Consider the following 57671-nt stretch of genomic DNA (forward strand, 5'->3'; position numbering starts at 1 on the left):
TCGACCTCTTCATGCGGTCGCCACCCGGCAGATGCCCGCACTGTCAGAAGCTCCTGGCACACGCCCGAGAATCTAAACTGCCAAAGTAGTGCTAGCCTCTGCCCAAGCTTGACGATATCTTGAACTGGATAACCAGTTCATGCGTCGTCTCATAAGACCGCTTCGGGCAATCAAAAAAAGTTAACCAAGAGTACGCTATCCAGGCATCACTGCCGTTTAAATACGGCGCCTGCCGTATATCATTCTATTTCAGTGAAGCCTAAATCTCCCAGCGTTTGGCCGATGGGGGAGGAACCATCATGTTGTCGCTGGAGTTATTGATACCGTTTGCGGTTGCGACGCTGACCTTTGCCTGCATACCGGGACCAGCAATACTCTATATGACCGCGCAAACACTTGCGCACGGTCGCAATGCTGGTTTGATGGCAGCGCTCGGCGTTCATCTTGGCTGCTATGTTCATATTGCAGCGGCTACGATTGGCCTTGCCTCGCTGATAGAGCATGCTCCGACCGCTTATATGATCATAAGATTTACCGGTGCAGCTTATCTTGTCTGGCTGGGGCTGGTCATCTTCTTTGATTGGAACAAGACGAGCGATCATTCCGGCAACCCGGTGTCAAAGACGTTTCGAGATAGCATTATTGTTGAGGTTCTCAATCCCAAGACTGCGCTATTTTTTGTGACCTTTCTGCCGCAATTTGTACAGCCGACAGCCGAAGTCCCGCTCTGGCTCCAGTTTCTTGTTCTGGGCGTTGTGGTGAACCTGATTTTCTCGATAGCCGACGTTGCGGCAGTAGCTGTCGCCTCATTCGCTTTTGGTCGGTTCAACAGCGATCGATCTGGTTGGCTAGTGCCAAAGACTTGCGGCACTATTCTCATGGGTTTGGGTGCAGCGCTTGTCAGTCACCATTTTTAGCCGCAACACTCCACAGACACCGGCAGGTCACCAGCGCCAGAAACGAGAAGATTCCTGATCGGCAAACAAAACTCGAAGCGTTTGTCATCAAACCGCCTCATCACATGTGAATGCCAAAAGCCTGGAGCAATGTTTCTCTAGCCTGCCTCGTCATCGGCACTGCTATTGCCATTAAGATAGTTGTAAACCGTGGCGCGTCCCATTCCCAGCAAACGACATATGTATCCCGCCGCATTCTTGCCGCTGAATGCACCGCTATCAGCGAGCGCTTGTACGAGTTCCTTTTTCTGGGCGCGCGACAGGTCCGATATGTTAAGGCTCCGCGCCGCCGTCCAGTGCTGAATGTAATTGTTGATGCGCTCGAACCAGTCATCGCGAAACAGACTTTCCATCTCACCCTGTGTCGACGGAACCGAGACGAAATTCTGTAGCGTCAGCACCATGCTTTCGAAAACAGACATGTCCGCATTGATGCATAACACGCCAATTTCTTTCCCGTCGGCGGTCCGCAATACAGAACTGATCGACTTTATCCGCCGCCCGTCCCAGTTGGTTTTTGCATAGGGGCCAATCAAGCGATCCGCCGGCGTAAAATTGATTTCATCAAGATTCGACGGATCTCCGAGCTCTCTTTTGGAGAAATTTCCAGCGATATGAACAACTGACGCGCTGGGAAGATCGTGCAGTACGACCTCCGCAAAAGGCGCAAACAACGTCGCAATTGCCTCGCAAACCGGCACATAGGGCAACAGATTCGGGCTTATCTCATGGCTCAAGAGGCTGTTTTCCTTAATCAAAAATCCCTTTTGTTCCCAAACTATACCCTCAGTTGATCCTGATTGTATAGCGGCAACATGCGAAAAAAATAGACTAGACAGTCCATTTTAGATATCATAGTCTAAATCGAAATTACAGGGCTTACGCAAGTTATTTCATCGGCGCTCTAGCTGCACTGAATGCTTGTGGAGGCGAAAAAACAAAGGGAACAAAGACCATGAAAATGTGGAAGTCAGCTGTTTTGGGCGCTGTTACGACAATGCTGGTCAGCACATCGCTGGCCCACAGCGAAACCTTGCGAGTCGGCTTGGAATGCACATACCCGCCGTTCAACTACCGCACAGCGGAAGGCAATCTTGAAGGCTATGACGTGGATGTGGCCAAAGGCATAGCCCAAATCACCGGCTATGAGCTTGAATATGTTTGTCAGGGCTTTGATGGCTTAATCCCGGCGCTACTCGCCAACAAGTTTGATCTGATCATTGCCTCCATGTCGATCACCGACAAGCGCAAGCAGCAGATTGACTTTTCCATTCCCTATCGCAAGTCAGTCGCGCATCTGGTTGGTCGGGCCGGAAAGGGTGCCGATATGTTTGACGCAAGCGGTCAGCCGATCCCTGATAAATTCAAGGGCGTGCGCATAGGTGTCGAACGTGCCTCGACCTATTTCGACTGGTTCAAGGCCAAGCTGCCTGATGCCGATCTGGTTATGTATGACGGTGTCGAGCCCATGTATCTCGACCTCAAGAATGGCCGGGTCGACATGATCATGACCAATCCGATGAAGGCCTATCTCTCTTTCCTTCAGGGTGAGGGGAAGGGCAAGTTTGAGTTGGTAGGTCCAGAGATCAATGAGCCTGAGTATTTTGGTCCCGGCGTTGGGGTCGGTTTGCGCAAAGGCGAAGATGAATTGCGTGGCAGGATAGACGATGCCATTCGCCAGCTCATTCGCGAAGGCAAGCTCAAGGAGTATGCCCTGAAGATATTCCCATTCCCGATTCACGATGATGCATGGGCCAACAAATAATCCGTCGATCCTGTTTTCTCAAAAAGACGGAGAAGCAAATTGGAAGCCTTAAACGGTTGGTGGGATAACTATCTCTTCGCATCTGTCATCGTTGCGAAAGTGTTTATCTGTTCCTTGATTCTGACGGTGGTTTTCGGACTGCTTGGCGCGGCCGCCAAGCTGTCTTCCAGTCGGGTGCTGAATGCTATCGGCAATGTTTACACGGTGTTCTTTCGCGGTACGCCTGAAATACTTGTCATCCTGTTGCTGTATTTTGGCTCGGCTGTCACATTGACGACCATTGCACGGTTTTTCAATCCGGCAATCAAGTTCATTGACATCCCACCATTCTGGGCCGGATCTATAGCCATTGCTCTGGTTGTGGGTGCCTATGCCACCGAAACATTCCGTGGGGCATTCAAGAGCGTGAAGCCCGGCAGCGTCGAAGCATCACGTGCCCTGGGAATGAATGCGCTGCAATCATTCGTCTATATTCGCCTGCCCGAAATGTGGCGCACGGCCTTGCCAGCCTTTGGTAATCACATGCTGTCGCTCATCAAGGACACGGCGCTGATCTCGATCATCGGGCTGAATGAAACGCTTTTTGTCGCCAAGCAGGCTGCGGGCGTCACTGGGAAACCCTTTACGATGTATATCGTCGTCGGCCTGATTTACCTCTTCTTTTCCAGCATCATCACACTCTCAGTCAATCTGCTCGAGCATTTAGCCAACCGGCATTTGCAGCGGAGGCCATCATGAATATGAGCATTTTCCTTGATGCGCTGCCGCGCATGCTGGGCGGATTTGCCATGACATTCCAGTTGATGGTTGTTTCGCTAGCCGCTGGGACCCTGATCGCTGTCATTCTACTCCTGATGCGGCTGAGCGGCAGATGGTGGCTTTCGTGGCCCGCGCAGCTCTATATCTATGTTTTCCGGGGCACTCCGATTCTGGTCCAGATATTCATCATCTATTACGGCCTTCCCCAACTGGATTGGATCCGTGACAGCATGTTCTGGCCCATACTCAGAGACCCGTTTGGTTGTGCCATTGTTGCGCTGTCGCTCAATGTTGGGGCCTATGTTTCTGAGGTTTTCCGAGGCGGGGTTCTCGCTGTAGAACGCGGACTGACCGAAGCTGGTGCTGCACTTGGAATGAACTCGATACACCGCTTTGTCTATATAACTGCGCCGCTCGCTTTCCGCATATGTCTGCCTGCATACGGCAATGAGATCATCAGCCTGATGAAATCGACCGCGCTGGCGAGCACAATTACTCTGGTCGACATGACCGGTATCGCCCGCACGATTGTCGCTGAAACCTTCGCTCCCTACCAAGTGTTCCTGTCGCTGGCCTGCGTCTACATCGTCCTGACCTGGATTCTACAGACGGGGATCAAGCGCCTTGAGGATTATCTTGGCCGCCACATGGTGCGCTGAAGCGAAACAGTATCTTGAAAGTGACCTTTATGAATGAAGTTAAAGACACGATGATTGAACTGGTCAATGTTAACAAGAGCTTCGGCAAGTTCCAGGCGCTCAAGCAGGTTAGCCTCAAGGTGCACCGCGGCGAGAAGATTGTCGTATGCGGTCCATCCGGCTCTGGCAAGTCAACGCTGATCCGCTGCATCAACAGGATGGAAGAACATTCCAGCGGCGATATCTTCATCGACGGCCACGAGCTTACCGACAAGACCAAGGACATTAATGCAGTCCGGCGTGAAGTCGGTATGGTTTTCCAGAGCTTCAATCTGTTTCCGCACATGACCATTCTGCGCAATCTTACCATTGCCCAGCGCCTGGTCCGTAAAACGCCCCTGAAACAGGCAACCGAAATCGCCATGCATTATCTGGAGCGCGTCAGAATCCCGGAACAGGCCCACAAATATCCGATCCAGCTTTCAGGCGGTCAACAACAGCGGGTGGCAATCGCGCGAGCTCTTTGCATGAAGCCGCAGATCATGCTGTTCGATGAACCAACCTCCGCTCTTGATCCGGAAATGATATCCGAGGTGCTCGACGTGATGGTCGATCTCGCGCAGGGCGGCATGACGATGATCTGCGTGACCCACGAAATGGGCTTCGCCAAATCCGTTGCGGATCGGGTCCTGTTTATGGACCGTGGTGAACTGATTGAAGAAGCCGATCCCCAGACTTTCTTTGGTAATCCGAAGAACGAGCGCACGGCACTGTTTCTGCGTCAGATATTGAGGCACTGACACGACGATTGATTGGGTCGTGGCCTGAAGGGCCACACCTGTTCGTTACATACAATCTGGATTTGGGAACGCAACTATCCACCGATAGGGCGCTAGGCCTCCTGTATCCAAAATCATTCGAGGCAGTCTATGACTAACGTTTTTCAACTCGACGCAATACGCTCCGTCGTCGAAGCATCGGATCTGACGCCGCTCATCGAGGCGGGGTTCGTTGCCTATTCCGACGGCAAGGTGGTTGTTCCACCCGTGGGTGAATTGCTGTTCGACGAGCCGCCCGGTGATACGCACATCAAATATGGCTATATTCGCAACGATGATATCTTTGTCATCAAGATTGCGTCGGGGTTTTACGATAATCCGTCGCGCGGCTTGGCGTCCGGTTCGGGCCTGATGTTAGTGTTCTCGCAGAAGACCGGCTTTCTTCAATCGGTCCTGCTCGACGAGGGCCATCTTACCAATATCCGCACTGCATTGGCTGGCCGTATTGCTGCGCGTTATCTTGCGCCTAAAAAAATTGATGCGATCGGCGTCTATGGCACGGGCACCATGGCCCGCCTGCAAGTTACGCATCTTGCCAGCGAAACCGACTGCCGCAAGCTGGTGGTCTGGGGTCGTTCTGATGATAGCCTGCGCCGTTATTGTGAGGACATGACCGCGCTGGGGTATCAGGTAACACCAACCCGCCATAGCCGCGACGTCACTGAGGCCTGCAATCTGATCGTGATGACAACCCCTTCGACCGAGGCTCTGATAAAGGCGGAACAAATCCGGCCGGGCATGCATATCACTGCAGTAGGATCCGATACGCCTGAAAAGCAAGAGCTTGATAGCCGGGTATTCAGCTGGGCCGACATCGTTGTGGCGGACAGTATCGAGCAATGCCGGACTCGCGGCGAGATCTTTCATGCCGTCCGTGATGGCCATCTGGCCGAAAAGGATGTTCTCGAACTGGGTGATGTCATCCGTGCTGGCGCAAAGGCACGCAGAAATGAAAGCGATATCACCATCGCAGATCTGACCGGTGTCGCAGTGCAGGACATTCAGATAGCTAAGGCCGTTTGCGCCCAACTCATGGCAGATCAGGCTCTGTCTAACTGACAGCCGCTGACCGTCATCTTGTTAAGGAGGAATACAATGATCCAATATGTCAGTACAACGGGTGGGATTGAACCTGTCGGCTTCGATGAAGCCGTACTGCAAGGGTTTGCTGCCGATGGCGGGCTGTTTGTTCCTGATGCGATCCCGGTGATCAGTCAGGAAAAACTGCAGACTTTGTCAAAGCTTAGCTTTCAAGAGCTCGCTTTCGAACTGGTCTCGCCTTACATCGACCCATCGATCATCCCGTCAGAGGATCTGAAACGGCTGATCAACGACAGTTATCGGGACTTCCAGCATTCGGACATTGTCAAGCTTGTTCCAATCAGTGGGGAGCCCGACATCAGGGTTCTGGAGCTTTTCCACGGCCCGACCCAGTCTTTCAAAGACATGGCGATGGGCTTCCTGATGGAGACGATAGATTATCTGCTCGAGCGGCGTCAGAAGCGGTTGAACATTGTGCTGGCCACGACCGGTGACACCGGACCAGCCGCCGCGTGGGCAGCGGCCGGAAAACGCCATATCGACTGCTGGCCGCTCTATCCTCGCGGGATGATCTCACGTGAGCAGGAACGGCAAATGACGACACTGCGTGCCGATAATGTGCATCCGGTCGCCGTCGAGAATTGTCCGGATGGCGGCGATGATCTCGATCTGGTGGTCGCCGAACTGTTTGGTAATGAAGAGCTGAAGCGCAGACTCCACCTGTCGAGTGTGAACTCGATCAATTGGTGCCGGGTCATGTTCCAGACGGTGCACTATTTCTACGCCTATTTCAGAACCGTAGAGAAGGTTGGTGATCCAATCGTGTTTGCAGTGCCATCGGGTGCCTTCGGCAATCTTTTCGCCGGGTTCCTTGCCAGCCGCATGGGGCTTCCAGTAGCGAAATTCGTTTGCGCCAACAATGTTAATGGCGCTCTTCACTCGGCGATTTCGACCGGTGTTTTCCCACGCAATGATCTGGTGCAAACGCCTTCATCCGCAATCGATATTGTGGCGCCTTATAATTTCTGGCGCTTCCTGTATTTCCAGACCAACCGCGATTCAAAGCGTATTCAACAGTGGATCCGCGATTTTGCCCAAAGCCGGAAGGTCGTGTTCGATGCCGAAACGGCAAGTGGCATTCAAGACAAATTCCTGTCCGCTTCTGTCGCCGACGAAGACACGTTGACCACGATCCGCGAGGTCTATAATTCCGACCAGCACTATCTCATCGACCCTCACACTGCGGTTGCGGTTGCAGCTGTGGAAATGGTGCAAGACAAACTGCCGTCAGGCGTCAGGATTGTGTGTCTGTCCACCGCTCATCCCGCCAAGTTTCCCGAGGTCATGCAGCGGGCGCTCAAGCTGGATGAATTGCCAGATGCCGCTCGCCATGCAACCATCGATGCAGCGCGCAATTCGTGCGAGCATTTGCGAATTTGCCAGCTGGAAAATCTCAGATCTAACCTGATTGAGGAAATGGCGCGGCAAACTGCGCTTCGCACGGCCTGATCATGGCATTGGCATGAGCCATTTAGATTAATCGGTTGCCGATACCTCAAGCCGGCAACCGATTTTCACGTGTATCGCGTGGTGATTAAACCTGTCCCCAACCTCAACCAACCGAAAGCCTCCCGCCATGCCACACCGGTTACTCAGTGAGTATACAACCTTTGCCCATGACTTGGCTGATATTGCGCGTCACATCATCGAGACCGCCGATAAGGAAAACCGGCGACCGGTTGCAAAGCTGGATGCAAGCCCGGTCACTGCCACTGATAAAGCCGTTGAACAGAGGTTGCGTGAGTGTATCAATGACCGCTTTCCAGATCATGGCATACTCGGCGAGGAGTTCGGCGCGGAGGGATTGGATCGGGAATTTGTCTGGGTTCTCGATCCGATCGATGGAACGAAGGCCTTTGTGGCTGGCCTGCCCGTTTTTGGAACATTGATATCACTCGCTCATAATGGCAACCCGGTCATTGGACTGATTGATAATCCCACGACCGGAGACCGCTGGTTTGGAGTGTCAGGTGAGGCAACAACCCTGAACAATGTGCCGATTAGGTCCGCCTCTACAATTGTATTGGAAGAGGCATTCATGTCGACGGGTAATCCCGATGCGTTCGATGATGGTAACAAGCGACGCTTGGAGCGCCTTCAAAGAACAACACGTTGGTGCGTCTTTGGGGGTAGTTGTATGTCCTATGGACGTGTCGCCGATGGAAGCCTCGATATATGCATCGACGAAGGGCTGTCGCCTTTCGATTATTGTGCACTCGTTCCAGTCATTAACGGCGCTGGAGGCCGGATCACCGATTGGCATGGAGCCCCGCTCGCAATCACATCCGGCAGTCAATGCATAGCATCTGCAAACGATACCCTGCACCATCAGGTGCTCGCCAACCTTGCCAAAACTCCATAAGTAGGGAGGACGCTGAAGGCCGATAAAATAGCGCCCTCCTGTCAGTCCGGTTATGAAAAAAATTGGCAGATCAGAGATATGCAAGCTAGCCAATCAGGACTCGTCTGGTTTCCTCATCAGCAGGATAGAAGCACTCCAGTGTCAGTTCGGCAAGCGTGACATCAACTGCCGTGCCGAACACCGTTGTCGTCGAAATGAACGATAACACATCGCCGTTAGCAGGGTTCCGGATCTGCAATGGAACGGCAATCTTCTGTGGAGAGCCGTACGGGCGCGGGCTCGCTGGCGCGGGCAATGCGCGCAGTTCCTCATTCAATGCAAGCAAGGCAGGATCAGCGCTGCGATCCACGTCGTCTCGTAACCGTGCCAACAGGTGGTGCCGCCATTCGGCCAGATTGACAATGCGCGAGGCGAGCCCATTCGGATGAAGGCTGGCGCGTAGGACATTGACCGGCGGTGCAAGCAGTGCGGGATCAATGCCATCAAGAAGAGCCTGCGCCGCATCATTGCAGATTACAAGATTCCATTGCCGGTCGACTGCCAGCGCCGGGAACGGCGAATGTCCACGTAATATCGTCTCTATTGCAGTTTTAGCCGCAGCCATGTCGGGCGCATCAATTGCCCGCTCGCCATGCATTGGTGCATATCCCGCCGCAAGCAATAGTCGATTACGCTCGCGCATCGGTAGCGCAAGCGGTTCTGCGAGACGCAGCAGAAGCTCGCGGCTTGGCGCTGCACGTCCACTTTCCACGAAGCTGAGGTGACGTGTAGAGACCTCAGCTTCGCCAGCAAGGTCAAGCTGGCTAAGCCGGCGTCGAGCGCGCCAGTCGCGCAGAAAATCGCCAACAGTGGGGTTGTGCAAAGTCATGGTGGCATCCTTGTCGGTCTGCGGTGACTATACCATTACCTCAGAGGTAATCGAACGGCCCCAACATACCTGTCATTCTCCCTACATAAAGAAGGGGACGCCAGATGACCAACCCGAATATCATCGCTGAAAATTACCTCGCATTGTGGAACGATGCCGAAGACAAGTCACGTCGCATCCGATTGGAAGAAAACTGGACTGCCGATAGCCGTTATTCGGATCCGTTGATGGCCGGGGTCGGTCGGGAGGAAATCGCCGCCATGATCGCCAGCGCTCGCGAACAATTCCCCTGTCATGCGTTCACCTTGCGCGGCACACCTGATGCTCATGGCCGGTTCGTTCGCTTTTCCTGGACACTGGCGCCAGTCGGCGGCGCTGCAGTGGTCGGTGGCACTGACATCGTGCGGCTGGATGGGATGGGACGCATTGCTGAGGTGATCGGTTTTCTCGATCGCGAAGAAGCGTAGGGCAATGGTGCTGTCGTAACTTTCCAAATGGAGGACGCAACATGAGCGAAACATATGTCATCACCTTTCACGTCAAGCCGGATAAGCGTGAGCGGTTCTGCTCACTGCTTGGTGCGGTGATTGATGCCATGCGGCATGAAGAAACCTTTGTTCATGCCGCACTTCACGTCGATGCGGAGCGACCTGACGTCTTCCAGTTGCACGAAACCTGGACTGACCGGCATGATGTGTTGAATGTTCAACTCCATCGTCCTTATCGTGCTGAATGGCATGCGGCTCTCGATGATCTGCTGACACGGCCATGAGACATCCAAACCTGGAAATTGTTGCGAACAGACACCTAATTAAATCTGGCGGCGATACTAATAATGACGTATTTTCAATGTGTTATAATCAAGAGTATGGTCGCCAGTGGGGGAAACTGCCAGTCGGAATGCTTCTTTTGAACCACGATATGGACCGTTGGATGGTCAAACTGGCTGGAGGCGATCCGCATGACATCTCCGTGTCCAGACCGAGCGAAGCGCAAGCGGCTTTGCATATCACCTCTTCCGTCACCGGGAACTGAGCTTTAGAGTTGTTGCTCATAAGCTGTCCGGCGAAGTTGGGAGGAGCTAGGCGTGACGCTTCGATATCAGATTCTGGCATTGGCTATTGTGCCCTTGATTGTCGCCATCTTGACGGTCACGGCATTTATCACGTGGCAATCGGCCAATCTCGTGCAGAGCAGCATCACGACCTTTGAACAAAACATGCTGAAGGCGAAGGAGACTGAACTTCTGAACCTCACCAATCTGGCTCTGTCTGCGATCCAGAAAATCTATGACGATGCTGGTCCTGATGACACGGAGGCCATGCGGAAGGTGACGAGTATTCTCACATCGCTGGATTACGGGCGCGATGGTTATTTCTTTGTCTATGATTATGAGGGCAATAATGTTGTTCATCCGCGCCAGACCTTTCGTCCGGGTCAGAATTGGCTGGATCTGGTCGATCCAGATGGTGATCATGTCATTGCCAATTTGATCGACAAGGCGAAGCAGGGCGGGGGGCTGCACCAGTATAAATGGGAAAAGCCATCAAGCGGCGAGATCGCCGACAAGCTGTCTTTTGCTGTCGGTCTCGACAAGTGGAAATGGATGCTCGGAACCGGTGTCTATCTGGATGATGTTTACGCCCAGACAGCGGCGGCCAATGCCGATTTTCGCGCCAATATCCGCACCACGTTTCTCGTGGTCAGTCTCATCGCCGTGCCTGCGGTCATGCTGGTTTTCGCGACATGTATGTTGTTGAACCTGCGCGAGCGGCGTATGGCCGACAACAAGCTTAAGGAGCTTGCTCAGCGTATCATCGATACGCAAGAGGAGGAACGCGCGCGTCTGGCCCGGGAACTGCACGATGGCATTTCGCAGAATCTGGTCGGCGTGCGCTATGCCATCGATCTGGCCAGCCGTCAGGTGAATACGGGCAGTGAGAGTGCGCCCAAAGCCATTGAGAAGGCAGCTGATGTGCTGAATGGTGCCATCAAGGAAGTGCGGCGTCTATCGCATGATCTGCGGCCGCGCATTCTTGACGATCTGGGTATGACGGTAGCGCTAAAGGCACTGTTCGAGCACTTCGCGGAACGGACAGACATTAAAATCCGTTTTGAAGCGGATACACTGCGTGTCAATCTGAAACCGGAGCCGAGCACGGCGCTTTACCGGGTTGCACAGGAGGCACTGACGAATATCGAGCGTCATGCAGGCGCGAGAGCGGTCGGTGTGCGACTTTGGGATTCGAACGGGTGCGTGACGATGACGGTGACCGACAATGGCAATGGTTTTGCCGGGCAGGATATGAAAGGTGCAACATCGGGGCTCGGCCTGCGAAATATGCAGGAACGCATGGCACATTTCGGCGGTGTGCTCTTGGTGGAAACCGGCAGTGATGGTACGCAGTTGACCGCGCGCCTGCCGCTTTCGGCAGTCGAAAGACCGATGACGAAACCGCCAATGTTGAAGCCGCCACTATTCAACCCGGAAGTCGCATGACGAAAGAATGCAAGATACGTGTATTGCTGGTCGACAATCACCCTCTGGTGCTCGACGGATTGCGCGCAGTGCTTGAGACCTATGATGATATCGAAATTACGGGCGCTGCGTCGAATGCGCGTCTGGCATTCGAAATGGCTCAAACGGTCAAGCCTGACGTTGTGTTGATGGATATTAATATGCCGCTTCTTAATGGTATCGACGCCATCGAGCTGTTCAAGCGACAATTGCCGGGTACACGGATTCTGATGCTCTCCATGCATGACAGTCGCGAGTACATTTCGACATCGATCATGCGCGGCGCTTCGGGTTACATCCTGAAGGATGTTTCAACGAATGAAATCGTTGCCGCCATCCATGCGGTTGCGTCGGGTGGAACCTACTTTTCGTCCGGCGTTTCGGAAGCACTTCTCGACAGTGCCGAGAAGAAGGCGGAAGGCCTGTCGTCGCGGGAAAACGACGTTCTGGTTCTGGTTGCCGAAGGTAGCAGCAACCGTGAGATTGCTTCGAAACTCGGCATATCGGAAGCAACGGTCGAGACTCACCGCAAGAATATCAAAAAGAAACTCGGTATTGCCAGCACCGCCGGCCTTACGCGCTATGCCATCGAAAATAGACTCAGTATAGCTGGACAGTAAAATAGACCATATTCTGGATATTTCGGCGGTGAATCGCCCCTTGATTACCCACTAGTGGGTAGTGTGTGCCGCTTGCGACTATCGTCTGCTTGCGGGTGAGTTTCCCCGCACCTATCCTTCAAGAAAACGGCTTGAGGAGGCCGAACAAGGAGGAGAGGAGCAATGTCAGTTTTGCTGGCGTTGTCGCGCGCTATCGACGCGGCCAATGATTTCATCGGAAAAGCAGTATCCTGGTTGATACTCGTGGCGGTGCTGATCAGCGCCATCAATGCGGTTTCGCGCAAGCTTTTCAATCTCAGTTCCAACGCATGGCTGGAAGCGCAGTGGTATCTGTTCTCGGCTGTTTTCCTGATCGCCGCGGGCTATACGCTGCTGCACAGCGAACATGTGAAAGTCGATCTGCTTTACAGCCGTTACTCGCGGCGCACGCAGCTGCTGGTGGAGATTTTCGGCACGATCTTCTTCCTGCTGCCCTTCTGCTTCATCACGATCTATCTCTCCTGGCCCATCGTGGAAGCGAAGATCGCCAGCGGTGAAACCTCGAACAATACTGGCGGGCTGGTGCTCTGGCCGGTCTGGTTGCTCATCCCTATCGGTTTCGGATTGCTGGCCTTGCAGGGCCTGTCCGAACTGATCAAGCGCATTGCCATTCTTCAGGGGCGGATACCCGATGCCGTCGCCACCGAAGATGCTGAAGCGCAAGCGCTCTGAGGGGGATGGATATGGTTGCTTTCTTCGCAGAAAATCTTGCGCCACTCATGTTTCTGTCGCTGGTCGTTGTGCTTTTGCTCGGCTATCCGGTGGCTTTTGCTCTGGCTTTCGTCGGCTTTGCCTTCGGCTTTGTCGGCATCGAAATGGGGCTTCTCCCGGTCAATCTATTCGGCGCTATTCCGGACCGCATATTCGGGCAGATGTCGAACGAAACCCTGCTTGCGATCCCCTTCTTCACCTTCATGGGGTTGATATTGGAACGAAGTGGCATGGCGGAAGATCTGCTCGACACGATCGGGCAGCTGTTCGGCCCCGTGCGCGGCGGTCTGGCCTTTGCGGTGATTATCGTCGGCGCACTTTTGGCTGCGACCACAGGTGTCGTTGCTGCTTCGGTGATCTCGATGGGGCTCATCTCGCTGCCGATCATGCTGCGCTACGGTTATGATCGCAAGGTGGCAAGCGGCACCATTGCTGCTTCCGGCACATTGGCGCAGATCATTCCGCCAAGCCTTGTTCTGATCGTTCTGGCCGACCAGCTTGGTCGGTCGGTCGGCGACATGTATAAGGGTGCGCTGGTGCCGGGTTTGATGCTGGTCGGCGTCTATTGCGCTTTCATCATAGGGATGTCGATTCTGCGGCCGGAAACCGTACCAGCACTGCCGCCGCACGCCCGCACCTTGAAGGGATGGAAACTAGCGCAGAGAGTAGTGGTCTCGCTTGTTCCGCCGCTAGTGCTGATTTTTCTCGTTTTGGGCACGATCTTTATTGGCGTCGCCACGCCTACGGAAGGCGGCGCGATGGGCGCTGTTGGCGCCTTGTTGCTGGCCATCATCAACGGCCGCCTGAACATCAAGATGCTGACCTCGGCGCTTTACGCCACGGCGAAGCTTTCGTCCTTCGTCATCTTCATTCTGTTGGGCGCGCGCGTCTTCTCGCTCACCTTCTATGGCGTTAACGGCCACGTCTGGGTCGAGCATCTGATGACGTCCATTCCGGGTGGTGAAGTAGGCTTTCTGATCGTCGCCAATCTTCTCGTCTTCGTGCTGGCCTTCTTCCTCGATTATTTCGAGCTGGCCTTCATCATCATCCCGCTTCTGGCGCCGGTGGCCGACGCTCTCGGCATCGATCTCGTCTGGTTCGGCGTCATGCTGGCCATGAACATGCAGACCTCGTTCATGCATCCGCCATTCGGGTTCTCGCTGTTCTATTTGCGCTCAGTGGCGCCGTCGCGCGCCTATAAGGACAAGGTGACGGGCGCCACGATACAGCCAGTCACGTCCGGCCAGATCTATATGGGGTCGATCCCGTTCCTGCTGATCCAACTGGTCATGGTCGCCATCATTATCGCCTTTCCGGGGATAGTTACCCATTATAAGTCGAGCCACCCGGTGGCTGATCCGTCTGCGATCCAGATTAATGTTCCTATGCCAGATGCGGGCGGTGGCAACCCGTTCGGCAATGCGCCCGCCCCCTTCGGTGCGCCTTCGCCGTCCACGGAACCGCTGCCCGCGCCATCGTTCGGGTCGCCGCCGCCAAGTTTCGGACAACCGGAAAAGCCTGCGCAGTGAGGATAGGGGAGACCAGTCACTGCGCGGGTCATTTATGATCAATCGTCTTAGAGGAGGAAGACATGAAACAGGATTTGAATCGCCGTACATTTCTGACCAAGGGCGCTGCCATTGGTGCCGCAGCCGCAACAAGCGGCGCGGCACTTGCTACGCCAGCCATTGCGGATGAACTGCCAACCTTGCGCTGGCGTTTGACATCGGGCTTTCCGAACAATCTCGACACGATCTATGGCGGCGCTGTCTATATGGCCAACGCCTTGTCGAAGATGACGGATGGCAAGTTCCAGATTCAGGTGTTTCAGGCAGGCGAACTGGTGCCCGGTCCGCAGGCAATCGACGCAGTGCAGGCCAATACGGTCGAAATTGCGCATACATGTGGCTATTATTTCACGGGCAAGAACCCGGCTTTCGCGATAGGCACGGCCATCCCCTTCGGCATGAATACGCGCCTGCAAAATGCATGGCTCTATCATGGCGGCGGCAATGAACTTTATAATGAATTCCTGTCCGATTACGGTGTTGTCGGCATCGTCGGCGGCAACACCGCTGCGCAGATGGGCGGCTGGTATCGCAAGGAAATCAAGAGCCTCGAGGACCTGAAAGGTCTGAAAATGCGCATTGCCGGCGTGGCCGGCGAGGTCATGTCGCGCCTTGGTGTCGTGCCGCAGCAGCTTCCGGGCGGCGACATCTATCCGTCGCTGGAGCGCGGAACCATCGATGCGGCCGAATGGGTCGGTCCCTATGACGATGAAAAGCTCGGCTTCTACCAGATCGCACCCTATTACTACTATCCGGCCTTCTGGGAGGGCGGCGCTTCGGTGCATTTCTTCGTCAACAAGCAGCAATATGAAAGCCTGCCGGAAGCTTACAAAGTGGCGCTGAATACGGCTGCACAGGCCGCAACGCAGAACATGATCTCGCTCTATGACGTGAAAAACACGGCGGCGATCCGCTCGCTGGTATCGAAAGGCGTTCAACTCAAACCGCTGCCACGCGATGTACTGGATGCAGCTTACAAGGTTACGTTTGAACTCTATGCCGAGTATAATGAGAAGAACCCAGCCTGGGCGAAGATCTACCCAAGCTGGAAGAAATTCCGTGACGAAGGCTTCGAATGGTTTCGTGTCGCCGAATACACCTACGACAGTTACGTCTATGCCGCTCAGGCCGCGGGCAAATAAACAAAGCAGGTTCATACGGGATTTCGTTGGGGGGGGCAGTTTCCGGCCCCTTCCGCATTTTAGGTATTGTCCAGACCGTCTCGTACCCGGCTCTCAGAAGCAGTGTGTTCAGCTAACAAGTTAGTACCCCATTATTTCTTCGGCTTCGCGCAGGCTGATACTGATACGGAAAAGGATGCAGCATCGACGTCGATGGAGAATATATATCGCGTGCCCTGTCAGCCGCGTGCGTCTTTTATTCCGAAACGTTGCCTATAAGTGGCGGGTGATATTCCAGTTAGCCGGAGAAACAGTTTCCGGAACGCAGTGCGGTCCTCGTAACCGACCTCCCATGCGATTTTGCCGAGCGGGTTGAGTGTACGCTCCAGCGCTTCCCGCGCCTTGGATACGCGAACATGTTGAAGATATTCATTCGGACGATGGCCGCAGGCAGCCGTAAAACGACGAAGAAAAGTGCGCGCTGTCATACTGACGATGGCTGACAATTGCGATAGGATCAGGTTCTGGTGGGTGTGGGCGTGAATATAATGCTGTGCACGCCGGATTGCATCGTCATTGTGCTCAAAATTCGGAATGAAATCTGCGAAGGGCCGCGCCAAGGACGCGTTCGATGATGGTCAGGCCCAGATCGGTCCATGCAAGAATGCCGCCTGCGGTTAAGATATCGCAGTCGTCAAGCACCATATGTTCAGTGGCGACCAGAACTACGGGAAACCGGCGCGCTGACTGTTCCGCAAAAGCCCAATACGTTGTAGCCGCTCGTCCGTCTATCAGACCGGCTTCTGCGAGAACGAAAGTCCCGCGCAAACTGCACATAAAACCACACCTTCGTCGTGATGTGCACGTAGCCAACGTGCAGCCACGGGTTCTGGCGCCATATGTTCGGGCATGATGATGCTGGGTGGTGAAATCAGATAGCTCAATTTATGCGACATATCCGGATGGCTATCCCAGATGCATTCGACGTTGCTTCCATTGGGTTGTCAGTGGGTCACACGAATGAGCCGTGACTTGTTACCGCTCCACTCGCCGGTGATGCGAACTAGATCTGTTAGACGGTATATCGCAGCCGTCTGACAGCCAGAATAAATCAGAAGGTCGATCTCCGCTGTAGGGTTCATTGCCCGTTTTGCCTCGATATTTGTCATTCTCGCCACGCCCATTTTCTCGACGAATGATTTAACTTTGTCCACACTGAAACAGAAAGAATATGCAACGCCTTTCCCAATGAACCGGCGCAGTCGGCTGAACTTGGCATCCTCCACTGCTACAATATAATCCTACCGTTATTCATCTTCACCCAAGGGAAGGGATTCCATTCCGCTGAAGTCCCCGACTTTGGAATAGTCATCTTTGATAGTTTACTAAAACCATAGACAATGAGCTTTACAAGGAGTGGTTGTATGAAGGTTTTAGGCATCTATGGCAGCGTCAAGCGACCGTCGCGTACGGCGAGGCTCGTCGACGCAATTCTCGAAGGCATCGCGCGCGGCGCCGATGTTGAGATTGATGCCGCGCCGGTTCTGTTCCGGGCGCTGCGCGCCGATCAGCTGGACGCGGCCGGGCGCGCCATTATCGATACCGTGGAGGCGGCTGACGTGCTCGTGGTAGGTTCGCCCGTCTATCGCGCATCCTATACCGGTGCATTGAAACATCTCTTTGATTTGGTTGATTTTCGTGCCCTGCAGAGAAGGCGCGTGGTTCTTGCCGCGACAGGCGGTTCGCCTCTGCACGGCTTGATGCTGGAACACGAGTTTCGTCCATTATTCGGTTTTTTTGGCGCGGTTACTATTCCAACGACGGTCTATGCAGTGGAAGCGGATTTCACGGAATATACCCTGTCCAACCCCGCGGTTGAAGCACGTATCGAGCGCGCAATTTTCGAGCTGTTTGATCTTTCTCCTGCCATTTCCCGTATCGACGCGACCACCGGTGCCGGCGACCGGATTCTTCGTATCGTGTCTGACGCAATCGCTGCCAATTGATGATGACCTAAGGAGTTGAGCCATGACAGAACGCAGCAAAAATCCCGTGAATTCGCCTATTGGGTGCCGAATGTTTCTGGCGGCCTCGTCAACTCGAATATTGAACAGCGCACCAGCTGGACGATTGATTATAACCGCAAGCTCGCGCAGATCGCTGAGGCGAACGGCTTCGAATATGCGCTGAGCCAGATCCGTTTCACGGCGGGTTGCGGTGCAGAGTTCCAGCATGAATCGGTGTCATTCAGCCATGTGCTTCTCGAATGTCGGCGAATTTTCAAGGACTTGAATTAAGCGCGCCGGATCACGTCCAAATAGAACAGTGGATCCACTAGCACGGCAAATCAAAAGATTATGGATATGGTACAGTTAAGATAATGCGATAAAACCGATCATAAATGTGCAACAAAATTCAGCTACCGAATATTCTAACGCCGAAAATCAAATCAATATTTTCTAATTCAAATATCGGATACTATTATTATTGAAACGCTAATACAACATTTCTTTTCGTATATCACTTATCCACTTAATCATAAGGGGATGAATAAATGAGGTTTCTTGCTCATATTCTGTTGGTTTGTGTGTTCGCTTTGTAATCTATGCCAGTTCAATCTGCCGAAACTGAAAAATGTAAGGTACCCAAGCTCTCCGATGTTGGATGGACAGATATTACGGCGACTACCGCACTTGCGTCGCTTTTACTGGAAAAATCCGGATATCAACCGGAAACAATCATGCTTTCGGTCCCAGTAACACTGCAGTCTCTCACCAGAGGGCAAATCGACATTTTCGTTGGAAACTGGATGCCGCTTCAGGGCGATATGCGCAAGCCGTATCTTGAAAAGAAGCAAATTGAACAACTCGTTGTTAATCTCGACAGCGCCAAAATTGGACTTGCAGTTGCGGGCAGGAATCTCGGCATCAAGCAATATGCCGATATAGCGAAGTTCAAAGATGAACTTGGCGGCAAAATCTACGGCATCGAAGTCGGCAGCAGTGCAAACGCGACACTTCAGGCAATGATTGAAGCCAATAGTTTTGCCCTACAGGATTTCCAGCTGGTTGAATCGAGTGAGCAGGCCATGCTTTCTCAGGTGCAAAGCGCAATCAGGCGAGATCAACCTATCCTGTTCTTTGCCTGGACCCGCATTCCCATGAACATAAATTACCAGCTCACTTTCCTGGAGAACAGCCAGGATCTCCTCGGCCCAAATGATGGTGCAGCAAGTGTAGAAACGCTGACTCGCAAAGACTACGCCGCTCAATGTCCGAATGTTGCGAAGTTTCTGACCAACTTGAAGTTCACGACACAGATGGAGAGTGAACTTATGAATATGATCATAAATGACAAGATCGACCCAAAAAAAGCTGCGCAAAACTGGATCAAAAATAACCCGCAGCAACTTAATATCTGGTTTGATGGTGTAACCACTTTTGAGGGTGAGCCAGCTCTACCAGTCGTGAAAATGGCTTTGGATCTCTGACGCGAGCTTTTTACCAGATGACAGGTTACAAAGACAGGATAGACGCCGACACCTGGACCTTCATAAACCGCAGTGAAGCCTTCTCGCCACAAGGCACCGTGACGATTGAACGGCAGCGACACTGTTATGATGAAATGTGCCGTAGCTTCTTCGCTGGATATCCTGACGGGATTTCATCGAGCGCTGAAATTATTGAGGCGTCTGCACGCAAAATCCCTGCACGTATCTATCGATCCGAAAATCGATGTCCCGCTGCTCAGATCATTTACTTTCATGGCGGCGGCTTTGCTTATGGAGGGCTTGAGAGTCACGACGATATCTGTGCTGAGCTATGTTGTGCTAAGGGGTACCAAGTGCTTTCTGTTGACTATCGCCTCGCACCCGAGCATCGGTTCCCTGCTCAGTATGAAGACGGATTTGCAGCATTCGAATGGGCAACCTCGAATGAAGCGCTACCGACCATTCTCGTTGGAGATTCCGCAGGTGGTGCGATTGCTGCTGCTGTGACCCACCAATTCTGCTCTTCCATAAAGGCGCCATTGGGTCAGGTCCTGATCTATCCCTACCTCGGAGGAGATGTCAAAGAAGGTTCTTACAGACGCTATGCCCACGCTCCTATGCTTTCCAGAGAGGACATCATTTATTATCGTCATCTGCTTTTTGGTGAAGAACCGCTATCACAATCCAAGGAATTTTCCCCGCTTTTAATGGAGGGCTATTCCAGACTGCCCCCAACAGTGGCTGTTACGGCACAAATTGACCCCGTTGCGGATGACGGTCGAAATTATTGGAAGCTTATCAAAGACGCGGGAGGCCCGGCAATCTGGCGTGAAGAAGACGGTCTGGTCCATGGTTATCTGCGGGCACGTTCAATGGTTCCCCGTGCAAAAGAAAGCTTCAGCTTCATTACCAACACAATCAAGTCGCTCGGCACGAGAAAAGAGGGGTAGTCATTAGGGTCAGAACCCATATCATTGAACGGGTGCGTTGCAGACTTTTCGTCAAGGACGACGGTAGTAGTATTCCAGCTTTCGGAAAGCTGGGTATTTTGAATGTTCAAAGGTCGCCTTTCGACAGATTCGCCATCCTACACTGTGTTCGATGATACCTTGCTTACAATTTGAGCCCGTGGAACCTGAAAGATATGATGGCTAAGTGCGGCATCGCGCTAGATCATTCGATGGTGCATCGTCAGGATTTGCATTTCAGTCCAGAACTGCCGGAGCACTTCAATTGGAAGAAGCCTCAGGTCACGTGCCAATGAAACCTGTATGAAAGTCAAAGGTATGTGGATGTATCCCTATCGTACCATTGATAGCGGTGGCAATACGGTCGAGTTTTAATTCAGAAAATGCGACACCTAAGAGCTGCCCAACTCTTTATCGGCAAGGCTTTACACCGTTGTAGCAGGCGGGAGCCACTTACCATCGACGGCAATCAAACCAATCGCCCGCCAATTTGAAAGTTGACCTTTATTGTCCGACATAGCGGGCCCGTGGCCTGATGAGTTTGTCGTCCAGCTTCTGTTCCAGAGCATGAGCTATCCAGCCAACAGTGCGAGCAATGGCAAAAATTGCCAATGCGGAGCCGCGAGGCAAATTGAGACTTCGCCGTAGGCTCACCAGTGCCACATCACAGGTGGGCAATTGCCCGGCGGTGTCATTCATTATCTGCAGAAATTCGTCTCTTCTTGCATTCGGTGGGAGATAGGGAAGCAGGCCCGTCGCGCGCGGATCACCGTCCGGATAGAGCGGATGATAAAAGCCGGGGATGGTTTCACCCCGCCGCAGACGTTCTTCGATCACCCGTTCTATATCGCCGTCGTGATCCAATTCATCGAATAGCAGTTCGACAAGGCTCGTCATTCCACCGTGCAAAGGGCCACTCAGTGCAGAAAGCCCCGCATTCAGGCATGCGCCCAGAGAAGCGCCCGTTGAAGCAACAACCCGCACGGCAAATGCTGATGCATTAAGCTCGTGATCTGCCTGAAGGACCAGTGCGCGACGGATAAGATCAGCGCCCAGTTCATCCGTTTGCCAAGCATCTGCGAGAAACAGGTGGGCCGGTTTGGTATTTGGTTGGCTTGAAGTGCAGGCTCCGACGATAGCCCGCAATATAACCGCTGCGCCAGGCCATAGACGTCGATTGTCGCGCCGCCATGTGGTGAGGCGACCCGCTTCAACGAGGGGAAGAAGCGTCTGGCACCGTTCTGTGAGCGGCAGATTGTTTGCAAGGTCAAGAACTGGCCATGGCCAAGGTGGCGGGGTTGCCTTTGCATCGGCAAAGGGGTCAGCGTCACCGCAATTCCATAACAGGCAAGCCACCTCTTCCAAGGTCGCTTTCTCGGAGAGATCAAGAGCGTTGTGACCCCGATAGCACAGGCTGCCTTCCGCGATTTCGGTAATGGCCGATTCCAGAACGGGCAGTCCCCAATCAAGTGCGTTGGCAGCTACCTGTCCCGGCCGCCGTCCCACGGCCTTCCTTTTCTTCAACGCCTCAATGTCATGCGTGCTGTAGAGTTTGCGGCGGGGATCATCCGAAGCACTGCTCGTGCGGATCAATCCCCGGCTCACATAGGCATAGAGCGTTGCCCGGCTGACACCAAGCTCAGCAGAGGCGCGATCAGCGGTTATAAACTTGTCGGCGTGCTGCATTTTTGATCTCGTATTGATTACATGAATCAAGATTGACCATATATGTGCGCTCCGCCATCCTCAAGCGTATTCGCATCGAACCGAGGAGAATGACATGTCCGCAACCCCCGCTATTATTCGCCAAACTTCGGCTTTTGGCCTTGATGATGTCGTCGCGGCGGAGACCATGCTGAGCCATGTGGACGGACAGGCAGGCGAGCTTGTGATCCGAGGCCATCACCTCGCGGAACTTGCCGACTGGTCTTTCGAGCAGGTGTTGGAATTGCTTTGGCAGGAGCAGATCTCGCCAGTAGTCACTGCACGGGACATTCTCTATCAATTGGGCATGGCACGGCAACGCGTCTTTGAGCTGATGCAACCTTTGCTGCCAGCTCTTTCGCGCCTCTCATCGGTCGAGGCACTGCGTCTTCTCCTGTCGGCGCTGCCAGATAATGAAAAGATGCCACATCACATCATCACTGTTGCTGCTGTCCCGGTTTTCACCGCAGCAATCATTCGCGACAAACAAGGACTCGCCCCAATTGCACCTAATGGCGCACTCGCGCACTCGGCAGATTTCCTGCGGATGCTGTCCGGTGTGCAGCGTTCGCCGGAGAAGGTGAGGGCGCTCGATACTTACATGACCACAGTTGCCGATCACGGGCTGAACGCCTCGACTTTCACCGCCCGTGTGATTGCCTCGACGGGAGCCGGGCTGCTTTCGTCGGTTGTCGGTGCGCTCTGCGCTTTGAAGGGACCTCTCCATGGCGGAGCACCGGGCCCTGTGCTTGACATGCTGGACGCGATTGGAACTGATGCAAATATCGAGCCTTGGTTGCAGGACGCACTGGCTCGCGGGGAACGCCTGATGGGCTTTGGTCACCGTATATACCGTGTTCGTGACCCACGAGCTGACGTGCTGCAGGGGGCTCTGTCTACCCTCAGGGAGGGCTCCGCTCGCATTTCTTTCGCGAGCAAAGTGGAGGAGGCAGCATTGGCCCTCCTGAAGCAAAAGAAGCCGCTTCGCCCTCTGCAAACGAATGTTGAGTTCTATACTGCACTGGTGTTGGAAACTGTGGGTTTTCCGCGTGATAGCTTTACCAATGTCTTCGCTGCTGGCCGTATGGCAGGATGGACCGCGCATGTGCTGGAACAGGAGCGCACGGGACGGTTGATCCGGCCGCAATCCCTCTATACGGGTCCGCAGCCAGGCTGAAGTTGGCCAGATGAGAGGGGATGAGTTCAATTCCGCTGATGAATCGCGAAGAACTGAGCCTGTATATCGTCCTCGGCGTTGGCGGGCACTTCTGTCTTGGAATTCAGCTTGCAATGTAACCAGGGTAAAGCACGTCGAACACCTTCGCTGTCTTTCGGTCAATAACCTCTACAAGCTGGTCGTATCCAGAACGAGGGATCTGAGATGTCGGCCGCACATCTGTACCTGTTTCTCCCAGGATTTGCTGAAGCGCCCGGACGCATCGCTTGGACTTGGCGTTGAAGGAACCGATTTCGTCCAACAAGTCCTCCTCAACCGAGGTCAAAATGGCGCTGTCGGTTTTCGGTATTCGGCTATGTTGGTCTGGAAGCATTCTGAAAAAGTCGAACAACAAATGGAGACCCCCGTGTAGCCGATCATATTTCAGCATTTCGACCAAGTTACTTTCAGCTTCCCTGGGCGTCGAGCCGCAAGATTGCCAATATCGAAACACAGAAACGATAAATGCTTCGTCGCTGGTCAGATCAGAAAAGCCAAGCGGGGTGAATTCTTCGGTTTCCATAAATCCAGTCCAATAGAAGATGTATGCTCTCGTTTTTTAGTCGATAAAAGTTGAGTAAGAAACACCAGTTTTATTGAAATTCAGTATCTTGTCATGCGGCCAATGTTGGCGTACTCAAACCCCGGGTCGATTGGAAATATCGTTCAATAGCGGTGCATTTCGGCACCTCAAGCCTCAAGATGTTGGAATTGCGATGAATCTTTATCTGGATTACTTGGCTGAAATCGAAAGCAGAAAAAAACAAGGGCTTGCTCCCAAGCCGATTGACGATGGCAGGCTCACCAGTGAAATCATCGCGCTGATCGAGGACGCTGGCAGCGAGCATCGGAAAGACGCCCTGCATTTCTTCATCTATAATACGCTGCCGGGCACGACGAGTGCGGCTGGCGCCAAGGCTGCATTCCTGAAGAAAATTGTACTGGGCGAAACCGTCGTCCCGGAAATCACGCCCGAATTTGCCCTCGACCTTCTGTCGCACATGAAGGGCGGGCCTTCGGTGGAAGTGCTGCTCGACATCACGCTTGGAGACAACGCCGCGATTGCTGAGAAGGCTAGCGAGATTCTTAAGACTCAGGTCTTCCTCTACGACGCTGACATGTTCCGCCTTCGCGATGCCTATAAGGCAGGCAGTGCCGTCGCCAAGGATGTTCTCGAAAGCTATGCCAAGGCAGAGTTTTTCACAAAGCTCCCGGACGTTGAAGACGAAATCAAGGTCGTAACTTTCATCGCCGCAGAAGGCGATATCTCGACCGACCTTCTTTCCCCGGGCAACCAGGCACATTCGCGCTCCGACCGTCAGCTTCATGGTCAGTGCATGATCACGCCTGAAGCACAGCAGGAAATTGTAGCACTTCAAAAGCAGCATCCCGACAAGCGCGTGATGATGATCGCCGAAAAAGGCACGATGGGCGTCGGCTCGTCGCGCATGTCCGGCGTCAACAACGTGGCACTGTGGACCGGCAAGCAGGCCAGCCCCTATGTGCCATTCGTCAACTTCGCCCCGGTTGTCGCTGGTACCAACGGCATTTCGCCGATCTTCGCAACCACTGTCGACGTGACCGGCGGCATTGGCATCAACCTGAAGAACTGGGTCAAGAAGCTCGATGAGAACGGCAAGCCGATCCTTAACAATGACGGTAACCCGATCCTCGAGCAGAAATTCTCGGTCGAGACCGGAACGGTGTTGAAGATCGACGCCAAGAACAAGAAGCTGCGTGATGAAGCTGGCAACGAGCTGGTCGATGTCGCTTCCTCGTTCACACCGCAGAAGATGGAATTCATGAAGGCGGGCAGCTCTTACGCTATCGTCTTCGGCAAGAAGCTGCAGACTTTCGCAGCCCAGACGCTTGGTGTCGAGGCGACGCCGGTTTTTGCTCCGAACAAGGAACTCTCGATTGAAGGTCAGGGTCTGACGGCTGTCGAGAAGATCTTCAATCGCAACGCCGTTGGCGTAACGCCTGGCAAGGTGTTGCATGCCGGTTCCGACGTGCGCGTGACGGTCAACATCGTCGGTTCGCAGGACACGACCGGTCTTATGACTGCGCAAGAACTTGAGGCGATGGCGGCTACCACCATTTCGCCACTTGTGGATGGCGCTTATCAGTCGGGCTGTCACACGGCGTCGGTCTGGGACAAGAAGGCTCAGGTCAACATTCCGAAGCTGATGTCTTTCATGAACAATTTCGGCGTCATCACTGCACGTGACCCGAAGGGCGTCTATCATTCAATGACGGACGTCATCCACAAGGTGCTGAACGACATCACCGTGGACGACTGGGCCATCATCATCGGCGGTGACAGCCATACCCGCATGTCCAAGGGTGTTGCCTTTGGCGCGGACTCGGGCACCGTGGCTCTGGCGCTCGCCACCGGCGAAGCGACCATGCCGATCCCGCAGTCGGTCAAGGTCACCTTCAAGGGCACGATGCAGCCCTATATGGATTTCCGCGACGTGGTCCATGCCACGCAGGCTCAGATGCTCAAGCAGCACGGCGACAACGTCTTCCAGGGCCGCATTATCGAAGTGCATATCGGCACGCTGCTTGCCGATCAGGCCTTCACCTTCACTGACTGGACGGCCGAGATGAAGGCCAAGGCGTCGATCTGTATCTCCGAAGATGAGACGCTGATCGAGTCGTTGGAAATCGCCAAGTCGCGTATCCAGATCATGATCGACAAGGGTATGGACAATGCTGCCCGCACGCTGCAAGGCCTGATCGACAAGGCGGATGCCCGCATCGCGGAAATCCGTTCGGGAGAAAAGCCAGCCTTGAAGCCAGACGATAATGCGAAATATTTTGCAGAGGTCGTCGTCGATCTGGACCTGATTGACGAACCGATGATCGCCGACCCGGACGTCAATAATGCCGACGTCTCGCGCCGCTATACCCATGATACGATCCGTCCGGTTTCCTATTATGGCGGCACCAAGAAGGTGGACCTCGGCTTCGTTGGCTCGTGCATGGTTCACAAGGGCGACATCAAGATCGTTGCCCAGATGCTGAAGAACCTCGAAAAAGAACAGGGCAAGGTTGAGTTCAAGGCACCGCTCGTGGTTGCTGCGCCGACCTACAACATCATCGACGAACTGAAGGCCGAAGGTGATTGGGAAATACTGCAGAAGTATTCGGGCTTCGAATTCGACGATCTGAAGCCGAAAACCGCAAACCGCACCGAATACGAGAACATTCTCTATCTCGAGCGTCCGGGCTGCAACCTCTGCATGGGTAATCAGGAAAAGGCCGAGAAGGGCGACACGGTTCTCGCGACCTCAACCCGCCTGTTCCAGGGTCGCGTCGTTGAAGACACTGCGGAAAAGAAGGGTGAATCGCTTCTCGCCTCCACACCGCTGGTAGTACTGTCGGCGATCCTCGGCCGTACGCCTAGTGTGGAAGAATATCGTTCCGCCGTTGAGGGAATAAATCTGACAAAATTCGCCCCGCCCAAGGCTACATTGATCGACTCGTTGTCGGTCCATTACTAAGGGCCGACTTCAGCCTGGACATCCATACAAGCAAATGCGAGCAAGTGTGGTGTCCAAGCTGGAAGGATCAGCATTGGTACACTATTTATTGTAACCAATGCGCGCGCAAGAAAGGCATGGCTGGTTTGTACTCAAGCAGCCATGTCACGAAACAAACTCAGGGGCGGGTTTGCGAACCTGCAATCATCATCCCGATACGCTACGAGTAATTTGACGCCTCAGATCAGATGGGCTGACGCCGTAAAAATTGCGAAACACCCTGCTGAAATAAGCGGGATCGTCGAAGCCGACACCATAAGCAATTTTCGCGATGGCGGATGCGTCGCCATGCAATATCGCAGACCGTGCCATATCAAGTCTGCGTTCAAGCAGATAGCGAGAGAATGTCGTGTTCTCTCTTTTAAATAGCTTCTGGATAGCACGGGGAGTTATCCCCTCTGCCTGGGCCAGCTCCATTATCGAGAAGCCGGCATCTATGATCCGGGCGTCAATTCGGCCTTTTATAGCCCCCATTCGTCCGGTCAGAGCCTGTTGTGTATTTCCCGCCTTCAAGTTTGCAATCAGTATAGGTAGCAATCCATAAAAGTGATTGACCATAGTCTCGGCATCACTTTCCGTCTGATAGTCTTGCTGCAACAGATAACCTGCATAGGTTACCAGTAATTGAAAAGGTAAATAGGTAATTGGAAGTGGCTGCCAATATAAACCGGAGACGTCTGCTTTGATTTGGGTGATAGCCGCCGATGGCAGATAGGCGCAATCCAAGCGTCCGCCGTCCGTGAGGATCAGCGACAGCGGCACATCTGATGGTATAAAAATGGCCTCGCCTTTAGCGAGATCAAGCCGGATCTGTCCCTGCTCGACTTGTACCGAGCCACTCATTGCACGCAAAATCAGGATGCCCGAATCTCGGGAACCGGCCGCCGACAGACGTGTGCGGATCAGTGGAAAATAGATCGTGGTCAGCGACAGCAATGCATGATTCCAAAACAGACCGCGTACATTTGACAGGTCACCTCGCGCTGGCAATACCGATGGCATCCCCATCATGTCCCGCAGTATCTTGAGGCAGGGTTTCAACCCGTCAGTCGCCCTTGAAGCCGTACTGCCAAATTTCACCGGTCTAACGCTTCCCATCTTATTCAATGCAAAAGCCCTTCAAGGTTCGCTTCAATCCATTCCCGGTTCGCTCTTCTCCAAGCTATCTGTCTTTTAATGAATTAAACATGATGAGAATAGTCCTGTTTAGAAAATACTGGATAACTGACGGATATCGTATTGCTCATGTCCTTGGAGAAATTCATGCACAACAAATATCTCGGTCTTTCGGTCGCTGCCCTGATGGCGACCGGCAGCGTCACTACGCAAGCACTGGCGCAGAACGCGACTGAAGTGGAGACCGAGACAAGTAAAGGAACGGTTCTGAATGCCATCACGATCACCGGCAGTCGTGGTGGGCAGCAAATTTCGGAGACAGCACGCACCGTCTATGTCATCGATGCACAGCAAATTCAGATGCGCGCACGTTCAGGCGAAACCATTCAGCAGATTTTGGCGCAGGAAATACCGAGTTTTGATCCGGTGAGCCAAGGGGCACGTACCTCGTATGGGCAGAACCTACGCGGACGCACCGCTTTGGTGCTGATCGACGGAATATCGATGAATTCTGCTCGTGGGCTGAGCCGCCAGTTTGACTCTATAGACCCATTCAACATTGAGCGAATTGAAGTTCTTTCTGGAGCGACCTCGCTCTATGGCGGCAATGCGACCGGGGGCATCATCAATATCATCACCAAGAAAGGCAAGGATGCGCCGGAGGGTTTGCATAGCGAAGTGACAGCTGGCATAGAAAGCGGCTTCCGCGCCAGCAACGACTTGGATCGTAACGGCGCTGCAGCCGTCACCTATAATAGTGAGACATGGGATGCTCGACTGTCGCTGGCGGGTAATCGCAGCGGCGCGTTTTATGACGCAGATGGCACCATGGTTGTGCCGGACATCACCCAGACGTCGACCGCTTTTAACCGGCGCATCGATCTTATGGGCAGCGCAGGTTTCCAGTTCGACCCGGATAGGCGGTTGGAGTTAAGCGGACAGTTCTTCAATTCAGAGCAGAAATCTGATTATAGCGTCTACTTCGGACAATTTCTCGCGGGGCTGCGGAATCCAAGTCTTATCGAAACACGCGACGGCTATAATTCGGACTTCAATCCGCGCACCCGCCGCGCCATGTTTAACGCAACCTACACCGATAATGACTTCTTTGGACAGCAATTGCTTTTGCAAGGCTTCTATCGCAGCGAGAAGATCAATTTCCATCCGTTCCCAAGTTCAACCTACTTTTATGGCAGCGCGCAGGACACGGATTATTACGGCATAAAGGCCGCGCTTATCTCCGAACCGCTTGACGGGTTGCGCATTACCTACGGTGTTGATGCTGACAGGGATTCGCTTTCTTCAAACCAACATATTTTCGATATGGGCAAAGCTCTTCAGAGCGGCGCGATGGATTTCCAGACCGCAGGCGTCACAGGTCTGTATCCAAAGATCGACGTTACCACGTTTGCTGGCTTCGCAGAGGCTTCCTATGAAGCAACCGATCGCCTTACCTTCAATGGCGGCGTGCGCTATCAGTACACCAAAACGGAAATCGGAGATTTTGTTGGTGCAGCCCAACAGATCGCTATTCTCAATGGGGCGGCGACCTCTGCCGATTCGATTCCCGGTGGCTCGGTCGATTACGACGCTTTCCTGTTCAACGCTGGCGCAACTTACAGTCTGACAGACACACAGCAGGTCTATGCAAACTTCAGCCAAGGCTTTGAGCTGCCCGATCCGGCAAAATATTACGGTTATGGCGCCTACTCACTGTCAGGTGGTCATTACGCGCTGCTCGGTGGTGTGAATGTGGCAAACTCGGCATTGGAAGCCATCAAGACCAATTCATTCGAGATCGGCTATCGTCTTGATGACGGCACCTATAACCTGGAAACCGCGGGTTTCTACTCCACTTCCGACCGTTCCATTGTGCTCAATCGCACGACCCTTGCCGTCGAACTCGAGGACAACGAACGTCGGGTTTATGGCATCGAAGGCAAGGCGGGCATGAAACTCGATCGTGGCTTCGATATCGGTATTCTGGGCCAATGGATACGCACTGAAGTCGATCAGGACGGCGATTGGGTCAAGGATACTATCGGTTCCGCCAGTGTTTCCAAGCTTGGCGGCCATATTGGCTGGGGCAATGAAACATTGAATCTGCGCTTCCAGGGCCAGCATGTTTTCGACCTTGGTGACAACTCCGGCTACAAGATCGAAGGCTACACGCTGTTTGACCTTATTGGCTCTTATCACGTCGAGAAAGCCGACATGACTGTAAATTTCGGTGTGCACAACCTGTTCAACAAGCAATACAACACCGTGTGGGGATCGCGAGCCAAGGCGCTTTATGGTGCACTCGCGCCTGAAGAAATCTTCGACTACAAGGGCCGCGGCAGGACCTTCGCCCTCGCTGTGAGCAAAACCTTCTGATGAGCGCACAACAAAACGAGCTATCGACACAGAAAATAGGCATAAACGCACGGCTTTATACTGTTCTTGGGGGGCTCTATCTCGCGCAGGGCATCCCGACCTATCTTCTATTGGTCGCCTTGCCTCCCCTGATGCGCGAAAGCGGTGCCTCGCGCACGGCTATCGGGCTTTTTTATCTTCTGATGATTCCACTGATTGCAAAATTTGCGATTGCACCATTGGTGGATCGTTATCCCCTCATCGCAAGTTGGGGGCATCGGCGAAGCTGGGTAATTGTCACCCAACTTCTCGTCTCATTGGGCATTACTTGTATGGCGTTTACAGAGCCGCAGCAGGCGGGGGCACTCTTTGCAATCTGCCTTTGCATAACGCTTCTGTCTTCTTTGCAGGACATTGCTACCGATGGCTATGCTGTCCGTCATCTCAATGACAAGACGCGTGCCACTGGCAATGCAATCCAGGCCGGTGCAGTTGCACTTGGTGTGATCGTGGGTGGCACGCTGGCGCTGGTGCTCTTCCACAAGATCGGTTGGCGTCCCACGATTTTCATCGTCGCCGCCCTTTCGCTTCTGCCACTTCTGGCCGGGTTATGGATGGACGAAGCAAGTGAGCAGAAGCAGCACCGGGAAAAGCCACGCGCCAGCCTGAAGCGGTTTTTCCAGCAACCGAACGCCTGGCTCATCCTGTGCTTTGCTCTGACCTATCGAGCGAGCGAAGGCATGGTAAGGGGGATGGAAGGCAGCTATCTCGTGGATATCGGGCTGCCGCTATCATGGATCGGCTATCTTTCCGGTGCTGCCGCTGCGGGTGCCGGCCTGATCGGAGCAGTTCTGGCCGCACTGCTGATCCGCCGGACTGGGCTTTTCTCTGCGCTCATTCTGCTTGGATTATTGCGCAGTCTTTGCTTCCTCGCGTTCAGTTTCAATGCTGCCGAAATATGGCCGGGGATCACGATTGCTATGACGGTGTCAGCCGTCCAGACCTTCTTGCGCTATATGGAACTGGTCGCGATCTACTCACTGTTCATGAAAGCATCGTCTTCCGATCAGCCCGGCACGGACTTCACGATCCTTGCTTGTGCCGAACTGCTGATTTATCTCGTTGGTTCTTCGGTCGCCGGCTACCTTGCCGATAAATTTGGCTATGTCGAACTTTTCACGTTGGCAACAGTGCTCTCTGTACTCGGGATCGCTTTGACATTCTATATTGTGCGAAGATTGCGGGGCAATGGACTTTCCCTGTAATTGTGGCTGGGTTGCAAAAACTTGTTTAGCAGAGAACGCAGCCCACCTGCAGACGTAATTATGCTGCGAGCACTGAGAATTGTTGTTCGAGAGAAAGCGGTATTGCGATCAATGGCACGATAGAGATACACCCACTCGCCTTTAACCTTAAAACATTCTCGGGCTACTTATACAATTGGATTTGAACGCGGTTACACTGTGATATCAGCAGGGACCAAAAGGTGGCTTTCTTTTCGAGTGCATGTTCACTCTTCATGGAGACGATAAGCATCGCGCCCTGCTGCCTTGGCGGCGTACAAAGCGTTATCCGCCAGAGTGAAAATTTCGGTATCAGTTTCGTCGATGAGAAGCGCAGAACCTATTGAACCGGTGATGGAGATGCTATCCCCGTTGAATTCCACGGGCATTCTGAATTCGGACAGCAACTTTTCAGACAGGCGGACAACGTCGTCCGGACAGGTGATCCCGGGTGCCAAAATTGCAAATTCATCCCCTCCAATGCGCGCTACGATATCCGATTCACGGCAAGTTTTCTTAATGCGGACGGCCATTTGCATGATGCATCTGTCACCTGCTAAATGACCGAGCCGATCATTAATATCCTTGAACCCATCCAGATCAATCAGAAGCAGGCATGCCTTGATGCCCCCTCGGTTCGGTGCCAAGCACAACTCTTCCAGCATCTGGTTGAATCTATACTTATTCACCAAACCTGTCAGCTTATCATGTTCCGCATCGTGGATGGCACGATCAAACATCAGCTTTTGTGCAGTAATGTCCTGTTTCATGCCAAAAAGCCTTACAGGAACACCATTCTCGCATTCCACGGAAGCAGTCAGGCGTACCCACTTGTGCTCGCCGGTCGAAAGCACAATTTCAGCATCCAATGAAAAGCCACTGCGATCATTGATTGCCTGTGTCCTTCTGAGCTCCAGTTCTTGGCGCGATGCTTCGGTATAGAGCGCTAGCGTGTTTTCTCTTGTTAATGGACTACCACGTTGCAAGCCAAAAATATCATACACAAAATCGGTCCAATGCAGTCGCTGGTCGGGAAGAGTGCATTGCCATATTCCAACCTTGGCCACTCTGGCGGATTGTTCGAAAATCAGGCGCATATCCTGCACGGCAAGCGACTGCTCAACAAGAATCTTCTCTTGCGCTTTGATCTGGTCGTTTAACCGCGATATTTCTTCCAACAGATGTTTGTTTTCTGTCTCAGAGCTGAGCTCATCGCAAGTACCGTCGATGTTGTCCATTTATCCTCGTTGGCGAACTGTATTGATGATGCGCTAAGCGTTTTTTCTTCGATTCTAGCTAATATCTAAGTCTGAATTTTCAAATATGCAATTTTCCAAAACACAAATTTATCAGATATTTAATATAGTAGTATCAATATAATTTCTGCTGCACTTAATTTATTTTAATTTATACCAACGTAATTAAAGGGGTAATTATAGAAATAACACGATAGATATAAGAATGATGGAAATGATGTGGGTGTATTTATAAATAATGCTACCTCATGCGGACGGGCGGAGGTAGCGTTAACGACCTATGCAACTGCACGCGATGAGAGATATCTGAACTGTACAACACCGAAGTTCGGATTACTGGGCAATCGATCAGATGGCTCAAACACCATCACGTTGTTCTGGGTGGCTTTTGTGGTGTAGACTGGTTAGCAAAATAGACACGGCCCGTTTGCCCATTGTGACAACAAGCTTGATGTTGATTTCCCTTTCATTGACTAATGCTACGTTCCTTTTCAGAAGCCTTTGCTTCTAACTTCTTTCTGTCTGAGCCAAGAACTCTCGAGCGGCGCATCCAAACTTCAGCATGGCCTCTACCATACCGATACCAACAGATTATCAATTCTATTCAGCAGGCTGTGGGCAGTATGATGAGTATCAGAGCGGGGACGTCCTCATCAGAAGTAAACATTGAGCTTGCGTTGAATGGCTTCGGGAGACCAGTGGCACACGCCCATGTCCTGCCAAAGGTCAAGTCGTTCCGTAGGGGAGGAGAAGTTGGCAGGTTATTCCAGAAAAGAAGCCCATCCGTAGTCAGTGGTTTCAGATCGAACATTTTTCGTGCTGTCATCAAAATGTCCTGCTTGATCCTGTAGCCAACATACTCGACACTGCTTTCAACCTGATCTGACACATAATACGTGGTGAACATCTGTGAAGATAATCCTCTCCCCCGAACTGACCATCTGCGGCATCGAAGAGCTGGCAACACATAGCGACAAGAACGTTACGCATGTTCTTTCAATCATTGATCCAGAGCGGTCCGAGCTTACGGAGTTTTCGGGCTATACCGATCATGCTCGCACGACGCTACGGTTCCATGACATCATTGCTGATCTGGACGGACAAATTCTTCCTACAGAAAGACACACGGAAGCAATTTTGAATTTCGGCCAATCGTTCCAGACCCGTGAAGACAATGATGCGCCGGGGCACATCCTTGTGCATTGCCATATGGGTGTTTCGCGATCTACGGCGGCTATGATGACCCTTTTGGCGCAAGCCAATCCAGATGAACCGGCAGAGACACTCTTCCAGCGGTTGGTGGCTATCCGTCCTCAGGCATGGCCAAATTCCCGCATGATCGCTTTCGCAGACGAACAGCTTGGTCGCAATGGCGAACTCAATCGTCAACTCGGCTTTCACTATGGGCGTCAGCTCAATAGTCGGCCTGAGATAAAGGACTGGATGACTTCACTCGGTCGTCGAGCGGAAGTGGACATGGCCGTCTATGGCTGACGGGGAATGATCAGGGTGGTCAGCGGGGCCATGTCCGATTGACAATAAGTCATAATGACATCATGATGTCGTTATGACGATAGAGACCAGCTCCGCCCCCCTTTACGCTAAGGTCGAGGCCACTTTGGCTTCGGAAATTGCATCAGCACTATTGCCTTTCGGGTCGCAACTCCCGCCGGAAGATGATTTGACGGTGAGGTTTGGTGTCAGCCGGACGACCGTTCGGAAAGCCGTTGAGAATTTGGTTGCGCGCGGACTGCTTGAGATTAGGCGCGGAAAGGGTACTTTCGTTACCGAGCCCAAAATCAGGCAGGAATTGACCGAGTTAAGCGGCTTTGTGGAAGACATGATTGCGTTGGGTCGCAATCCAACTGCGAAGCTTTTGGATAAACGGCTTGTGCCCGCCAGCGACGTGGTCGCTAAACATTTGAATCTTCCGCAGGGGGCACAGGTCTACCGCATTGAGCGCGTGCGTTTGGCTGATGGCATCGCCATGTCTTTCGACGAAACCTATCTGCCCATGGATATTGGCGAGAAGATCGTGAGTAACGATCTGGAGGCTGAGCCAATTTTCTCTTTGCTCGAAAACAAGTATGGCCTCCCGCTCATTGAAGCGGAGTATCAGCTTGAGGCCGCAACAGCTGATGATCGCGTGGCTCAAGCCTTGGGGATTGCACCCACCAGTCCGGTATTCCTTATCGAGCGAACGTCTTACTGTGAAGGGCCGAGGCCAATTGATTATGAGAAGCTCTATTATCGGGGCGATCTGATCAAATTCAGCACGCGCTTGTTGCGCCGTCCGGGGCAGACTCGGTGACAAGCACATTCGAAGTTGGGGCTATCAGTGCTTTCTGGCTGTTTGTTGGCGCCTTCGGTGCGAGCGCACTTGGTGGCGTTCTGGGTATGGCAAGCGGCATTTTTATTGTGCCGATTCTTACATTTGCTTTCGGTATCGATATTCATGCGGCGATCGCTGCGAGTCTCGTGTCAGTGATCGCATGTTCCTGCGGCAGTGCGGCGCCGCTCCTGAAAAAGCGGCTGACCAATATTCGATTGGCCGTCGTTCTTGAGACAGCAACAACGCTGGGCGCTCTGACCGGCATTTTCCTTATTGGGATTGTTGCAACCGCTTATCTCTACTTGCTATTTGCAGCAATTCTCGCGGTGTCTGCGCAACAAATGCTTGCGCGTCGAAGCGAAGCACCTCAAACGAGCACGCCTGCCTCTCAAAACTGGGCGACGACGCTACGTTTACATTCGACAATTTTGGATGAGGCAAGCGGCGCGGCCACGTCGTATCATGTCGGCTCGGTGCCGCTCGGCTTGTCATTGATGTATGGGGCGGGTCTGGTTTCGGCGCTACTGGGGATTGGCAGTGGAGTTCTGAAAATTCCGGCAATGGATACCGCACTTCGGCTTCCACTCAAGGTGTCGTCTGCGACGTCAAACTTTATGATCGGCGTAACTGCCGCCGCAAGCGCCGGTGCGTACTTCATGCGCGGCGACATAGATACAGCCATCGCCGGTCCAGTCGCGCTTGGTTCAGTCATTGGGTCGATTGCGGGTGCTCGGATGCTGGTGGGTTTGCCCAGCGAAAAACTCCGCATCTTCTTCGTAATGGTGCTTGTGCTGCTCGCTGTCGTAATGGCGATGAGCGGTTTCGGTCTGTACCTGAAAACGTGATCGGAACAAAGAGTTTGAGAGAACAGAAAAATTTGATTGAGAGCCTTGAGCAGAAGATTGCCAGGTTGTTGCACTATGGAACGGCAGTTGCTTCATTCGTCATTGCGATCGGGTTGGTCACTCAGTGGTTGAGCTCTTTGGGTATGGCAACCGCTGTCCTTAGTGGAGGCAATTTGATAAAAGCGGGTGTCATAGTGTTCATCTTGCTGCCTGTCTTTCGTGTAGCTCTTATGTTGATCGAGTTCGCGCGTGCGCGCGATGTCGTCTATGCGACGATCTCTGGGGTGGTCCTTGTGATCATTGGTGTGGGATTTGCTGTGGGCTTATGAAGCCGAACTCTCCACAAATATTAATGCGGCGCAGCATTGCGAACTGAAGCGCCCACGCGTTTCTGATTGGCGATTGGAGCAGTCAATCACCCGCCACTATTGGCCGCTTAGTGCCGCTCGTTTCCTGAACCGTCATTAAGCAAGATGACAATCGTGTTGAAGTGTTATTGGGTCGCGGATAGTGGTTCCCGCCCGAGCCATTCCGGGTCTATTTCCGGTAGCGGAATCGCGTCGAGCAGAGCGCGCGTATAGGCTGACTTCGGATTGGCGAAGACCTCCTCGCAAGCCCCCGCTTCGACTACCTTTCCGAACCGAAGCACATAGACGCGGTCGCAGATCGCCCGGATGACACTGAGATCATGACTGATGAACGCCATGGACAGACCCATATCGCGCGACAGGTCCTTCAGCAGGTTGAGAACCTGCGCTTGTGTCGAGACGTCGAGACCTGAGACAATCTCGTCGGCTAAAACGAAGTCTGGTTCGAGAAGAGCGGCGCGGGCGATACCCACCCGCTGACGTTGACCGCCAGACAGTTCGTGGGCGTTTCGACCGAGTACAGCCTTGGGCAGGGTAAAGCGGTCGAGAATCTTGAGAACCTTCGCCTCGGCCTCAGTCGCGTTGGGAGCCAAACCGTGCAGTAGCATTGGCTCGATCAGAATACGACGAATGGAATGGCGCGGATTGAGCGACGCCATCGGATCCTGGAAGATCATTTGCATGCGCCGGCGCAGCGGTCGCATCCTGTCATCGGGTAGACGAGTGATATCTTGTCCGTCGAACCGGATTTCGCCAGCAGAGGTATCGACGAGGCGCAGCAGCGCCCGGCCAAGCGTGGTCTTTCCCGAGCCGGATTCGCCGACGATGCCGATTGTCTCGCCGCGTTCGATGTCGATGTCGACACCATGCAGCACCTTGTGGCCAGCAGACTTGGTGAAAAGTCCGCCCGCACCGTAGGCGACCTGAATGCCGCGAGCCGTGAGAAGCATGTTACTCATCAAGTTGTTCCGATCTCGGTGCGCAGTTGCTCGAACACCAATTGCGGCACCGGTTCCAGACCGGCGTCGGGCCTGTCGTAGCGAGGGCAAGCTGCCATCAGGGCTTTCGTGTAAATGTGTTTGGGTCGTTGCAGGACTTCGGCAGTGCTGCCTTGCTCGATTACCTTACCGGAGTAGAGCAGCGTTACGCTGTCGCAAATTTGGGCGACGACGCCGAGATCATGCGTCACGAATATTACACCCGTGCCATGAGCACGCTGCATGCTGCGAATAAGGCGCAAGATTTGTTTTTGCACGGTAACGTCTAGCGCGGTCGTCGGCTCGTCGGCAATCACGAGCTTGGGTTCGAGCGCAAAGGCCGAGGCAATCAGTACACGCTGGCGCATGCCGCCTGATAATTCATGCGGATACGCACGCAAAACGCGTTCGGGATCGCGGATATGCACTTCCTCCATCAAGGTCAGTGCGCGTTCACGCGCGGCCTTGCTCGACAGGCCACGCTTGAGGCGCAGGCCATCAGTCAGTTGTGCTTCGATGCGACGGCCCGGATTGAGTGCCGTCTGGGGATCCTGCGGGATCAACGAGATCTCGCTACCCATGATCTGGCGCAATTGCGGTGCAGGCATGGTCAGCAGGTCGTGGCCTTCAAAATTGATGGAACCGCCGGTGACGCGGACAGTGCGCGGCAGGATGCCAAGGAGTGCTTTGGCGATGGTTGATTTACCAGCACCGCTCTCACCGACAAGGCCGCGCACTTCGCCACGCTCTAGCGTTAAGGCGACGTCGCGAAGCACGAGTGCGCCACCGTCCCGATCCGAGACCGCTGACAGATTATTGATGGAGAGAAGAGGTGCTGTCATCGGCGCATCATCGGGTCAAGGGCGCGGCGCAGGCCGTCGCCAAGTTGATTAAAGGCAAGAACGGTCAGGAAAAGCATTATGAGAGGCGTCACCAGCACCCACCATCCCTGATAGATGATCTGTCGGCCCTGCGCGATCATACCGCCCCAAGTCGGTGTGTCTGAGGAGACCGAAAGACCGACGAAGGAAAGAATGGCTTCGACGATCACGGCAATACCCATTTCCAGACTGACGAGCGCGATCAGAACCGGGCCTACATTCGGCAGAATCTGGCCAATCAGAATCTTGAAGCGAGAGAAGCCGAGAACCTTCGCTGCCGTCACGTAGTCCATTTGCGCCTGCGCCATGGTTTCTGAACGGACGACGCGACAAAACCGTGTCCAGTCGATGATAACGATGGCTGCAATAACGGAAGGCACGCCCGCGCCGAAGACTGCGACCAGCAGGATCGATAGCAGCACCGGCGGGAAGGCCATCCAGATGTCGACAAGGCGCGAGATAATGGCGTCCACCCAGCCGCGATACCAGCCTGCAAGCAGTCCAAGAGCTGTGCCTACGAATGCCGCAAGACCTGCGGCGATGAAGGCGACAAGCAGGGCGATGCGCGTCCCGTAGATCAGGCGCGAAAGCACGTCGCGACCGAGATCGTCGGTGCCGAACCAGTAGCCGGGTTCGGTGCCAGTATAACCTACGGGAGGCAGTGTACCGAGCATCAGGTCCTGTTCGAGCGGGTCTTTTGGCGCGAGCCAAGGCGCAAAGATGGCGACCAGTATCAAAAAGAGAATAAAGCCCCCGCCGAGGATCACTTTGGGTTCGGAAAGCGCTGCGCGCAGTGACTTAGCCATGGCGCAGCCTCGGATTGAATGCGGCGACGAGTGCGTCGACCAGGACATTGATAATGATGAACAGCGCGCCGAAGACGAGCACAAGCCCCTGAATGAGCGGCAGGTCGCGGTTGATGACGGCATCGATGGCCATATTGCCGATGCCGGGATAGGCGAAGATACGCTCAACGATGACGGTGCCGCCGATCAGAAAGGTGAACTGCACTCCGGTCAGCGCGATGGTCGGGCCAACGGCATTGCGCAGCGCTTCCTGCAGCACCAGTCGCAGCGAGGACATGCCTTTTAGCTTTGCGAGCAGGATATAGTCCTGCACCATGGCTTCGAGCAGCGCTTCCTTCAGCACACGAGCGATAATCGCCGCGAGTGGCAACCCGAGCGCCAGAACCGGCATGGTCATATGGGCGGCGATGTCGGCGAACTGAGTAAAGCGTAGCCGCAGCAAGCTCTCAAACAGATAGAAGGAGGTTGTGAAATCACTCTGCACGCTTGGATCGATGCGCCCGGACAAAGGCAATACAGGGAAGAACACACCGAGCAACAACACAAGCGCCAGTGCCCAGACGAAGTCGGGCACGGCCAGCACTACACCGTTGACCGTATCGATGACAGGTTCGGCTGGCGTGCGGCGCACAAGGGTGCCGACAACGGCGACGGTGGTGCCGAGCAATATTGCGAACAGTAGCGCGACGAATGCCAGCTCGAGGGTTGCCGGCAGACGTTCGGCCAGCAGCTCCAGAACATTGCGGCGCAGCGAAATAGATGTGCCGAAATCACCAGAAAGCAATGATTTTAGCCAGATACTAAACTGGCTGAAGATACTGCCATCAAGTCCATAGTTTGCGCGAAGCTGTGTGATCTGTTCGGGGGTAGCACCCGGAGAAATCATCATGGCGATAGGGTCGCCGGGAACGATGCGCAGCAGAACAAAAACCACAACTGCGACCCCGAAGAGGGTCACCGCAGCGAGAACCAGACGGTTCAGGATTGAAAGACCAAGCATTTGCATGGGTATGAAGCCTCACGCAGGCAGACGAAGATGCTATGCGAGTGTGCCCGGCTGAAGAAGCCGGACACAAATCAAGCAGTGGGAGGCCGGCACATCTGGTGCTCGGCCAATGTGCAATCAAGCCTTCGATATGAGGGTCGGTTGCAGCGCACCCGAAACATTCGGAACAGCCTTCAGCGTCGACTTGTAGATGATCGGCTGTGCGTATTGCAGCAATGGCAGCACGTAACCCTGCTCCGCAATATATTTGCAGACAGCTTTCCATCCGGCGATGCGTTTGGCCTCGTCTTTCTCGCCCCATAGCGGCGCTATCATGTTATCGAGGTCATCGGTGTTCCACACCGAATGCGGCGATGGGCCAAACATGGCAAACCCTGTTGAGGTGGTCGGATCACCAATCGCATTACCCCAGTTATAGAAGGCAGCTGGCGCGAGTTGGTCGGCAGCGCGCAACTCATAATGCTTGGCGATCTCGTAGACCTCGATTTCGGCTTCGATACCGACCTTGCGCCACATGCCCACGATGGCCTGCACCATTTCGTAGTCTTTTGGCTTCAATCCGCGTGTGGTCTGGATTTTGAACTTTACTGGCTTTTCGGTCGAATAGCCGGAATCGGCCAGCAGCTTCTTGGCGAGCGCGGGATCGTAGGGAACCTTGATAGACGGATCGTAGGCTGAATATTCCGGTGCCTCAAGCGTATCGATCGGTACGCCATACCCACGCAGCAGGCGCGTGACGATGGCTTGCTTGTCGATGGCGTGGCAAGCAGCCAGGCGCACGTTCTTGTCGTTCATTACCTCGATATTGTTGATGAAGATCATGCCAATATCGGAGATCGGAGTCGCAACGCCTGCCAGACCTGCCTTTTCCTTCAGTCGGTCGAACTCCTCATAGGGAATTTCCAGAGTGACATCGGATGAGCCGGATTCGATTTCGGCAACCCGGCTGGTGCCATCGGGCACAAACTTGAAGATGACTGTCTCGAAAGCCGGTTTCCCACCCCAATAGTTGGGATTGGCCTTGAGGCGGAGGAAAGCGTTGCCTTCGTATGCGTCAACCATGTAGGGGCCAGTACCAATTGGCTTCTTTTCAAAACCTTCCGCACCGACCTTTTCGTAATAGGCTTTGGGCAGGATGTAACCGGTTAGGAAAGCCATCCACATGAAATAGGTGGGTTCGAAGCGCAGCACGTCGCCGGTGATTTTGTTACCTTCGATTTTGTAGTTACCGGCGGTCGACCAGACGAACTGGATCGGGTTGCCGGTCTTGTCGTTGGCGGCGCGCTCCAGCGCCCAGACCACGTCTTCCGGGGTGAATGGTGAACCGTCATGCCAGGTCACGCCTTCGCGGACATCCATCCAGACCTTGGTCTTGTCGTCATTCCAGCCCCATGCGGTCAGCAGACCCGGGACAAATTCGAGGTCGGGATCCTGCCCAATATACTGGTCGAAGATCGAGCGGTAAATTGCCTGGATGGTCGGGTTGACCGCCGACGGACCGACGGTCGGGTCGAAGGACGGGAGATTGACGTTGAAAGCGATGGTAAGCGTGTCGGCTTCCGCTGCCTGCACTGGCACACGTCCGGCCAGTATGCTTGAAAAAAAGGCAGCAGCGCCCATACCCAGCGTCTGGCGACGGGTGAATTCAGTCATGATTTGCTCCGCGTTCCCCTGATCCCCGGCTTTTTTGAGTGTTCCCCCACTCGCCAAGGTATTTATTGTTCGGAATACTTTAATCTTAAAATAGCGCCGATTGGCTGGCAAGCGAATTGTACATTCTGACAGCAATTTTAAGGCGAACTATATGCTTGTGCATATTGTTTCTCTGTTTGCTTCGCTCGTAGATCATTGAGAGTGTTGGTTCTGAGTGCTTATACCCGCAGTTTCACGAATATGCAGACAAAGAAATATGATTCTGCATGCGTTCGATGGGCGGGCGCATGTGACACATACGCCAACTCGCCATCAGCCATATTGCTTCCTATTTCAGCGAGGACGCGAGTAGCATGCCGGAGCCGCCCCCCAATCCCGGGCCGGGATGGCTCGATGCACCGATTTGATAAAGACCGGGCACGTGGGTGCGATGGTTGACCGACGACTTGAACGGGCGCCAGATGAAAAATTGATCGACGCCGCAAAACCCGCCATAGGGGTCGCCACCAACGAGGTTCATATTCATCGCTTCAAGGTCGGCTGGCGAATAAGACTTACGGGCGATAATGGTCTCGGAAAAACTCTTGATGTGTTGGGCGAGGATACGCTCAACGCGGTCGGCATATTGTTCGCGCAATTCGTCGGTCCAGCACCCATTGGCAGGCGTGGCGAGTTCTCCCGCAGCATCGCCTTCGATGTGTCGCGGGGCTTCCGGCAATTGCAGCCAGAGGATTGCCTGACCTTCCGGCGCGCGCGACGGGTCAAGCGCGGTCGGCTGGCCGACGCAGATGGTTGGTACCGCTGGCAACATGCCACGGTCACACTCATTGGCTGCGCGGGATACGCCATTGAGACCGGGTGTAAGGTGCAAGAGCGCCACTTTCGACAGGTCTTCGCCGCCCTTCCAGCGTGGGGGAGACTTCAGCGCATAGTGAATCTGCATGTTGCCTTTGCCATAGCGATAGGTTTGCAGTCCTTCCGCAACGGCTGAGGGCAATGGCTTGCTGGAACTCTTCAGCAGGCGACCGTAGAGCTGGTTGGGTGTGACCGAGGCAATGACGCCCTTGCTCGCCTGAAGAACCTCGCCGCTGGCAAGCCGAACACCCGTGGCTTGACCGTTGTGACCCTCTATTATTGCGTCGACATCCGCGCCGGTGCGGATGGTCCCGCCGTGATCTGTAATGAGTTGCGCGAACGCTTTGACGAGATTGTCGGCGCCGCCTTTGACAATCGGGCAGCCAGCAAGTTCGATGGCAAAGCCGATAACCCGGAGCATCGCAGCAGAATAGGTGCTTTCCGGATTGAGACCGCAATGAAGTACCCAGGGCGCAAAGAGCCCGCGCATCACATCGGACCGATAGGTGGTTTCGAGATGATGGCGGCCATTGACGAGCGCCTCGCCAAACCACGCGGCGAGATTGCGGGGGCCACGCTTCCAGGCTTCCTTCAGCACCGTCTTGAGGATGCCGCCAGACCAGAGTGATCCGCCAAGCAGCGAGAACATGAACGGTGCGTCGGCTCCCATCCGGTCCATCTCGCGGGCAAAGGCCTTGCCGTCATCATCGGCCAGTGCATCGAAGGCCGCGATATTGGCTTTGCGGTCTTTGGATAGGATCGCATGCCGTCCGTCAGCCAGCACAACGCCTGTCGGCAGATCGGTATGGGCGAATTCGAGGCCCCGGGCTTCCAGATCCTTGCCGAGTGCGCCATAGGCGGGCGAAGTCAAGAACAGCACCATAGTCGTTGCCATGACGTCGTGGTGGAAGCCCGGTGCAGTGATCTCTTCAGTACGCAGACAGCCGCCCAGCCGCTCGTTGCGCTCGAGTAGCAGTACCTTTTTACCCTTTTTGCCGAGCATCGCAGCGGCCACCAATGCATTAATGCCGCTACCGACCACGATATAGTCATGTGTCGCCATGTGTCGTCGCTCCCCTGAAATTGGACGCTGTCCAGCGCACGCCAAACTTTATCGATTCCTTCGTCATCAGTGCGAGTGTCGACAAGCCTGTTCCCTGAAGTCCAACGATGAATTCTGTGGCATGGACGTCCCCCTCAATCGCTTCTTTAAAAAGCTTGATATGAATTTTCTTGAAGCTTAAAAGATATCATATGTGAATGCAACGAAATGCCTGCTCTCTAAGTTGAACTTTTCGACGTATCCTGCCGTCCCGGGCCCTCAATACACGCGGTAAACGCTGCATCTGGATCCGAGACGTCAGAGGCTCTGCCGATATCGACTTACGCAGTTATATGCATTTGAAAATAATGGGGGCGTAAAATTGAGTGGATCTGACGTGGAGTTCGATGCCGTCGTCATAGGCGCAGGGCATAATGGCCTCGCTGCCGCGGTGCATCTGGCGGCTAAAGGCTGGCGTGTTGCTGTTGTGGAGGCGGAGGCGTCACCCGGAGGAGCGGTGAAGACCATGGAACTGACGGAGCCTGGTTTCCGTCATGACTGGGCCGCCATGAACTTATCTATGTTTGCGGGATCAGCTTTTCACGCAGCTTACGCCGCAGACCTCGCTGCGCAGGGTCTTGAATTTGTACCCGCACAAAATTGCTTTGCCAGTGTCTTTCGCGACGGCACCCATCTGGGCGTGTCCAGCGACGTGGCTGTAACGAATGCCAAGATTGCGGAACTGTCGCCCGCCGACGCCAAGGCGTGGGCAGAGATGCTGTCAGATTTTGAGCGTAATGCGCCGCATATTTTCGGTTTGCTCGGCTCGCTGATGCCGTCGCTGGCAGCAGCAAAGACGGCCTGGAAGGCTTATCGCGCGCTCGGCATGGATAATCTGTGGCGCATTGGGCAACTTCTGCTTGCGACACCACGTGATTTTCTCGATGCCAATTTCGAGAATCCTAAACTCAAGGCCATGATGGCCGCCTGGGGGCTGCATCTTGATTTCGCACCCGACGTTGCGGGCGGAGCGCTGTTTCCCTATCTTGAATCAATGGCAAACCAGGCATTTGGGATGGTCATCGGCAAGGGTGGAGCGGATACAATCATTCGCGCAATGGTAGGTCTTCTGCAGAAGAACGGCGGACAACTCATTCTTGGTCAACGTGTCGAGAAGATCAATCTCGACAATGCCGGAAGAGCAACAGGGGTGGTTCTGTCCGATGGGCGCGCGTTGAACGCAAAACGAGCGGTGATCGCCAACCTCAACCCCAAAATTTTGTTCGGCGGTGACATGCTGCCTCAATCGGCGATTCCGCCGAAGGTTCATAAGGCGACAGATGCTTTTCGTGCCGGACCCGGTACGATGATGATCCATCTTGCCATGGATGAGTTGCCAGATTGGACGGCGGGCGCTGAGCTCAAGCGTTTTGCTTATGTCCATATCGCCCCGGACCTCGCCATGATGGCGCGCGTCTACGCGGAAGCTATGGACGGATTGCTGCCGGGAGAGCCAGCGCTTGTTGTGGGCCAGCCCACGGCCATTGATCCATCCCGCGCACCGGAGGGCAAGCATGTCCTTTGGGTGCAGGTGCGCGTCCTCCCAGCCGAGATCAAAAGTGATGCAATCGGTGAGATTGCGGATAGGGATTGGAACAGTGTGAAAGATTCCTATGCTGATCGGGTCATCGGAATCCTCGAGCGTTATGCGCCAGGAATTCGTGATATGATCCGGGCCCGCTCGGTCTTTTCTCCCGCAGATCTGGAGCGCGAGAATGCCAATCTTATCGGTGGTGACAATCTAAGCGGTTCGCACCATCTCGATCAAAACTTCCTGTTCCGTCCTATCGCGGGCTACTCGCGTTACAAGACGCCCGTCAGCTCGCTTTATATGTGCGGCGCCTCCACATGGCCCGGCGCTGGTACGGGCGCGGGCTCAGGCTTCATGCTTGCAAAGATGCTCGCTGGCAGCTGATGTGTGGCGCCGATACTGAAACGGATTCAGATCGGCGGCGCAATCTCGGTCTTGGACTTGCTTAGCGACCGATGTGCATTGGTGGCTATGCAAATATGGCATCCTTATCGGGGAACCAGCAGTCGATCAACGATTAGCCGCTTTCAGTGCCTGATCGAGATCTTCGATGAGATCCTGTGCTTTGTGAAGACCAACGTTCAATCGGATGGTGCGTTCGCTGACACCAAAGCGTGCGAAGACATTGGTTTCGGGCGAAATGCTGAGTGCGGCTTTTGCTGGAACAACCAGACTTTCAGGGCCGCCCCAGCTTACCCCGATACGAATGATTTTCAGCGCATCGACGAAGGTGGGAATATCCACCGCATCTGTCACCTCGAAGGAAAACAGGCCACCAAAGCCGGAAAGACTATTTCTGCCGGGATGGTCCGTGAAAGCCGGATGCATAACGTTAGCGATCGTGCTCGAGGCTTGCAGCCATTGCGCAACTTCTAAGCCAGCCTCATGATGATGACGCATCCGCAGGGGAAGTGTTTCGAGATTGCGCAGCACCAACCATGCTTCAAACGGTGCCAGCTTTGCGCCGGTATAGGGAAAGATTTCCGCGTTGACGCGATCAATCAGTGCGCGCGGTCCGGCGACCAGTCCGGCGACCGTATCGCTCTGCCCCCCCAAATATTTGGAAGCGGCGTGGATGACGAGATCAATGCCGATTGCCAGAGGATTCTGGAAAAGAGGGGTCGCCCAGGAATTATCGACGATTGTCAGAACGCCATTTTTGCGGGCAGCTTCCGCGATGGTTTGCAGATCCTGCAGCTCAAAAACCATTGATGTGGGGCTTTCGAGATAAGCCAGACGCGCACCAGGCAGCGCTTCGATCATACGCTCGGTATCTCTACCATCAATGTACTCGACATGAACGCCGAAGCGCTTCAGCACTTTTTCAAAGAAACGGAACGCATCGCTATAGACGTGGCGGACGGTCACAATACGGTCGCCGGGATTGACAAAGGCGAGGATCGTTGCCGCGATTGCGCCCATACCACTGGAAAAGGCGCGCGCATCTTCGGCACCCTCCATTTCCGCAATCCGCTGTTCAAGCAGGCGAACCGTTGGGTTGTCGCCGCGCGAATAAATGGGCTTTGGCGACCGGCCTGCGAAGACCGCTTCCAGTTCTGCATAGTTGTCGAACAAAAACAGGGATGTCTGGTAGATAGGCGGCACGGCAGCGTCGAACGGGTCGTCGCGTATGGAAGTAAAACTGTTTGGAATAATTGTGTGGTGGTCATCGAATTTCGGCGTTTCGTTCATGATTATCCTCGCAAAGCAGAAATTGGGTCGCGGATGTTCGTTTCCGGCGTTCAACCCGCATCGCGGGACAAGGAGCCAATAACCGGCTGTCCCTGCTCATCGATCAGGCTACCGAGGTCGGGAGATAGCAGTCGGTCTGCAAAAAAGCGTTCGCGCAACAACATGACCAGGAGCGCCTTCTTATGGGGAAACTGGACATGCTTGATTTTGGCAAAGCCGGACCTGTCGAGATTACGGATTTGCTGCTGATGATGATGGACAGGTTCTCCGACGATCCGGCTTGTTCGAGAATCCGCGAGAAACATGTAGTGCATCAGGGAAGGTAGCCAGGCACTGACGAAAGCCTTGCCGCGAAAGGCGTCTTCGCCAATCGCAACATGCCAGCCCCGATCATATGGGTCCGCCTCATAATAGGGACCAAGCCGGTCTTCCTTTGCCCAGTAAAGCTCGAAATACCCGAAGGGGATGCCGTCAAAAGTCCCTATTAGGGGTAGTGTACGCGGATCAGTCAGCCGTCCATTGAGGAAATCGCGGTGATAATCGAGGCTGCCCTGGTCCTCCCAAATTGCAGAAACACGGGGATCATTCATCCAGCGATGAAAATGCTCCAGATCGCTTTCCAGATTGGCTACGTGAAAGGACAGGACCTTGTCGATCCAGGGAATATGGCGCCGATAGACGGTGCCGTGCGGCTTCGGCGGGCGTACCGGGTGGTGAATACCTTTGGTTATCGTTGATACAGCTGGATAGCTATGATGGGGCTCTCCAAGCCAAAGTTGTGCGAGCTGGAAAAGGAGTTCCGGGCGGGAGGTGAATCCATCCTCGCTCTGTTCCAGCGCACCTATAGCTAGAAGGTTTGTGGCGTCATAGTAAGCAGGTAGGGTCAGCTTTACGCAAGGCAGATCCGGGTGGCATGTAAAAAGCGCTTCCAGTACAGCAAGAACTGCGCTTTTAACCTCTGTGGTTGCTGGTGGCAAGGTCTCGAAATCAAGATTAGGGCTGCTCGCAAATGAGAATGCGCCCGCGGCAATATTCTCATCGTTGCGCTTTAGGCTGAAGCTATTTGCAGTCGCTGTAACATGTCCAAAGAGCGTCGGCGTTCGACTATCAACTGCGCTCGCATGGCTGGTGAAGCCCGATGCTGGCAGGCGCAGTCGCATGCTGCTCTCGCCTCCCATGTAGAAGGAATATTCTCTTGCTGGCGATGTATCCATCGTCATTTCTCCAACATCAGGAATTCAATTGGCGCGTCGCCCATGACGACGAATTGGTCGTCTGTGATTAGTTCTCCAAAGAGACGATTGAGCGATCAATAAATTCAGAGAAAAGATGGAAATTTTTACGAATAAAAAATTTGAATTTTCATTTATCTCATTCGTCTATCGAACATCAGGAAAGCAATGGAGAATATAGCATGTGACTTTCATCAAGTGTTGATCAAAAAATGATTGGAAAATTGAATTATTTCTCCAGAGAATCATTCTGATGAGAATATCTTTTGTTTTATCTTAGGATGAAAACAATATGAATATCGACCGTAAAATAATTGAATTGAATAGCAATCATCAGATTGCATCTGAGTGGCCGCTGTCATCGACACAGTCGCGCATCTGGCTATTGTCGGCTATCGGAAATGAAAGCATTTATGGTCGCCAGATGCTGGGGCTGGCCCTGGTCGATATAGACGCAGATTTTGCCGCAAAAAGATTAGCGCAGTTGTGCGCGAGACACCCGCTCATCACGCGTCGATTTGAGCTCAAGCCGGGCGGTGTGGTTTATCAGCATGTACCTGACGCCGGCGGGTTCGACATTGTCGAGCACCAAGTGGCAGACGGTGCTGATACTGATGATGTGGTGCGGGCTGTGGCGCGCTCGGAACGCGACCGGCACATCGATCTCGAGCAGGAAAATCCTGCGCGGTTCTACTTATTCAAACGCGGAGACAAGGCCGTTGGAGTGCTGTTCTCCCTTCATGCAATTGTTGCTGACAGCGCAACACTGGGACAACTGGCCGAAGATTTTACCAGATCCTTACGAACAGGTTCTGGTGAGACCGTAAAGGCTCCGTCCACATCATGGTCTTTCAAGCAAGATGCAGCGCGCACGCCCACGGCCGACAAGGTCGATTTCTGGTTTGATCGTCTCGGAGGGCAGGAGAATATCGCGGTTCTCACTCCGGTAATGCCTGAAGGGTCTGAGCCGGGCAGTTGGACGGAAATAGAAACACGGGTTCGGCTGGATAGTTCGGTATCGAAAGGGAGGCTTGAAACTGATCTGTTGACCGGCTTGGCCGTGGTACTGCGGCGTTATTCGGGCTCTGGGACGCAACGGATCGGCTTGGCTACCAGGGCGACGGCTGCCGGTGTGGCGATGAGAACCGAAGACATTCTGATTGTCGTCGGCGAAATCAATGGCAGCATGACATTTCAGGAGACGGGACAGCATTTCGAACGGGAGATTGCTGCCTCTCGACAAAATTTTATTCCGTTCGAAACACTGGCCGATAGCCTGCTACGCCGGGACGAAAGCTTCGAAACCACGGCGCTCGCCAGAACCATTCTCGATCTGCGATCGGCATACTCTCTCGACGACACGTCCACGCGCGTCATCATCGAACCGCCAGCGCGCCGCGATGCTGAACTGGTGATGACTGTACGTCCCGGAAGCGATGGTAGTTTCAAAATAACCTTTGGCTTCGATCCGCAAAAGCAGTCCCTCAGGCATGTGGCGCGGTTTGCCGATGATCTGAAAATTGCTCTTGACCATCTGGGTAGCGCCCCGACTCCACTTATTCGAAATACCCCGTTTGTTTCGCAAGCGGAACTGGAACGGTTGTCCGCGCCATATCCTGACCAACCGCAGCAGGATGACGGTGTGCCAGTGCATGAAGTCATCGCGGCACAGGCATCGCGACGGCCTGACGCGTTTGCGGTTGCACAAGGTGACCGCTCCGTCACCCATGGTGAGTTGGAGGCTTCAGCCAATCGCCTTGCCCATCATCTGATTGCCTTGGGGATCGGGCCGGAAAAACGTGTGGCGGTGGCGCTCGATAAATCCATTGATGCCATCGTAGCGATTCTGGCGGTTATGAAAGCCGGAGGGGCGTTCACGCCCGTTGAGCCGGATCACCCTGAAGCCCGCAACCGGCATATTCTTTCTGCGCCGGGCCTTTCGCTGGTTATCACGCGCAAACGCTTCCGCGAAAGTCTTCCGCAGGATGTCGTTGTGCCGAAACTGGATATTGATGGGATAGACCTGTCGCTGGAAAGCGACAAGCCACCGACATCGACAATTAGGCCGGATCAGCTTGCCTATGTCATCTACACATCGGGTTCAACCGGGGTACCGAAAGGTGTGGCCGTCGAACAGGGTCCGCTGGCGCATCACTGCAAGGCCACTTTGCGCATTTACGAGATGAGCGAGGAATCATGTGAATATCCGGTCTTACCGTTCACATCCGATGGTGGGCACGAACGCTGGATGGTGCCGCTGATGGCTGGCGGCGGCGTAATTCTGACATCCGACAAGCTTGCAACCCCGGACGAGGCTTTCGCGCTGATGCGCAAGCACGGTGTCAATAATGCCAGCTTACCGACAAGTTATGTGCGCGGGCTGGCCGAGTATGCGAGCGAGCATCCTGATATACCGGGATTGCGGTTGTATTCATTTGGCGGCGAGGCACTGCCGCGCGCCGTCTTCGATATGATCAACGATAATCTTCAGGCTCCGCTCCTCATCAATGGTTATGGCCCGACAGAAACCATCATGACGCCCATGATCTGGAAGATTCCGTTGGGAACTCGCTTTGAGGGCACTGTGGCACCAATCGGGCGAGGGGTTGGTGATCGCAGAATTTACATTCTTGATGAGGATCTGGCCCCGGTTCCGGTCGGTGTCGTCGGCGAGATTCATATTGGCGGCAGCGGCCTTGCCCGTGGTTATCAGGGACGCCCGGATCTGACGGAAGAGCGGTTCATTCCTGATCCTTTCGCGTCAGGCGCGGGTCGAATGTATAAATCCGGCGATCTCGGCCGATGGCGTGAGGACGGCATTGTCGAGTTTGCCGGTCGGGTCGATCATCAGATCAAGCTACGCGGTTACCGTATCGAGCCGGGTGAGATTGAAGCGGTCTTAAGCGCTGATCCACGCATTGCTGAAACTGTGGTCCTGCTGCATCATGACGGTGCCCGCTCGTCACTGGTTGCCTATGTCGAGCCGCGCGAGGGCGAAAGTGTCAGTGTCACTGAATTGCGCCGCGCTGCCATGGTTGCGCTACCGGATTATATGGTTCCGCAGACGATCATGCTGATCGATAAATTGCCGATGGGGTCAAACAGCAAGCTGGATCGTGCCGCCCTTCCAGCGCCGTATTTAGAGCGTGAAACCATTGCACCGGAAAATGACCGTGAGCGAGACATTCTGACTGTCTGGCGCGACGTACTGGACATACCGGATGTTGGCGTTACGGAGAACTTTTTCGATATTGGCGGGCAATCCCTTGCGGCGGTTCGCATCGTGTCACGGCTCAAGACGCATTATCCAGATTGGCCGCTGACAATTGCAGATATGTTCAACCATCCAACAGTGCGTGATCTTGCTGCAGCGCTCGACGGCGCGCGTGATGACACTGGCGTCAACGTCATTTATCTGCGCCGCAGTGGCGACCGCCCTGTACTCTACTGTTTTCCGGGACTGCTGGTGAGCACGCGCGAATATATGCGTCTCGTGGATTATCTGGGCCCCGATCAACCAGCCACGGGGTTCATTTGTTATTCGCTCAGCGAAACCAAAACGCTGAGCACAAGGGTGGAGGACATCACCGCACGTTACGCCGAGGAAGTCAGGAGCCTGGCCAAGGGCAGGCCTTGTGCTTTTCTTGGTTGGTCGTGGGGTGGGTTGCTTGCCTATGAGGCAGCGCAGCAGCTTGGAAGCGATATCGATCTGCGCATGATTGGTATGGTGGACGTCTGCGATATGGACGAGGAGTTCACTGTTGGAATTCTGCCCCGCTTTGAGGAGAGTGTTCGTGACCGAACCCACCGTCGCGTACAGGAATGGCTGACGGTAGCGCCAATGCGCGATGACTGGCAGAGGCTATTCGCAGCGATGGACAGTGAAATCTACGAACAGTTTCTCAGTCATGTGGTGAAACACGATGTGGTTCTGCCTGTCGACGGACCAGACATTGGCTCTGAGGAACATACGTTCTGGGTTCTCGTCGATAATGCGATGATCTTCCGTAACTACAAGCTTTCGCAAAGTGATTTCCGCATTCACGCTTTTGCGGCGGAGGATTCTTTAACTCGATCGCTCAATGTCATCGACTGGCGCCGATATTCGTCCCGGGCAACGGCACCCGAGATCGTCAATGGCACCAACCATCTGACGATTATCGGTAAATCTCCCTTTCACCAGCGTTTTGCGCGTAGACTCGATGAAGCGCTGGTCAGCAAATTGCATAGGACTAACGAACTCGTTTGAGTGGCTGTGTCACTCGGCTTTAGTCAAACCTTGCGCGTTTGTCGTGCTGCAGTTTCGCGAAGCAGGCTGTCCTCCCGGCGTTTCGCAAACTGCCTAACAGGAGAAACATCATGTCCTCTGAAGTGCTCGACCTTGTGGGTGCCGGAATTGGTCCTTTCAATCTCAGTCTCGCGGCCCAATTGGACTCCATACCGGACATTAAAGCGCGCTTTTTCGACAAGCGAGCGGCTTTCGCGTGGCATCCCGGTATGTTGCTACCGGGTGCGGAGATGCAGACATCGTTTTTGAAAGACCTCGTAACGGGAACGAATCCCACGAGTCCGTGGAGTTTTCTGTCCTATCTGGTCAAGCACAAGCGCTTCTATCAATTCCTGAATGCTGAATATGAGGCCGTGCCGCGTCGTGAATTCGCCAAATATCTCGAATGGGTGGCGACAGGATTGAAATCGCTGCATTTCGACACTCGTGTTGAAGATGTGCGCTTTGATGACAGCGTCTTCAGTGTCCGGGTCAATGGTGAAGAGGTCAAAACGCGCAACCTGTCTGTGGCTGTTGGCAAACAACCTTCTATGCCTGATTGGGTGGCGAGCCTTCCCCAGCGAGTATTCTTTCACAACAGCGTCGCAGCCGAGAGGCTCGGCCCGTTGAAAGCCCGGCGTATTGCTGTGATTGGTGGAGGGCAAAGTGGTGCAGAGATTGTCGATGCGCTTCTTGACGCAAATCCAGACACTTCCATTTACTGGATCAGCCGCAGGCCGAATTTTGAGCCATTGGACGCGACACCATTCACCAATGAACTATTTACCCCGGGCTATATGGGGTGTTTTCATGGGTTGCCAGAGCCTCTGCGTCTGTCGCATACCCAGCGCCAGATGCTGGCCAGCGACGGCATATCGGCTTCGACGCTCAAAAAGCTCTACCGGCGGCTGTACGAACGGAAACTGGAGCATTCGGCGGGCCATGAAGCTGATATTTCGCTTTGTCCGTATCGTGATGTGGTTGCCGCCGATTATGCCGATGGCGAAATACATCTGACCATGAATAACGGTTTTGATCAGACGACAGAAACGGTAACTGTTGACGCTCTCGTTTTGGCGACAGGCTATCGTTTTGTTCTGCCGGAATTTCTCAACTCCTTGCATGCGCCTCTTGCAATGAATTCGCTGGGTGACCCGGTTCTCGAGCGCGACTTCTCGCTCGTTTGGGATGGACCGAACAAGAACAGAATATACGTCATGAACGCTGGGCGTCACAGCCACGGAATTGCAGAGCCGCAGCTCAGTCTGGCAGCCTGGCGCAGTGCGGTAATCGCCAACTCGCTTCTGGGAAGGCAGCATTTCGATCTGACCCCGCCAGATGCCATCGTGCGATGGCAAGCCGAAACGGGTGGCGAACTCCGTTCGCGCGATGTTGAAGTTGTTCAGGCTGCAGAATAAGCACTCGGATGAGTGAAAGCGAGATTGCCATTCATTGCTGGCATTTGAGACATGATACTGTCTGCAATACAGATGTCTTGAGCCCGGAGGAAAAAGCGCGCGCCGCTGCCTTTCGCTCGGTTTCCGGGCGCAAGCATTTTATTGCAGGGCGCCAGCTTTGTCGCTCGGTCATCGCATGTATGACCGGGCAAACACCGTCGGACATTCGACTTGAGATCAATCCAGCAGGAAAGCCTTATTTGCCCGACTGTGGCATTCACTTCAGCCTGTCTCACAATGCCAATTGCGTGATGCTTGCGACGAGTTGTCACGAGGACATCGGTATCGATGTGGAAGCTGACCGAAACGATTTTTATGCCGACCTTGAGGGGGCATCCTCACTGACGTTATCCACTGTTGAGTTAGGGGCCATTGCACAACTTGACGGGTCACAGAGATATGACGCGCTTCTGTCTACATGGGTTCGGAAGGAAGCGGTGCTGAAATGTTGGGGGCAAGGTTTTCAGGTCGATCCGAAAGAAGTGAACATCCCGCCGGATATGTGTGGAACTTCCGTGACATTACAGGCTGAGTGGCCCCAGGTATTGGTTCACGGAGGACAGTTTTTGGATGCCTCCGGAGCGCGCTATTTCTGGGCGCTAGCTGAAGCTTGCGAGAAAAATGTCGGCGGAAGCAGATTGCAATGGAATATGAGCGACTTACCACCTTAACCGGATAAACACCGCTAAAACAGTCAGATAGATGACATCAAATATAACTTGATTATTATATTCCACTTTTATAGGCTGTTTCGGTCACTTGGCGGGGAAATGCAAATTTGGATTTCGAAGGGCCTAGAAATGACACTCAATCTTTCACAGTCAACGTTGAATGGCCAGGTTCAGGAAGCACTTCTCATCCGCCGAAAGCTATTAGCCGTTGCGCGGCGTATCACGGGCAGTGCAACAGTAGCTGAAGACATCGTTCAGGAAGTGATGCTGCAGCTTGTCTCGACGCCTCTAGGGTCAGAGGTGGCGCGTCCAGCTTCCTATGTTACCCGGATGGTGAAAAATCTCGCTACTGATCATCTGCGGCGCCGTGCATTCGAAAGAGCCCTTTTTGTCGAAGAACCACCCAGCGGATGTATGTCGCAGTATGGCAGCCCTGAAGAGCATGTGCGTGAATGTCAGGCTTATGAAGCTTTTCGACATGCCATGGAAGTCATGCCGCCGCGTACGCGAGCATTCTACGAGCAGTATTATTTTGATGGGGTTCCACAGAAAGTCATTGCCCAGCGCGCCGGAGTTTCCTGTGCGCTGGTCTGCGGACTTTTGAAAGACGCGCACCGGCTTTGTGTGGCGGCTATCGCGTCGGATGACGAGCGGAAAACACCGGTGAAACCCAGAACAAACGCCTGAGAGCCGGGAGCCATCTATGCATGATGCGATCGAGATAAGTGAAAACAAGGGTCAGATTTGCCGTGATATCATGTCGGAGTTATCTGACTGGTTCAGCGAACCAGCGGTGATCGAGGCTTGTGCGGAGGCGGTTGAAACACTGCCGATGTTCGGCTGCGTGGACGGCGGCGATATTGTGGGGTTCGTCGCGCTGAAGCAACATCCACCGTCGGCGATGGAAATACTGGTCATTGCTTCGCGGCGTTCCCATCATCGCGCCGGAATTGGCAGGCGGTTGCTGATTGCGGCTGAGAACGCGGCGAGAGAAGCCAATTGTCAGCTTCTAACTGTTAAGACGCTCGCGCCACGCGGCAAAAATGAGCCGCAGTATGATGCAACGCGCGCCTTCTATGACAAGAACGGATTTATCAGGGCCGAGACATTCCCTACTCTGTGGCATGAAGACCACCCATGCCTCTTCTTTGTCAAACCCCTGGATGCATCGCATTGATGATTGTTTATCGCCGAACCATTGTTCCAAGAACTGTTGTCATATGACGTCTGAATTTGTTTCGTTTTCTATACTGTCACGCCGTAGTCTTCTTCAGGCTGCGGCGGGTATTTGTCTGGCAAGCAGTTCGTCTGCGCTGGCGAATGTCGAGCGGACGGCGCAGCGTGTGGTATCGCTGGACTATGGACTGGTGTCCACCATGCTGGCATTCGGGGTTGCCCCAGTGGCGATTGCAGGACGCGCCGACTGGAGCAAATGGGTGGTCGAGCCGGAGCTTCCGTCGGGCATCGCCGATCTGGGATCTACCAGTGCAATCAATTTTGAAGTTCTGGCGAGCATCAAGCCGACACTTATTCTGACGACCCCGTTTCTCGCGCCGCTGAAACCGAAGCTGGAAGCCATCAGCCCTGTGCTTGAACTCACGATCTATGCAGAAGGTGGGGATGCTTTGTCTCGTTCCATTGCGGCTACAGAGGCGTTGGGCGTGGCCCTTGGGCGCGAAGCGCAGGCGCGCGATTTTCTCGAAAAGGCCGACCGACAATTTGATGAATATGCCGCGCGGATTGCACATTTGAACGCCCCGTCATTGGCACTGGTTAACTTTGTCGATTTGCGTCACGCTCGCATCTACGGCGGGGGCGGGCTTTATCAAAGTGTTTTGAGCCGTATAGTTCTTAGAAATGCATGGACTGGCTCCGCTAACTATTGGGGCTTCGAAACCATTGGGCTCGAACAACTTGCCTTGATGGACCAGAATTTGCGACTTGTGGCCTTTGAACCTCTGACGCCACCTGATATTATGGAAAGACTGGAAGAGAGCCCTTTGTGGAGTTCATTGCCTTTTGTCGAGGCTGGCCGCTACACAATTCTTCCTGGTGTTCTGATGTTTGGCATGGTGGTGGAGGCATTGCGTTTTGCGGATCTCCTGGTTGATGCTTTGGAGCGCACGGCATGACGCGTCTCAGCCCATCGTCAAGCGGCATCACGCCGTTCATTGCAATTGCAATGTTGTTTGCTGGCGGCTTGTTGGCTTGGCATAATATTGCCCCGGACATCGGCAGATTATTCGCACGTAGTATGGATTACGATCCACGTTACATAGTGCTGGCCTACTCGACATTGCCACGTCTGGTAACCGCATTGATTGGTGGCGCGGCTCTGGCGCTTGCGGGTACGTTATTGCAACAGGTACTGCGTAATCCTTTGGCTTCGCCAACAACGCTGGGTATTTCGGCCGGGGCCAATCTGGCTCTTATAGTCACCATGCTGGCCTTTCCTTCGCTTGCAGGTCTGAGCCGGGACACAGTGGCACTGATAGGTAGTTCTATCGCGGCAGCATTGGTTTTTCTTATCGGCGCACGGCGGAGTTTCTCGCCCTTTGCGCTTATTCTGTCAGGTTTGATTGTCAGTGTGTGGTGCGGTGCGTTGGCCTCCGTTCTGATCTTGATGAACGACCGCTATTTGTCGGGGCTATTCATATGGGGTGCGGGTTCTCTGGCACAGCAGAGCTGGTCAATACCACTATCGTTGATCCCGAAAGTTGCTGTTCTATTCTTGGTGATCTTCGTTCTGGCGCGTCCACTTGCGTTGATGGAACTGGGTGACAGTGGCGCGAGTGGCCTTGGTCTCTCAGTCAAGCATACACGAATTGCCGCCATTTGCCTCGCCGTGGCGTTAACAGCCGTGGTGACGAGTGCCGTCGGTGTCATTGGTTTCGTTGGTCTGGTCGCGCCAGCAATCACGCGTCTTGCTGGCGCACGCACGCTAAAAAGCCAGCTTATCTGGTCGCCAATCGTTGGCGCAGGCCTATTGTTTCTAACCGACGAAGTGGTGCTCGTATTGACAAACGCGACGTCCAGCTTTCTTCCAACAGGCGCCGTCACTGCTCTGTTTGGAGCGCCGGTACTTCTGTTGCTCGTGCCCCGTTTGAAAGCGGTTCATCGCGGCTTACCGGAAATTGCAGCAGGACCGAAGCGTTTCACGGCTGCCAGGGCGTGGCTGGCGATTTTGGTGTGTCTGGT

The 57671-nt window shown here is 53.9% G+C and carries 50 protein-coding genes and 1 pseudogene (1 of these 51 running past the window's edge); 35 read left to right on the forward strand and 16 right to left on the reverse strand.

What is annotated here, in order from left to right; translation table 11 throughout:
- Nucleotides 1–299 precede the first annotated feature (299 nt).
- Entirely contained in the window at nucleotides 300–917 is a 618-nt protein-coding gene (locus tag QBD01_RS22810) for a LysE family translocator (protein WP_182522466.1), read from the forward strand.
- Between the two features lie 137 nt (nucleotides 918–1054).
- Here QBD01_RS22810 and QBD01_RS22815 read toward each other — a convergent pair whose 3' ends face one another.
- A complete protein-coding gene (locus tag QBD01_RS22815) occupies nucleotides 1055–1693 on the reverse strand; it encodes a PAS domain-containing protein (protein WP_280994659.1) in 639 nt (212 codons plus the stop codon).
- Between the two features lie 218 nt (nucleotides 1694–1911).
- On the opposite strand from QBD01_RS22815, the gene QBD01_RS22820 reads away from it, so the two are divergent.
- From QBD01_RS22820 to hisN, 7 genes are all read left to right on the forward strand, one after another.
- A complete protein-coding gene (locus QBD01_RS22820; RefSeq protein ID WP_280994660.1) occupies nucleotides 1912–2721 on the forward strand; it encodes a transporter substrate-binding domain-containing protein in 810 nt (269 codons plus the stop codon).
- A gap of 39 nt (nucleotides 2722–2760) precedes the next feature.
- The gene (locus QBD01_RS22825; protein WP_182522464.1) at nucleotides 2761–3459 is read left to right on the forward strand and encodes an ABC transporter permease; all 699 of its coding nucleotides are present in this window, start codon (nucleotides 2761–2763) and stop codon (nucleotides 3457–3459) included.
- Nucleotides 3456–4139, forward strand: coding sequence for an ABC transporter permease (locus QBD01_RS22830; RefSeq protein WP_182522463.1), 684 nt, complete (start codon nucleotides 3456–3458; stop codon nucleotides 4137–4139). The genes QBD01_RS22825 and QBD01_RS22830 overlap by 4 nt, the downstream gene beginning before the upstream one ends.
- Before the next feature lie 29 nt (nucleotides 4140–4168).
- A complete protein-coding gene (locus QBD01_RS22835) occupies nucleotides 4169–4918 on the forward strand; it encodes an amino acid ABC transporter ATP-binding protein (RefSeq protein WP_280994661.1) in 750 nt (249 codons plus the stop codon).
- Between the two features lie 129 nt (nucleotides 4919–5047).
- A complete protein-coding gene (locus QBD01_RS22840) occupies nucleotides 5048–6016 on the forward strand; it encodes an ornithine cyclodeaminase family protein (protein ID WP_280994662.1) in 969 nt (322 codons plus the stop codon).
- A 36-nt stretch (nucleotides 6017–6052) separates the two neighbouring features.
- Nucleotides 6053–7507, forward strand: a complete 1455-nt coding sequence (thrC, locus tag QBD01_RS22845) for a threonine synthase (protein WP_280994663.1) — start codon at nucleotides 6053–6055, stop codon at nucleotides 7505–7507.
- 127 nt (nucleotides 7508–7634) lie between these two features.
- The gene (gene hisN / locus QBD01_RS22850) at nucleotides 7635–8420 is read left to right on the forward strand and encodes a histidinol-phosphatase (RefSeq protein ID WP_280994664.1); all 786 of its coding nucleotides are present in this window, start codon (nucleotides 7635–7637) and stop codon (nucleotides 8418–8420) included.
- Nucleotides 8421–8505: 85 nt separating this feature from the next.
- Here the strand turns inward: hisN and QBD01_RS22855 are convergent, their stop codons facing one another.
- Nucleotides 8506–9288 carry a helix-turn-helix transcriptional regulator gene (locus QBD01_RS22855; RefSeq protein ID WP_280994665.1) on the reverse strand — a complete coding sequence of 261 codons (783 nt, stop codon included), beginning with the start codon at nucleotides 9286–9288 and terminating at the stop codon, nucleotides 8506–8508.
- 104 nt (nucleotides 9289–9392) lie between these two features.
- Here QBD01_RS22855 and QBD01_RS22860 point away from each other — a divergent pair, with 104 nt between their 5' ends.
- The 7 genes from QBD01_RS22860 (at nucleotide 9393) to QBD01_RS22890 (ending at nucleotide 15886) form a co-directional block, all read left to right on the forward strand.
- A complete protein-coding gene (locus QBD01_RS22860; RefSeq protein WP_280994666.1) occupies nucleotides 9393–9755 on the forward strand; it encodes a nuclear transport factor 2 family protein in 363 nt (120 codons plus the stop codon).
- Nucleotides 9756–9796: 41 nt separating this feature from the next.
- Entirely contained in the window at nucleotides 9797–10060 is a 264-nt protein-coding gene (locus QBD01_RS22865) for an antibiotic biosynthesis monooxygenase (RefSeq protein ID WP_280994667.1), read from the forward strand.
- 315 nt (nucleotides 10061–10375) lie between these two features.
- Complete coding sequence (locus tag QBD01_RS22870; protein WP_280994668.1) at nucleotides 10376–11788, forward strand: cache domain-containing protein; 1413 nt, start codon at nucleotides 10376–10378, stop codon at nucleotides 11786–11788.
- A complete protein-coding gene (locus QBD01_RS22875; RefSeq protein ID WP_182522455.1) occupies nucleotides 11785–12426 on the forward strand; it encodes a response regulator transcription factor in 642 nt (213 codons plus the stop codon). Before QBD01_RS22870 ends, QBD01_RS22875 begins: the two co-directional genes overlap by 4 nt.
- Before the next feature lie 162 nt (nucleotides 12427–12588).
- Nucleotides 12589–13137: a TRAP transporter small permease subunit gene (locus QBD01_RS22880; RefSeq protein WP_078339979.1), complete on the forward strand. Its 549-nt coding sequence runs from the start codon at nucleotides 12589–12591 to the stop codon at nucleotides 13135–13137.
- A gap of 11 nt (nucleotides 13138–13148) precedes the next feature.
- Entirely contained in the window at nucleotides 13149–14705 is a 1557-nt protein-coding gene (locus QBD01_RS22885; RefSeq protein ID WP_182522454.1) for a TRAP transporter large permease subunit, read from the forward strand.
- 62 nt (nucleotides 14706–14767) lie between these two features.
- Nucleotides 14768–15886: a TRAP transporter substrate-binding protein gene (locus QBD01_RS22890; RefSeq protein ID WP_280994669.1), complete on the forward strand. Its 1119-nt coding sequence runs from the start codon at nucleotides 14768–14770 to the stop codon at nucleotides 15884–15886.
- A 218-nt stretch (nucleotides 15887–16104) separates the two neighbouring features.
- Here the strand turns inward: QBD01_RS22890 and QBD01_RS22895 are convergent, their stop codons facing one another.
- Together QBD01_RS22895 and QBD01_RS22900 are read right to left on the reverse strand one after the other, a co-directional pair.
- Nucleotides 16105–16485 (reverse strand): helix-turn-helix domain-containing protein, encoded by a 381-nt coding sequence (locus tag QBD01_RS22895; protein WP_392391468.1) that lies wholly within the window; start codon nucleotides 16483–16485, stop codon nucleotides 16105–16107.
- Nucleotides 16448–16702 carry a hypothetical protein gene (locus QBD01_RS22900; protein WP_280994670.1) on the reverse strand — a complete coding sequence of 85 codons (255 nt, stop codon included), beginning with the start codon at nucleotides 16700–16702 and terminating at the stop codon, nucleotides 16448–16450. The genes QBD01_RS22895 and QBD01_RS22900 overlap by 38 nt, the downstream gene beginning before the upstream one ends.
- Before the next feature lie 587 nt (nucleotides 16703–17289).
- On the opposite strand from QBD01_RS22900, the gene QBD01_RS22905 reads away from it, so the two are divergent.
- The 4 genes and pseudogenes from QBD01_RS22905 (at nucleotide 17290) to QBD01_RS22920 (ending at nucleotide 20305) form a co-directional block, all read left to right on the forward strand.
- Complete coding sequence (locus QBD01_RS22905) at nucleotides 17290–17871, forward strand: NAD(P)H-dependent oxidoreductase (protein ID WP_280994671.1); 582 nt, start codon at nucleotides 17290–17292, stop codon at nucleotides 17869–17871.
- Nucleotides 17872–17886: 15 nt separating this feature from the next.
- A pseudogene (locus QBD01_RS22910) lies at nucleotides 17887–18150 on the forward strand (dimethyl sulfone monooxygenase SfnG); the annotation flags it as partial.
- 320 nt (nucleotides 18151–18470) lie between these two features.
- A complete protein-coding gene (choX, locus tag QBD01_RS22915; protein WP_280994672.1) occupies nucleotides 18471–19355 on the forward strand; it encodes a choline ABC transporter substrate-binding protein in 885 nt (294 codons plus the stop codon).
- 17 nt (nucleotides 19356–19372) lie between these two features.
- Entirely contained in the window at nucleotides 19373–20305 is a 933-nt protein-coding gene (locus QBD01_RS22920) for an alpha/beta hydrolase (RefSeq protein ID WP_280994673.1), read from the forward strand.
- Nucleotides 20306–20827: 522 nt separating this feature from the next.
- Here the strand turns inward: QBD01_RS22920 and QBD01_RS22925 are convergent.
- Nucleotides 20828–22009, reverse strand: coding sequence for a citrate/2-methylcitrate synthase (locus QBD01_RS22925; RefSeq protein WP_280994674.1), 1182 nt, complete (start codon nucleotides 22007–22009; stop codon nucleotides 20828–20830).
- 94 nt (nucleotides 22010–22103) lie between these two features.
- Here QBD01_RS22925 and QBD01_RS22930 point away from each other — a divergent pair, with 94 nt between their 5' ends.
- Entirely contained in the window at nucleotides 22104–23204 is a 1101-nt protein-coding gene (locus tag QBD01_RS22930; protein ID WP_280994675.1) for a citrate synthase/methylcitrate synthase, read from the forward strand.
- Between the two features lie 103 nt (nucleotides 23205–23307).
- On the opposite strand, the gene QBD01_RS22935 is transcribed toward QBD01_RS22930, so the two are convergent.
- Nucleotides 23308–23766, reverse strand: coding sequence for a hypothetical protein (locus QBD01_RS22935; RefSeq protein WP_280994676.1), 459 nt, complete (start codon nucleotides 23764–23766; stop codon nucleotides 23308–23310).
- A gap of 193 nt (nucleotides 23767–23959) precedes the next feature.
- Here QBD01_RS22935 and QBD01_RS22940 point away from each other — a divergent pair, with 193 nt between their 5' ends.
- The gene (locus QBD01_RS22940; protein ID WP_280994677.1) at nucleotides 23960–26749 is read left to right on the forward strand and encodes a bifunctional aconitate hydratase 2/2-methylisocitrate dehydratase; all 2790 of its coding nucleotides are present in this window, start codon (nucleotides 23960–23962) and stop codon (nucleotides 26747–26749) included.
- 186 nt (nucleotides 26750–26935) lie between these two features.
- Here QBD01_RS22940 and QBD01_RS22945 read toward each other — a convergent pair whose 3' ends face one another.
- Entirely contained in the window at nucleotides 26936–27724 is a 789-nt protein-coding gene (locus tag QBD01_RS22945) for a helix-turn-helix transcriptional regulator (protein ID WP_280994678.1), read from the reverse strand.
- Between the two features lie 327 nt (nucleotides 27725–28051).
- Here QBD01_RS22945 and QBD01_RS22950 point away from each other — a divergent pair, with 327 nt between their 5' ends.
- Together QBD01_RS22950 and QBD01_RS22955 are read left to right on the forward strand one after the other, a co-directional pair.
- A complete protein-coding gene (locus QBD01_RS22950; protein ID WP_280994679.1) occupies nucleotides 28052–30280 on the forward strand; it encodes a TonB-dependent receptor in 2229 nt (742 codons plus the stop codon).
- Complete coding sequence (locus QBD01_RS22955; protein ID WP_280994680.1) at nucleotides 30280–31524, forward strand: RhtX/FptX family siderophore transporter; 1245 nt, start codon at nucleotides 30280–30282, stop codon at nucleotides 31522–31524. The genes QBD01_RS22950 and QBD01_RS22955 overlap by 1 nt, the downstream gene beginning before the upstream one ends.
- Nucleotides 31525–31769: 245 nt before the next feature.
- On the opposite strand, the gene QBD01_RS22960 is transcribed toward QBD01_RS22955, so the two are convergent.
- Nucleotides 31770–32780, reverse strand: coding sequence for a sensor domain-containing diguanylate cyclase (locus tag QBD01_RS22960; RefSeq protein ID WP_182522412.1), 1011 nt, complete (start codon nucleotides 32778–32780; stop codon nucleotides 31770–31772).
- Between the two features lie 927 nt (nucleotides 32781–33707).
- Here QBD01_RS22960 and QBD01_RS22965 point away from each other — a divergent pair.
- The 4 genes from QBD01_RS22965 to QBD01_RS22980 all read left to right on the forward strand — a co-directional run bounded on the left by QBD01_RS22965 (nucleotide 33708) and on the right by QBD01_RS22980 (nucleotide 36304).
- Nucleotides 33708–34292, forward strand: a complete 585-nt coding sequence (locus tag QBD01_RS22965; protein WP_182522411.1) for a protein-tyrosine-phosphatase — start codon at nucleotides 33708–33710, stop codon at nucleotides 34290–34292.
- A gap of 73 nt (nucleotides 34293–34365) precedes the next feature.
- Nucleotides 34366–35109 (forward strand): GntR family transcriptional regulator, encoded by a 744-nt coding sequence (locus tag QBD01_RS22970; protein WP_182522410.1) that lies wholly within the window; start codon nucleotides 34366–34368, stop codon nucleotides 35107–35109.
- Nucleotides 35106–35975: a sulfite exporter TauE/SafE family protein gene (locus QBD01_RS22975; protein WP_280994681.1), complete on the forward strand. Its 870-nt coding sequence runs from the start codon at nucleotides 35106–35108 to the stop codon at nucleotides 35973–35975. Before QBD01_RS22970 ends, QBD01_RS22975 begins: the two co-directional genes overlap by 4 nt.
- A gap of 14 nt (nucleotides 35976–35989) precedes the next feature.
- Nucleotides 35990–36304 carry a DUF1634 domain-containing protein gene (locus QBD01_RS22980; RefSeq protein WP_280994682.1) on the forward strand — a complete coding sequence of 105 codons (315 nt, stop codon included), beginning with the start codon at nucleotides 35990–35992 and terminating at the stop codon, nucleotides 36302–36304.
- 164 nt (nucleotides 36305–36468) lie between these two features.
- Here the strand turns inward: QBD01_RS22980 and QBD01_RS22985 are convergent, their stop codons facing one another.
- From QBD01_RS22985 to QBD01_RS23010, 6 genes are all read right to left on the reverse strand, one after another.
- Nucleotides 36469–37302 (reverse strand): ABC transporter ATP-binding protein, encoded by an 834-nt coding sequence (locus QBD01_RS22985; RefSeq protein ID WP_182522409.1) that lies wholly within the window; start codon nucleotides 37300–37302, stop codon nucleotides 36469–36471.
- On the reverse strand, nucleotides 37302–38162 hold the full coding sequence (locus QBD01_RS22990) for an ABC transporter ATP-binding protein (RefSeq protein WP_280994683.1): 861 nt from the start codon (nucleotides 38160–38162) through the stop codon (nucleotides 37302–37304). Before QBD01_RS22990 ends, QBD01_RS22985 begins: the two co-directional genes overlap by 1 nt.
- Nucleotides 38159–39007: an ABC transporter permease gene (locus QBD01_RS22995; protein WP_210277357.1), complete on the reverse strand. Its 849-nt coding sequence runs from the start codon at nucleotides 39005–39007 to the stop codon at nucleotides 38159–38161. The genes QBD01_RS22990 and QBD01_RS22995 overlap by 4 nt, the downstream gene beginning before the upstream one ends.
- Complete coding sequence (locus QBD01_RS23000) at nucleotides 39000–40007, reverse strand: ABC transporter permease (protein WP_280994728.1); 1008 nt, start codon at nucleotides 40005–40007, stop codon at nucleotides 39000–39002. The genes QBD01_RS22995 and QBD01_RS23000 overlap by 8 nt, the downstream gene beginning before the upstream one ends.
- A 123-nt stretch (nucleotides 40008–40130) precedes the next feature.
- Nucleotides 40131–41666 carry an ABC transporter substrate-binding protein gene (locus tag QBD01_RS23005; protein WP_280994684.1) on the reverse strand — a complete coding sequence of 512 codons (1536 nt, stop codon included), beginning with the start codon at nucleotides 41664–41666 and terminating at the stop codon, nucleotides 40131–40133.
- 328 nt (nucleotides 41667–41994) lie between these two features.
- Nucleotides 41995–43584: an NAD(P)/FAD-dependent oxidoreductase gene (locus tag QBD01_RS23010; RefSeq protein ID WP_280994685.1), complete on the reverse strand. Its 1590-nt coding sequence runs from the start codon at nucleotides 43582–43584 to the stop codon at nucleotides 41995–41997.
- A 361-nt stretch (nucleotides 43585–43945) separates the two neighbouring features.
- Between QBD01_RS23010 and QBD01_RS23015 the strand changes: the two genes are divergently transcribed.
- Nucleotides 43946–45538, forward strand: a complete 1593-nt coding sequence (locus tag QBD01_RS23015; RefSeq protein ID WP_280994686.1) for an NAD(P)/FAD-dependent oxidoreductase — start codon at nucleotides 43946–43948, stop codon at nucleotides 45536–45538.
- A 126-nt stretch (nucleotides 45539–45664) separates the two neighbouring features.
- On the opposite strand, the gene QBD01_RS23020 is transcribed toward QBD01_RS23015, so the two are convergent.
- Nucleotides 45665–46846, reverse strand: a complete 1182-nt coding sequence (locus tag QBD01_RS23020) for a PLP-dependent transferase (RefSeq protein WP_280994687.1) — start codon at nucleotides 46844–46846, stop codon at nucleotides 45665–45667.
- A 50-nt stretch (nucleotides 46847–46896) separates the two neighbouring features.
- Complete coding sequence (locus QBD01_RS23025) at nucleotides 46897–48066, reverse strand: GNAT family N-acetyltransferase (protein ID WP_392391469.1); 1170 nt, start codon at nucleotides 48064–48066, stop codon at nucleotides 46897–46899.
- A 304-nt stretch (nucleotides 48067–48370) separates the two neighbouring features.
- On the opposite strand from QBD01_RS23025, the gene QBD01_RS23030 reads away from it, so the two are divergent.
- From QBD01_RS23030 to fhuB, 7 genes are all read left to right on the forward strand, one after another.
- Complete coding sequence (locus QBD01_RS23030; protein WP_280994688.1) at nucleotides 48371–52327, forward strand: amino acid adenylation domain-containing protein; 3957 nt, start codon at nucleotides 48371–48373, stop codon at nucleotides 52325–52327.
- Between the two features lie 110 nt (nucleotides 52328–52437).
- Nucleotides 52438–53763, forward strand: a complete 1326-nt coding sequence (locus QBD01_RS23035; protein ID WP_182522402.1) for a SidA/IucD/PvdA family monooxygenase — start codon at nucleotides 52438–52440, stop codon at nucleotides 53761–53763.
- An 8-nt stretch (nucleotides 53764–53771) separates the two neighbouring features.
- On the forward strand, nucleotides 53772–54473 hold the full coding sequence (locus tag QBD01_RS23040) for a 4'-phosphopantetheinyl transferase superfamily protein (protein ID WP_182522401.1): 702 nt from the start codon (nucleotides 53772–53774) through the stop codon (nucleotides 54471–54473).
- Nucleotides 54474–54572: 99 nt separating this feature from the next.
- A complete protein-coding gene (locus QBD01_RS23045; RefSeq protein WP_280994689.1) occupies nucleotides 54573–55160 on the forward strand; it encodes a sigma-70 family RNA polymerase sigma factor in 588 nt (195 codons plus the stop codon).
- Between the two features lie 16 nt (nucleotides 55161–55176).
- Nucleotides 55177–55650 carry a GNAT family N-acetyltransferase gene (locus QBD01_RS23050; protein WP_182522400.1) on the forward strand — a complete coding sequence of 158 codons (474 nt, stop codon included), beginning with the start codon at nucleotides 55177–55179 and terminating at the stop codon, nucleotides 55648–55650.
- A gap of 43 nt (nucleotides 55651–55693) precedes the next feature.
- Nucleotides 55694–56605 carry an iron-siderophore ABC transporter substrate-binding protein gene (locus QBD01_RS23055; RefSeq protein ID WP_392391472.1) on the forward strand — a complete coding sequence of 304 codons (912 nt, stop codon included), beginning with the start codon at nucleotides 55694–55696 and terminating at the stop codon, nucleotides 56603–56605.
- Nucleotides 56602–57671 carry the 5' portion of a Fe(3+)-hydroxamate ABC transporter permease FhuB gene (gene fhuB / locus QBD01_RS23060; RefSeq protein WP_280994691.1) on the forward strand. It continues 922 nt past the right edge of the window, so only the first 1070 of its 1992 coding nucleotides appear in the window; it begins with the start codon at nucleotides 56602–56604; the stop codon falls past the right edge of the window. The genes QBD01_RS23055 and fhuB overlap by 4 nt, the downstream gene beginning before the upstream one ends.

The organism is Ochrobactrum sp. 19YEA23, assembly GCF_029909865.1.
GTDB classification, from domain to species: Bacteria; Pseudomonadota; Alphaproteobacteria; order Rhizobiales; family Rhizobiaceae; genus Brucella; species Brucella gambitense.

Bases quoted from the DNA above. Each gene is read 5' to 3' on its own strand.
- QBD01_RS22985 (WP_182522409.1), bottom strand. From the start codon at position 37,302: ATGAGTAACATGCTTCTCACGGCTCGCGGCATTCAGGTCGCCTACGGT.
- QBD01_RS22840 (WP_280994662.1), top strand. From the start codon at position 5,048: ATGACTAACGTTTTTCAACTCGACGCAATACGCTCCGTCGTCGAAGCA.
- QBD01_RS22905 (WP_280994671.1), top strand. From the start codon at position 17,290: ATGAAGGTTTTAGGCATCTATGGCAGCGTCAAGCGACCGTCGCGTACG.
- QBD01_RS23005 (WP_280994684.1), bottom strand. From the start codon at position 41,666: ATGACTGAATTCACCCGTCGCCAGACGCTGGGTATGGGCGCTGCTGCC.
- QBD01_RS23025 (WP_392391469.1), bottom strand. From the start codon at position 48,066: ATGACGATGGATACATCGCCAGCAAGAGAATATTCCTTCTACATGGGA.
- QBD01_RS22875 (WP_182522455.1), top strand. From the start codon at position 11,785: ATGACGAAAGAATGCAAGATACGTGTATTGCTGGTCGACAATCACCCT.
- QBD01_RS22885 (WP_182522454.1), top strand. From the start codon at position 13,149: ATGGTTGCTTTCTTCGCAGAAAATCTTGCGCCACTCATGTTTCTGTCG.
- QBD01_RS23040 (WP_182522401.1), top strand. From the start codon at position 53,772: ATGAGTGAAAGCGAGATTGCCATTCATTGCTGGCATTTGAGACATGAT.
- QBD01_RS22930 (WP_280994675.1), top strand. From the start codon at position 22,104: ATGTCCGCAACCCCCGCTATTATTCGCCAAACTTCGGCTTTTGGCCTT.
- QBD01_RS22835 (WP_280994661.1), top strand. From the start codon at position 4,169: ATGAATGAAGTTAAAGACACGATGATTGAACTGGTCAATGTTAACAAG.
- QBD01_RS22960 (WP_182522412.1), bottom strand. From the start codon at position 32,780: ATGGACAACATCGACGGTACTTGCGATGAGCTCAGCTCTGAGACAGAA.
- QBD01_RS23010 (WP_280994685.1), bottom strand. From the start codon at position 43,584: ATGGCGACACATGACTATATCGTGGTCGGTAGCGGCATTAATGCATTG.
- QBD01_RS22830 (WP_182522463.1), top strand. From the start codon at position 3,456: ATGAATATGAGCATTTTCCTTGATGCGCTGCCGCGCATGCTGGGCGGA.
- QBD01_RS22865 (WP_280994667.1), top strand. From the start codon at position 9,797: ATGAGCGAAACATATGTCATCACCTTTCACGTCAAGCCGGATAAGCGT.
- hisN (WP_280994664.1), top strand. From the start codon at position 7,635: ATGCCACACCGGTTACTCAGTGAGTATACAACCTTTGCCCATGACTTG.
- QBD01_RS22955 (WP_280994680.1), top strand. From the start codon at position 30,280: ATGAGCGCACAACAAAACGAGCTATCGACACAGAAAATAGGCATAAAC.
- QBD01_RS23035 (WP_182522402.1), top strand. From the start codon at position 52,438: ATGTCCTCTGAAGTGCTCGACCTTGTGGGTGCCGGAATTGGTCCTTTC.
- QBD01_RS22810 (WP_182522466.1), top strand. From the start codon at position 300: ATGTTGTCGCTGGAGTTATTGATACCGTTTGCGGTTGCGACGCTGACC.
- thrC (WP_280994663.1), top strand. From the start codon at position 6,053: ATGATCCAATATGTCAGTACAACGGGTGGGATTGAACCTGTCGGCTTC.
- QBD01_RS23030 (WP_280994688.1), top strand. From the start codon at position 48,371: ATGAATATCGACCGTAAAATAATTGAATTGAATAGCAATCATCAGATT.
- QBD01_RS22860 (WP_280994666.1), top strand. From the start codon at position 9,393: ATGACCAACCCGAATATCATCGCTGAAAATTACCTCGCATTGTGGAAC.
- QBD01_RS23055 (WP_392391472.1), top strand. From the start codon at position 55,694: ATGACGTCTGAATTTGTTTCGTTTTCTATACTGTCACGCCGTAGTCTT.
- QBD01_RS22935 (WP_280994676.1), bottom strand. From the start codon at position 23,766: ATGGAAACCGAAGAATTCACCCCGCTTGGCTTTTCTGATCTGACCAGC.
- QBD01_RS22990 (WP_280994683.1), bottom strand. From the start codon at position 38,162: ATGACAGCACCTCTTCTCTCCATCAATAATCTGTCAGCGGTCTCGGAT.
- QBD01_RS23020 (WP_280994687.1), bottom strand. From the start codon at position 46,846: ATGAACGAAACGCCGAAATTCGATGACCACCACACAATTATTCCAAAC.
- QBD01_RS22940 (WP_280994677.1), top strand. From the start codon at position 23,960: ATGAATCTTTATCTGGATTACTTGGCTGAAATCGAAAGCAGAAAAAAA.
- QBD01_RS23000 (WP_280994728.1), bottom strand. From the start codon at position 40,007: ATGCTTGGTCTTTCAATCCTGAACCGTCTGGTTCTCGCTGCGGTGACC.
- QBD01_RS23050 (WP_182522400.1), top strand. From the start codon at position 55,177: ATGCATGATGCGATCGAGATAAGTGAAAACAAGGGTCAGATTTGCCGT.
- QBD01_RS22925 (WP_280994674.1), bottom strand. From the start codon at position 22,009: ATGCAGCACGCCGACAAGTTTATAACCGCTGATCGCGCCTCTGCTGAG.
- QBD01_RS22900 (WP_280994670.1), bottom strand. From the start codon at position 16,702: ATGTGCAGTTTGCGCGGGACTTTCGTTCTCGCAGAAGCCGGTCTGATA.
- QBD01_RS22995 (WP_210277357.1), bottom strand. From the start codon at position 39,007: ATGGCTAAGTCACTGCGCGCAGCGCTTTCCGAACCCAAAGTGATCCTC.
- QBD01_RS22970 (WP_182522410.1), top strand. From the start codon at position 34,366: ATGACGATAGAGACCAGCTCCGCCCCCCTTTACGCTAAGGTCGAGGCC.
- choX (WP_280994672.1), top strand. From the start codon at position 18,471: ATGCCAGTTCAATCTGCCGAAACTGAAAAATGTAAGGTACCCAAGCTC.
- QBD01_RS23045 (WP_280994689.1), top strand. From the start codon at position 54,573: ATGCAAATTTGGATTTCGAAGGGCCTAGAAATGACACTCAATCTTTCA.
- QBD01_RS22820 (WP_280994660.1), top strand. From the start codon at position 1,912: ATGAAAATGTGGAAGTCAGCTGTTTTGGGCGCTGTTACGACAATGCTG.
- QBD01_RS22855 (WP_280994665.1), bottom strand. From the start codon at position 9,288: ATGACTTTGCACAACCCCACTGTTGGCGATTTTCTGCGCGACTGGCGC.
- QBD01_RS22950 (WP_280994679.1), top strand. From the start codon at position 28,052: ATGCACAACAAATATCTCGGTCTTTCGGTCGCTGCCCTGATGGCGACC.
- QBD01_RS22880 (WP_078339979.1), top strand. From the start codon at position 12,589: ATGTCAGTTTTGCTGGCGTTGTCGCGCGCTATCGACGCGGCCAATGAT.
- QBD01_RS22890 (WP_280994669.1), top strand. From the start codon at position 14,768: ATGAAACAGGATTTGAATCGCCGTACATTTCTGACCAAGGGCGCTGCC.
- QBD01_RS22920 (WP_280994673.1), top strand. From the start codon at position 19,373: ATGACAGGTTACAAAGACAGGATAGACGCCGACACCTGGACCTTCATA.